This is a genomic window from [Pseudopropionibacterium] massiliense, assembly GCF_900607225.1.
GTDB classification, from domain to species: Bacteria; Actinomycetota; Actinomycetes; order Propionibacteriales; family Propionibacteriaceae; genus Arachnia; species Arachnia massiliensis.
This window is the reverse complement of sequence record NZ_LR027842.1, coordinates 2,971,180-3,027,601: the sequence shown is the minus strand read 5'-3', so window position 1 is coordinate 3,027,601 and position 56,422 is coordinate 2,971,180. Positions and strand designations below refer to the sequence as shown.

54 protein-coding genes (2 of these 54 running past the window's edge) are annotated in these 56,422 nt (G+C 66.0%); 23 read left to right on the top strand and 31 right to left on the bottom strand.

The genetic code is table 11. From position 1 onward, the window contains the following. Positions 1–8: the end of an ABC transporter permease gene (locus tag E0E39_RS13535; protein ID WP_130875222.1), read on the top strand. 859 nt of this gene lie to the left of the window's left edge; only the last 8 of its 867 coding nucleotides appear in the window; its start codon lies off the left edge, out of view; its stop codon occupies positions 6–8. Positions 9–449: 441 nt separating this feature from the next. Here the strand turns inward: E0E39_RS13535 and E0E39_RS13530 are convergent, their stop codons facing one another. Continuing rightward, positions 450–1,292 (bottom strand): helix-turn-helix domain-containing protein, encoded by an 843-nt coding sequence (locus E0E39_RS13530; protein WP_130875221.1) that lies wholly within the window; start codon positions 1,290–1,292, stop codon positions 450–452. Between the two features lie 133 nt (positions 1,293–1,425). Here E0E39_RS13530 and E0E39_RS15875 point away from each other — a divergent pair, with 133 nt between their 5' ends. Then, positions 1,426–2,454 (top strand): MerR family transcriptional regulator, encoded by a 1,029-nt coding sequence (locus tag E0E39_RS15875; RefSeq protein WP_245988339.1) that lies wholly within the window; start codon positions 1,426–1,428, stop codon positions 2,452–2,454. A 154-nt stretch (positions 2,455–2,608) separates the two neighbouring features. Here the strand turns inward: E0E39_RS15875 and E0E39_RS13515 are convergent, their stop codons facing one another. Continuing rightward, positions 2,609–3,253, bottom strand: coding sequence for a response regulator (locus tag E0E39_RS13515; protein WP_130875220.1), 645 nt, complete (start codon positions 3,251–3,253; stop codon positions 2,609–2,611). After that, complete coding sequence (locus E0E39_RS13510; RefSeq protein ID WP_130875219.1) at positions 3,250–4,410, bottom strand: sensor histidine kinase; 1,161 nt, start codon at positions 4,408–4,410, stop codon at positions 3,250–3,252. Before E0E39_RS13510 ends, E0E39_RS13515 begins: the two co-directional genes overlap by 4 nt. A 155-nt stretch (positions 4,411–4,565) precedes the next feature. Here E0E39_RS13510 and E0E39_RS13505 point away from each other — a divergent pair, with 155 nt between their 5' ends. Next, complete coding sequence (locus E0E39_RS13505) at positions 4,566–5,267, top strand: ABC transporter ATP-binding protein (RefSeq protein WP_130875218.1); 702 nt, start codon at positions 4,566–4,568, stop codon at positions 5,265–5,267. Positions 5,268–5,324: 57 nt separating this feature from the next. Beyond that, positions 5,325–6,095: a hypothetical protein gene (locus E0E39_RS13500; RefSeq protein WP_130875217.1), complete on the top strand. Its 771-nt coding sequence runs from the start codon at positions 5,325–5,327 to the stop codon at positions 6,093–6,095. Between the two features lie 51 nt (positions 6,096–6,146). On the opposite strand, the gene cydC is transcribed toward E0E39_RS13500, so the two are convergent. Genes cydC through E0E39_RS13480 form a run of 4 tightly spaced genes read right to left on the bottom strand, consistent with a single transcriptional unit; the run spans position 6,147 to position 11,893 of the window. Then, entirely contained in the window at positions 6,147–7,709 is a 1,563-nt protein-coding gene (gene cydC, locus E0E39_RS13495; RefSeq protein WP_130875216.1) for a thiol reductant ABC exporter subunit CydC, read from the bottom strand. Further along, positions 7,706–9,301 (bottom strand): thiol reductant ABC exporter subunit CydD, encoded by a 1,596-nt coding sequence (gene cydD, locus E0E39_RS13490; protein ID WP_130875215.1) that lies wholly within the window; start codon positions 9,299–9,301, stop codon positions 7,706–7,708. Before cydD ends, cydC begins: the two co-directional genes overlap by 4 nt. A gap of 28 nt (positions 9,302–9,329) precedes the next feature. Then, on the bottom strand, positions 9,330–10,394 hold the full coding sequence (gene cydB, locus E0E39_RS13485) for a cytochrome d ubiquinol oxidase subunit II (RefSeq protein WP_130875214.1): 1,065 nt from the start codon (positions 10,392–10,394) through the stop codon (positions 9,330–9,332). Positions 10,395–10,408: 14 nt separating this feature from the next. After that, positions 10,409–11,893 carry a cytochrome ubiquinol oxidase subunit I gene (locus E0E39_RS13480; RefSeq protein WP_130875213.1) on the bottom strand — a complete coding sequence of 495 codons (1,485 nt, stop codon included), beginning with the start codon at positions 11,891–11,893 and terminating at the stop codon, positions 10,409–10,411. Between the two features lie 139 nt (positions 11,894–12,032). Between E0E39_RS13480 and E0E39_RS13475 the strand changes: the two genes are divergently transcribed. Together E0E39_RS13475 and E0E39_RS13470 are read left to right on the top strand one after the other, a co-directional pair. After that, positions 12,033–12,365 carry a BlaI/MecI/CopY family transcriptional regulator gene (locus E0E39_RS13475; protein WP_130875212.1) on the top strand — a complete coding sequence of 111 codons (333 nt, stop codon included), beginning with the start codon at positions 12,033–12,035 and terminating at the stop codon, positions 12,363–12,365. A gap of 310 nt (positions 12,366–12,675) precedes the next feature. Further along, on the top strand, positions 12,676–13,587 hold the full coding sequence (locus tag E0E39_RS13470; RefSeq protein ID WP_130875211.1) for a DUF559 domain-containing protein: 912 nt from the start codon (positions 12,676–12,678) through the stop codon (positions 13,585–13,587). A 310-nt stretch (positions 13,588–13,897) separates the two neighbouring features. Here the strand turns inward: E0E39_RS13470 and E0E39_RS13465 are convergent, their stop codons facing one another. The 6 genes from E0E39_RS13465 to pta all read right to left on the bottom strand — a co-directional run bounded on the left by E0E39_RS13465 (position 13,898) and on the right by pta (position 21,899). Further along, positions 13,898–15,604 carry an FAD-binding oxidoreductase gene (locus E0E39_RS13465; protein ID WP_130875210.1) on the bottom strand — a complete coding sequence of 569 codons (1,707 nt, stop codon included), beginning with the start codon at positions 15,602–15,604 and terminating at the stop codon, positions 13,898–13,900. After that, a complete protein-coding gene (locus E0E39_RS13460) occupies positions 15,601–16,419 on the bottom strand; it encodes a lysophospholipid acyltransferase family protein (protein WP_130875209.1) in 819 nt (272 codons plus the stop codon). The genes E0E39_RS13465 and E0E39_RS13460 overlap by 4 nt, the downstream gene beginning before the upstream one ends. A gap of 4 nt (positions 16,420–16,423) precedes the next feature. Next, positions 16,424–17,200, bottom strand: coding sequence for an SDR family NAD(P)-dependent oxidoreductase (locus tag E0E39_RS13455; protein WP_130875208.1), 777 nt, complete (start codon positions 17,198–17,200; stop codon positions 16,424–16,426). 151 nt (positions 17,201–17,351) lie between these two features. Then, positions 17,352–18,332: a 5'-nucleotidase gene (locus E0E39_RS13450; RefSeq protein WP_130875207.1), complete on the bottom strand. Its 981-nt coding sequence runs from the start codon at positions 18,330–18,332 to the stop codon at positions 17,352–17,354. A gap of 261 nt (positions 18,333–18,593) precedes the next feature. Beyond that, complete coding sequence (locus E0E39_RS13445; RefSeq protein ID WP_130875206.1) at positions 18,594–19,778, bottom strand: acetate kinase; 1,185 nt, start codon at positions 19,776–19,778, stop codon at positions 18,594–18,596. Between the two features lie 60 nt (positions 19,779–19,838). Next, complete coding sequence (gene pta, locus E0E39_RS13440; RefSeq protein ID WP_130875205.1) at positions 19,839–21,899, bottom strand: phosphate acetyltransferase; 2,061 nt, start codon at positions 21,897–21,899, stop codon at positions 19,839–19,841. A 202-nt stretch (positions 21,900–22,101) separates the two neighbouring features. Between pta and aspA the strand changes: the two genes are divergently transcribed. Beyond that, positions 22,102–23,520 (top strand): aspartate ammonia-lyase, encoded by a 1,419-nt coding sequence (gene aspA / locus E0E39_RS13435; protein ID WP_130875204.1) that lies wholly within the window; start codon positions 22,102–22,104, stop codon positions 23,518–23,520. A 106-nt stretch (positions 23,521–23,626) separates the two neighbouring features. On the opposite strand, the gene E0E39_RS13430 is transcribed toward aspA, so the two are convergent. From E0E39_RS13430 to E0E39_RS13415, 4 genes are all read right to left on the bottom strand, one after another. Next, positions 23,627–24,409, bottom strand: coding sequence for a deoxyribonuclease IV (locus E0E39_RS13430; protein ID WP_130875203.1), 783 nt, complete (start codon positions 24,407–24,409; stop codon positions 23,627–23,629). A gap of 57 nt (positions 24,410–24,466) precedes the next feature. Next, positions 24,467–25,885 carry a thioester domain-containing protein gene (locus E0E39_RS13425; protein ID WP_130875202.1) on the bottom strand — a complete coding sequence of 473 codons (1,419 nt, stop codon included), beginning with the start codon at positions 25,883–25,885 and terminating at the stop codon, positions 24,467–24,469. A 378-nt stretch (positions 25,886–26,263) separates the two neighbouring features. Beyond that, the gene (locus tag E0E39_RS13420; protein WP_130875201.1) at positions 26,264–27,760 is read right to left on the bottom strand and encodes a thioester domain-containing protein; all 1,497 of its coding nucleotides are present in this window, start codon (positions 27,758–27,760) and stop codon (positions 26,264–26,266) included. 420 nt (positions 27,761–28,180) lie between these two features. Next, positions 28,181–30,103 carry a glycoside hydrolase family 13 protein gene (locus E0E39_RS13415; protein WP_130875200.1) on the bottom strand — a complete coding sequence of 641 codons (1,923 nt, stop codon included), beginning with the start codon at positions 30,101–30,103 and terminating at the stop codon, positions 28,181–28,183. Positions 30,104–30,223: 120 nt separating this feature from the next. Here E0E39_RS13415 and E0E39_RS13410 point away from each other — a divergent pair, with 120 nt between their 5' ends. Further along, positions 30,224–31,030: an LppM family (lipo)protein gene (locus tag E0E39_RS13410; protein ID WP_130875199.1), complete on the top strand. Its 807-nt coding sequence runs from the start codon at positions 30,224–30,226 to the stop codon at positions 31,028–31,030. 72 nt (positions 31,031–31,102) lie between these two features. Continuing rightward, positions 31,103–31,795, top strand: coding sequence for a DUF6891 domain-containing protein (locus E0E39_RS13405; protein ID WP_130875198.1), 693 nt, complete (start codon positions 31,103–31,105; stop codon positions 31,793–31,795). Between the two features lie 12 nt (positions 31,796–31,807). Here the strand turns inward: E0E39_RS13405 and E0E39_RS13400 are convergent, their stop codons facing one another. After that, positions 31,808–32,401: a hypothetical protein gene (locus E0E39_RS13400; protein WP_130875197.1), complete on the bottom strand. Its 594-nt coding sequence runs from the start codon at positions 32,399–32,401 to the stop codon at positions 31,808–31,810. A 129-nt stretch (positions 32,402–32,530) separates the two neighbouring features. Between E0E39_RS13400 and E0E39_RS13395 the strand changes: the two genes are divergently transcribed. Together E0E39_RS13395 and E0E39_RS13390 are read left to right on the top strand one after the other, a co-directional pair. Then, positions 32,531–33,838 (top strand): DUF1707 domain-containing protein, encoded by a 1,308-nt coding sequence (locus E0E39_RS13395; RefSeq protein WP_130875196.1) that lies wholly within the window; start codon positions 32,531–32,533, stop codon positions 33,836–33,838. Positions 33,839–33,963: 125 nt separating this feature from the next. After that, positions 33,964–34,326, top strand: a complete 363-nt coding sequence (locus E0E39_RS13390; protein WP_130875195.1) for a hypothetical protein — start codon at positions 33,964–33,966, stop codon at positions 34,324–34,326. A 403-nt stretch (positions 34,327–34,729) separates the two neighbouring features. On the opposite strand, the gene E0E39_RS13385 is transcribed toward E0E39_RS13390, so the two are convergent. After that, on the bottom strand, positions 34,730–36,190 hold the full coding sequence (locus E0E39_RS13385; protein ID WP_245988337.1) for a sensor histidine kinase: 1,461 nt from the start codon (positions 36,188–36,190) through the stop codon (positions 34,730–34,732). Then, entirely contained in the window at positions 36,187–36,873 is a 687-nt protein-coding gene (locus tag E0E39_RS13380) for a response regulator transcription factor (RefSeq protein ID WP_130875194.1), read from the bottom strand. Before E0E39_RS13380 ends, E0E39_RS13385 begins: the two co-directional genes overlap by 4 nt. Before the next feature lie 134 nt (positions 36,874–37,007). Here E0E39_RS13380 and E0E39_RS13375 point away from each other — a divergent pair, with 134 nt between their 5' ends. Together E0E39_RS13375 and argF are read left to right on the top strand one after the other, a co-directional pair. Beyond that, positions 37,008–37,457, top strand: a complete 450-nt coding sequence (locus tag E0E39_RS13375; protein WP_130875193.1) for a low molecular weight protein-tyrosine-phosphatase — start codon at positions 37,008–37,010, stop codon at positions 37,455–37,457. A gap of 100 nt (positions 37,458–37,557) precedes the next feature. Beyond that, positions 37,558–38,550 (top strand): ornithine carbamoyltransferase, encoded by a 993-nt coding sequence (gene argF, locus E0E39_RS13370; RefSeq protein WP_130875734.1) that lies wholly within the window; start codon positions 37,558–37,560, stop codon positions 38,548–38,550. 356 nt (positions 38,551–38,906) lie between these two features. Here argF and E0E39_RS13365 read toward each other — a convergent pair whose 3' ends face one another. From E0E39_RS13365 to E0E39_RS13340, 6 genes are all read right to left on the bottom strand, one after another. Further along, positions 38,907–39,551, bottom strand: a complete 645-nt coding sequence (locus E0E39_RS13365; protein WP_130875192.1) for an ABC transporter ATP-binding protein — start codon at positions 39,549–39,551, stop codon at positions 38,907–38,909. Positions 39,552–39,553: 2 nt separating this feature from the next. Continuing rightward, positions 39,554–40,072 (bottom strand): stage II sporulation protein M, encoded by a 519-nt coding sequence (locus E0E39_RS13360; RefSeq protein WP_130875191.1) that lies wholly within the window; start codon positions 40,070–40,072, stop codon positions 39,554–39,556. 1 nt (position 40,073) lies between these two features. After that, complete coding sequence (locus E0E39_RS13355) at positions 40,074–41,702, bottom strand: hypothetical protein (protein ID WP_130875190.1); 1,629 nt, start codon at positions 41,700–41,702, stop codon at positions 40,074–40,076. A gap of 224 nt (positions 41,703–41,926) precedes the next feature. After that, entirely contained in the window at positions 41,927–42,400 is a 474-nt protein-coding gene (locus E0E39_RS13350; RefSeq protein WP_165444803.1) for a YfbM family protein, read from the bottom strand. A 54-nt stretch (positions 42,401–42,454) separates the two neighbouring features. Continuing rightward, positions 42,455–42,790, bottom strand: coding sequence for a hypothetical protein (locus E0E39_RS13345; RefSeq protein ID WP_130875188.1), 336 nt, complete (start codon positions 42,788–42,790; stop codon positions 42,455–42,457). Beyond that, positions 42,780–43,868, bottom strand: coding sequence for a DUF6177 family protein (locus tag E0E39_RS13340; protein WP_130875187.1), 1,089 nt, complete (start codon positions 43,866–43,868; stop codon positions 42,780–42,782). The genes E0E39_RS13345 and E0E39_RS13340 overlap by 11 nt, the downstream gene beginning before the upstream one ends. Positions 43,869–44,037: 169 nt before the next feature. Between E0E39_RS13340 and E0E39_RS13335 the strand changes: the two genes are divergently transcribed. From E0E39_RS13335 to E0E39_RS13310, 6 genes are all read left to right on the top strand, one after another. Next, positions 44,038–44,298, top strand: a complete 261-nt coding sequence (locus E0E39_RS13335; RefSeq protein ID WP_130875186.1) for a hypothetical protein — start codon at positions 44,038–44,040, stop codon at positions 44,296–44,298. Positions 44,299–44,702: 404 nt separating this feature from the next. Further along, positions 44,703–45,002 (top strand): hypothetical protein, encoded by a 300-nt coding sequence (locus tag E0E39_RS13330; protein WP_130875185.1) that lies wholly within the window; start codon positions 44,703–44,705, stop codon positions 45,000–45,002. A 17-nt stretch (positions 45,003–45,019) separates the two neighbouring features. Continuing rightward, positions 45,020–45,346 carry a hypothetical protein gene (locus E0E39_RS13325; protein ID WP_130875184.1) on the top strand — a complete coding sequence of 109 codons (327 nt, stop codon included), beginning with the start codon at positions 45,020–45,022 and terminating at the stop codon, positions 45,344–45,346. 45 nt (positions 45,347–45,391) lie between these two features. Next, positions 45,392–46,606, top strand: coding sequence for a putative T7SS-secreted protein (locus E0E39_RS13320; RefSeq protein ID WP_342770215.1), 1,215 nt, complete (start codon positions 45,392–45,394; stop codon positions 46,604–46,606). 20 nt (positions 46,607–46,626) lie between these two features. Further along, on the top strand, positions 46,627–47,022 hold the full coding sequence (locus tag E0E39_RS13315) for a hypothetical protein (protein ID WP_130875182.1): 396 nt from the start codon (positions 46,627–46,629) through the stop codon (positions 47,020–47,022). Beyond that, positions 47,019–47,561, top strand: a complete 543-nt coding sequence (locus tag E0E39_RS13310) for a hypothetical protein (RefSeq protein WP_130875181.1) — start codon at positions 47,019–47,021, stop codon at positions 47,559–47,561. The genes E0E39_RS13315 and E0E39_RS13310 overlap by 4 nt, the downstream gene beginning before the upstream one ends. Before the next feature lie 382 nt (positions 47,562–47,943). Here E0E39_RS13310 and E0E39_RS13305 read toward each other — a convergent pair whose 3' ends face one another. The 3 genes from E0E39_RS13305 to E0E39_RS13295 form a co-directional block, all read right to left on the bottom strand. Further along, a complete protein-coding gene (locus E0E39_RS13305; protein WP_130875180.1) occupies positions 47,944–48,375 on the bottom strand; it encodes a hypothetical protein in 432 nt (143 codons plus the stop codon). Positions 48,376–48,691: 316 nt separating this feature from the next. Next, positions 48,692–49,222 carry a hypothetical protein gene (locus E0E39_RS13300; protein ID WP_130875179.1) on the bottom strand — a complete coding sequence of 177 codons (531 nt, stop codon included), beginning with the start codon at positions 49,220–49,222 and terminating at the stop codon, positions 48,692–48,694. Positions 49,223–49,267: 45 nt separating this feature from the next. Beyond that, a complete protein-coding gene (locus E0E39_RS13295; protein ID WP_130875178.1) occupies positions 49,268–49,783 on the bottom strand; it encodes a hypothetical protein in 516 nt (171 codons plus the stop codon). 644 nt (positions 49,784–50,427) lie between these two features. Here E0E39_RS13295 and E0E39_RS13290 point away from each other — a divergent pair. The 4 genes from E0E39_RS13290 (at position 50,428) to E0E39_RS13275 (ending at position 53,318) form a co-directional block, all read left to right on the top strand. Next, positions 50,428–50,982: a CAP domain-containing protein gene (locus tag E0E39_RS13290; RefSeq protein ID WP_130875177.1), complete on the top strand. Its 555-nt coding sequence runs from the start codon at positions 50,428–50,430 to the stop codon at positions 50,980–50,982. Positions 50,983–51,141: 159 nt separating this feature from the next. Further along, complete coding sequence (locus tag E0E39_RS13285; RefSeq protein WP_130875176.1) at positions 51,142–51,576, top strand: GNAT family N-acetyltransferase; 435 nt, start codon at positions 51,142–51,144, stop codon at positions 51,574–51,576. A gap of 40 nt (positions 51,577–51,616) precedes the next feature. Beyond that, on the top strand, positions 51,617–52,162 hold the full coding sequence (locus tag E0E39_RS13280; RefSeq protein ID WP_130875175.1) for a GNAT family N-acetyltransferase: 546 nt from the start codon (positions 51,617–51,619) through the stop codon (positions 52,160–52,162). A 358-nt stretch (positions 52,163–52,520) separates the two neighbouring features. Continuing rightward, positions 52,521–53,318 carry a CAP domain-containing protein gene (locus E0E39_RS13275; protein WP_207302507.1) on the top strand — a complete coding sequence of 266 codons (798 nt, stop codon included), beginning with the start codon at positions 52,521–52,523 and terminating at the stop codon, positions 53,316–53,318. Positions 53,319–53,504: 186 nt separating this feature from the next. Here E0E39_RS13275 and E0E39_RS13270 read toward each other — a convergent pair whose 3' ends face one another. Continuing rightward, positions 53,505–53,825, bottom strand: a complete 321-nt coding sequence (locus tag E0E39_RS13270; protein WP_130875174.1) for a putative quinol monooxygenase — start codon at positions 53,823–53,825, stop codon at positions 53,505–53,507. 566 nt (positions 53,826–54,391) lie between these two features. After that, positions 54,392–56,422, bottom strand: partial view of a bifunctional proline dehydrogenase/L-glutamate gamma-semialdehyde dehydrogenase gene (locus E0E39_RS13265; protein WP_207302506.1) — the 3' portion only. Its footprint extends 1,317 nt past the window's final position; 2,031 of the gene's 3,348 nt are visible here — the last part of the coding sequence; its start codon lies beyond the right edge, outside the window — the gene reads right to left on this strand; the stop codon is at positions 54,392–54,394.

Below are 56,422 nucleotides of genomic sequence, written 5' to 3'. Positions count from 1 at the left end.
ATGTGTGAGAAACGAGGATGTGTGAGAGGTGAGTAGATGGGGGCGACTGAGGTCGTCCCCGTCGCCTAGTCCCAACAGGACGAGCCGACGGGGGACTGGATTGCTATGGGTTTTGTGGATGGCAGCGAAAAACCTGGATTATGATCCAAGGAGGCTTTGTGGGTAGGTCTTGGTTGGGTGTTAGGTGTGGTCTCTCGAACCGACTGTGGTGTGTGGTGTCGCTGTCGGGATTGTGAGTTGTTCCGTGGATGGGGTTGTGTGGTTTCCCTCGTCTGTGAGGGGTGGGGCGGGTGTGGTTCTGGGGTTTGGGGTTTCAGGCGATGGGCCACCAGCTCCAGGGGAAGGGTGTGTCGATGGGGATGTTGGTTGTGATGGTGGTCGTGAGCATTGTGCATCTTCCTTTCTCGAGTCCTGAGGTGCTGCCTTCCGGTTGACCTCGTGGACTCGATTCAAGATGCTGACGTAGGGTCAAACTCTGGGTGCTCTGGGTGCTCTGGGTGCGACGTGGCGTCACTTGGGGCTTGGGAAGAGGGTTGTGGTGAGTTGGGTCTCAGTTGTTCTCGGGCGGTTGTGATCACGGTGAGTTGGGCTTCGTTGTAGGTGAACTCTTCCATGGCGGAGGCGAGGGCAAGCGTCTTCTCGCTCATGGGGGCGAAGCGAGCACGGATCGGGCCAAGGACCCTGACGTAGTCGTCGGTCAGTGCTTTGATTTCTTCTGGTGGGGCGTCGGGTTCCAGGGCTTCCAGCCGCGCATCCAGCTCTCGGAGCTCCCGGAAGTTCGGGTCGTCATGTTTTTCGATGGATGTCCGGGTGAGTGTTTCGTACTTGAGCCGGTCATGGTCGTCGGCGAATGCTGCGAGTAGTTCGATTTCAAGTTTCAACCGGTCCTCGGCGTCGAGTTCGGACTGCGCGTCGGCCCAGGCGTGTTCTAGGTCGGCGAACTCGGTGGCGACGTCGAGTGGGGCTTGGAGGTTTTGGATTTCCTCGATTTTGGTTCGTTTTTCGTGGAGCTCTTCGATTTGCTGGGTGAGGAGCTGTTTTTGCGCGTCCAGGGCTGTTGTGGCTTCCGGGCTTGTTGGGTCATCCATGATCTGGCGTACGTGCTGAAGGTCGAACCCGAGTCCTGTCAGCCGTTTGATCCGGATCAGGTCGATGATGTCCGTGACGTTGAACAGGCGGTAGTTCCCGGAGGTTCGTTCTGCTTTGGGGAGGAGGCCGATGCTTTCGTAGTAGCGCAGGGTGCGTGGGGTGAGGCCAACCATGCGGGCGGCGTCCTTGATTGAGAAGTCCATTCGTGGGTTCCCCTGTCTCCGTTGTGGTGGCTGTTCGAGAGCTTACCGTCGGGAGGTGGCCTCGCGGGGTTGACCTTGACGTAGCGGCACGGTGGATGGTGTCGGTATATCCATCAACGATCTGAGTAGCGCGATGTCGCCCGGTGGTGTGCCTTTGGACGGGCCGGGGGAGCGGGCGGCTTTGACGGGGCTCACGTGGAGCACGCAGGCGATCAGTGAGCTGGTGGGTATCACGGTTCGTACTTTGAGGTACTACCACCAGATCGGTTTGCTTCCGGAGCCCGAACGGACAACGAGGGGACTCGTGTATGACGAGACCCATCTGCTCGCCCTGCTGCGTATCAAGCGTTTCTCGATGATGTCGCTCACCCTCAACGAGATCGCCGACATCATCCACACGCCGGCCAGTCCTCGTGCCCGTCGTATTCTCCTGGACCTGGATCAGACCTTGGCGGACCGGGTGGCGGAGATCGAGAGTCAACGTCGCGTGATCGATGAATGTCTTCGGGACAACACCCCTGTCGATGTCCTTCCCAGGTTCGCGCGGCACCTCGCCGCGCTGCGGAGATTGGGGAGCTACGACACCTCAGCTGCCGACAAGGCACTGGAGGAGTTGGCGTCCGGATACGGCAGTGAAGAGGTCACGCGGGTGGTCGAGGAGGTGATCCAGGACCCGGTGATCTCCCGGCTGCGCGTGCTCGAGGAGAGGTTGCGTCGGCTCGGCGAGGACTCGGGAGAACCGGAACTTGCCGATCTGGCGAAGGATTACGGGCAGCTACTCGTTGATCTCTACACTCTCAACGCTCAAGCGGGTCTGGAGTCGGTCTCTGGGAATGACCTGGTCGAGGCCATCGGGCTGAAAAGGCATGGTGCTTCTCGGGTGCCGGTTCCTGAACAAGCTCCCGGCGCCTTCGCGATCAGCTGGAGGATGACACCGCCGATCAGCGCCATCGGGAACAGGGGCACGTACGCGAAAATCTCAAAGGGGAGTGTTCTCGCCAATCATGGCGGAGGCGTAGGTCGCGCGTCCAATCCAGCGGAGACCTTCGAGGATGAGCCAACCGATGAGGATCGCCAGCGCCATGATCGCGATGTGCAGGGACAGGGGGCGCGACGGACGCGGGGCGGCTGGTCATCTTCCCTACCAGCAGTCCCACGCTGAGGATCAACAGGGAGAAACCGATGGCCTGGGGATTCGTGTCATCACCTCGCAGTTCGTGGAGCACCGGGGCACCCTGGCCTGATGTGTCCGAGCGACGCCGGGTGTAGCAGACCGGGGGCGCGACACCTCAAGGCAGGGGTGCAGCAAACTGGTTTCACAGGCCAGCGTCGCGGACGATCATGGCGGCGGAGACCCGGTTGTCGACGCCCAGTTTGGTAAACATGCTGGTCAGGTGGGATTTGACCGAGGCGAGGCTCAGGTGCAGGCGGGTGCCGATCTGATTGTTCGTCAACCCCTTGGTCATCAGGACCGCGACCTCACGTTCGCGTTCGGTGAGGGCGGCGACCAGAGCCCGGGCCGACGGGTCTCCCGCGGCCGGTGCGTCGGTGGCGACGGTGATGAGGGTGCGGGTCACGTCGGGGGCCAGGACGTTTTCACCCGCCACCACCCGCTGGATGGCCTCGACCAGCCGGGCCGGGTCGGCGTCCTTGAGCAGGAAGGCGTCCGCGCCGAGCTTCAAGGCCCGCACCACGTAGTCGTCGGTGTTGAAGGTGGTCAGGACGATGACTCGCGGCCGCGTCTGCCAGCCGCGCAACTCCTCCAGGGTCGCGAGCCCGTCGAGACCGGGCATCCGCACATCCAGCAGCACGACGTCGACGGGCTGGTCGCGCAGGGTCGTGAGTGCCTCGGCGCCGTCGCTCGCCTGCCAGGCTACGTCGATGCCGTCCTCCCCCTTGAGGATGAAGTTCAATCCGGTGCGGACCATCGGGTCGTCATCGACCAGGGCGACGGTGATCATGCTGTTCCTTCGGGAGTGTAGGGAAGTGTTGCTTTCAGTATGAATTCTTCCCCCTCGATGCCGTGGGAGAGGTCGCCGCCGACCAAATCGACGCGTTCGGCGATGCCGACGAGCCCGAGTCCCGACCCCGACCGGTCGGGCTGTGCGAGGTCGGCCAGGCGATTCCTCACGACCACCCGGAGACGGTCGGCGGTGGTTCTCAGCGACAGGGCCACCGGCGTTCCGGGGGCGTGTTTGCGGGCGTTGGTGAGGCCTTCCTGGACGATCCGGTAGGCGTGACGGGACACACGGTCGGGCACCTGCGCCGGGTCCCCGTCCAGCTCCACCCTCACCTGCTGCCCGGCTGAGCGGGCATCCGCCAGCAGGGCATCGAGCCCCGAGAGGGTCGGCTGGGGCGGTTCGGGCGGGGCCGTGCTGCCTCGCAACCGGGCCAGCATGGTGCGCAACTCGTCGAGGGAGGACTGCGCGTTGCTCTGGATCGCCCGGGCCAGGTCGCCGGCCTCGCCCTCATCGGAGCGCATGTGGTGCGCCAGCGCGCCCGCGTGCAGGGCGATGAGGGAGATCCGGTGGGCGACGACGTCGTGCATCTCACGGGCGATCCGTTCGCGCTCGACCAACCTGGCCTCGTTGAGCTGCGCCTCCCAGGCGTCCTGCCGGGCCGCCTGTGCGACGGCCCGCTGCTGGTTGGCGTCGGTGGTGCTGCGGCCGAGCAGCCCGACGAGCAGCGCGATGACCACCCCGGTGGCGGAGATGAACACCTCGATCCGGGTCGCGGAGCCGCCCGAGGTGTCGCGCAGCATGGTGACCGCCTTGGCCGCGATGAGAACGCAGGCCACGGCGATCGCGTCGATCCCCTTGCGGTGCCGGGCGATGTGGGCCTGCGCGGCCATCGCGGGGCCGAACACCGCGGGAGACAGCAGCCACAGCCCGGCCAGGGAGACCGCGACCGGTATCGGGGCGCGACGCAACCACACCAGCAGGAGCATCGCGACCAGCCCCGGGCCCAGGAGTATCGCGGCCCGTCCGGGATCTAGGTGGTGCGACGGGTTGATCAGGGGGATCGCCAACGGCGGGCAGTAGTACAGGAAACCGAGCGCGGCCACTGCCCAGGCCACCGGGCCGATACCGGGGCGTGCCGCGTCGGTGGAATCGCTCATGCGATCAGCCTTTCACGTCCGGCCGGTGGCAGTCGCCAGCCGATGGGCCAGGGTGTCTCAGCCGATGGGCCAGCGCGACCACTGGCCGGACGGAACCGGATCACCGGCCGGTTGCCCGATGTGGGATCCCGGGTGGTTCCGGTGGAGTTGGTGCCATGCTCGAACTGACTCATGTGACCAAACGTTTCGGATCCGTCCTCGCCCTCGACGACGTGACCTTCACCGTTCCCTCCGGCCAGATCGTCGGTTTCCTCGGCCCGAACGGGGCCGGCAAGTCCACCTGCCTGGGCATCCTGACCGGGCTGGTGACCCCGGACGAGGGAGGCGCCACCGTGGGCGGCGTGCGCTACGCCGACCTGCCCAACCCGGCCGCGACCGTCGGGTCGCTGCTGAGCACAGAGGGATTCCACCCGGGACGCAGTGGCCTGGAGACCCTGCGGATGGCGGCACGCACCCTGGGTCTGCCGCGGCAGCGGGTGGGGGAGGTGCTGGCCGAGGCCGGCCTGTCGGAATCGGAGGCGCGGCGTCGCGTCGGCACCTATTCGCTGGGCATGCGGCAGCGACTCGGAGTGGCCCAGGCGCTGCTCGGCGACCCGCAGGCGCTGATCCTGGACGAACCGGCCAACGGCCTCGACCCGCAGGGCCAGCGGTGGCTCTCCGGCCTGCTCCGGGCTCGCGCCGCCCGCGGCTGCGCGGTGCTGCTGAGCAGCCACCAGCTCCACGAGGTCTCGCGCCTGGCCCATCGCGTCGTGATGATCGGCGGCGGACATCTGCTCGCCGACCACACCACCGGCGACGGCACCGACCTGGAGGAGCAGTACTTCACCCTGACCGCCGGCACCGACCGCGCCGCCTGACCCCGTTCCCGGAATCCCGCCGCCCCCGTTCCCCGCGCTCACCCGAAAGGCACCACCATGACACTGACCAGTTCCCCCGAACTCACCGCCGCGACCCGCACCACATCCCCCCTGGCGCTGACCCGCACCATCGCCGTCGAGGCCCGCAAAACGGTCAACACGGTCTCCGGCAAGACGCTGCTGCTCCTCGGGGCGACGCTGATGGCGGTCTTCGGTCTCGGCCGTGCGATTCTCCCGGCCTCCGACACCACCTTCGGCCGCATCGCCACCACCGCCTGCATTCCGGGATCGTGGATCGTCATGGCGGTCTCGGTGCTGCTCGTCAGCGGCGAGTTCGCCCGGCGGGAGGCCGCCATCACGTTCACCCTCGACCCGCGCCGCGGCCGGGTGCTGACCGCGAAGGCCGTCGTGGCCGTGGGGTTGGCGCTCGCCGCTGCCTGCTGGGCGCTGATCGTCGCCGGAGGTGCGTACCTGCTCGCTCCCGCCCTCGCCGGCGCCACGCTTCCCCCCGACCTCGAACCGGGCCGCATCGCCGTGGTGTTCGGGGGGCTCGTCTTCACGGCCCTGGCGGGGCTGGCCCTCGGGCTGCTCACCCGCAACGCCGTGGCGCCGATTGTCGTGATGCTGGTGTGGCCCACCTTCTCGATGCTGATCGCGCGGTCTTCGGAGGTCGCGCAGAAGATCATCCCCTGGATCGACATCGAGCCGGTGGCCTCGCTGTTCCATTCCTCCTCCCAAGCGTGGGCCCAGCTCGGCACCTCGGTGCTGGCCTGGATCGTCCTGCCCGGCGTCATCGGCGCCTGGCGGCTGTTCCGCGGGGACCTGTGACCCGTCGCCTGGCCGATCCCGGTCCCGGACGTGCTGCGTCCGGGACCGCCGTCATGCCAGGTGCAGTTCCCGGTCGCAGGCTGCGACCACTGCCGGGTCGTGACTGATGACCAGCACCGCCCGCCCCTCACAGGCACGCCACACGTCGCCCATCAGGGCCTCGGCGGTGGCCTGGTCGAGGTGTTCGGTGGGTTCGTCGAGGATCCACAGGTCGCGGTCGGCCACCAGCAGCCGAGCCAGGGCCAGGCGACGGCGTTCCCCACCGGAGAGGGTGGTGCCGTCCTCGCCGACGAGCCGGCTAGGATCCAGCGGCAGGCCGGCGCGGTGCAGAGCGTCGCTGATCTGCTCGTCGGTGGCGTCCTTGTTGCCGATGCGTACGTTCTCGGCGATGGAGGTCGCGAAGATGTGGGCGTCCTGCGCCAGGTATCCGATCCGGCCGCCCCGCCGCACCGTGCCCGCGCGAGGCGGGATCAGTCCCATGGCGGTCACCGCCAGGGTGGTCTTGCCGATGCCGGAGGCGCCGGTGCAGGCCACCTTGTCCCCGGGCCGCACCACCAGGTCGAGGTCGCTTCGAAGCACGGGTGCGCCGGGCCAGCCGATGGCCACGCCGTCGAGCTCCAAACCGGGGTCGGTCTGCCCGTCCGGGACGACGTCGCCGGTGCCGATTGGTTCGGCCTCGAGGATCTCCCGGACGCGGACCAGGGAGGAACGGGTGCGGGTCCACGTCTGGGCGGCTGCCACGAATGTTGCCAGCACCTCGTGGAGGGCCAGTGGCACCAGCGCCAGAACGGCCAGGAAGGTGGGGGGCATGGTTCCGGAGGCGACGGCTGGTCCGCCGATCGCCAGTCCCGCGACCACGGCGCATCCCGCGGCGAGCACCTGCGCGGAGGCCGCCACCCCCTGCACCCACGCGCTGCGTGCCTCCTGGTGCCTCAGGCGGTCGTCGACCTCCAGCAGCTTCGCCAGGCAGGCGTGCTCGGCGCCGTAGGCGACCAGGTCGGGGGCGGTGCGCGCCACCTCACGAACGGTGTCGGCGAGTTCTCCGCGGGTCGGGGCGGCGTCGCGATCGGCGGTGAAGGTGGCGCGCTGCGCGAGCAGGGGCACCACGACCCCGGCCAGCAGGGTGGTGGCGAACAGCGCCACCCCCGCCCACGGTGAGACGAACGCGATCCCCACCGAGGTGCCGGTGATCACCAGCAGGCCCGATGCGACGGGAATCAGCACCCTCACCACGACGTCGGTGACGGCCTCGGTGTCGGAGACGGCCCGGGTCAGCAGGTCGCCGCGGTGGGCGCCGATCAGGGTGGTGCGGGCCAGCGAGTCGTAAGTGCGCATCCGCAGCACCGACTGCATCCGCAACGCGACGTCGTGCCCGATGAGACGCTCCACGTAGCGGAACACTCCGCGCGAGATCGCGAAGGTCCGCACCCCGACGGCCGGGGCCTGGAGGTACAGCACGGGGGGCAGCAGGGCCGCGAAACTGATCAGCCACGCGGAGACCCCCATCAGCGCCACCGACGACGCCGACGCCGCGGCGGCCAGCAGCACCGCCAGCCCCAGGCGCAGCCGACCCCGTGGGATGGCGCGGATCAGGCCCGTGAGCAGCCCCCTCACAGCCTCACCACCTCGTCGGCGGCCGCCAGCACGGCGCTGCGGTGGCTGACCACCAGAGCGCCCGCACCCGAGTCGCGCACGGCGCGGATCACGGCCGCCTCGGCGTCCGCGTCGAGCCCCGCGGTGGGCTCGTCCAGCACCAGCAGCCGCGCCCCGCCCCGCCGGATCCGGATCAACGCCCGGGCCAGCGCCACCCGTCGCCGTTCCCCGGCCGACAGGCCCTCGCCGTCGTCGCCGACGGATTTGTCGAGGGGAAAATCGGCCCCGGCGTCGCGCAGGGCCGCTGCGAGTTCCGCATCCGGGATGCCGGGATGCCCCAGGGCGATGTTGTCGCCGACGGTGCCGGCCACCATGCCGGGATTCTGCCCGACCCAGGCGGTGCGGGCCCGCCAGCGTGCCACGTCGAGGCCGGTCAGGTCGGTTCCGTCGACCATGACCCGGCCGGAATCGGGGCGTTGGAAACCCATCACCAGGCCCAGGGCCGTGGATTTCCCGCCGCCCGAGGCCCCGGTGAGGGCCACCACGCGACCCTCCGGCACGTCGAGGGACAGTCCCGTGACGGCGGGGCCGGTGGCTCCCGGCCAGGTGAAGGTGACCTCCTCCAGGGTCAGCCGCGACCCCGCGGGAAGGTCGCCGCCGCCGGGGGCATCGCCCAGCTCGATCAGGTCGAGGGCTGCGTTCGCGGCGGCCACGCCGTCGGCGGAGTCGTGGAAGTGGACCCCCACCTGCCGCACCGGCAGGAACGCCTCGGGGGCGAGGATCAGCACGAACAGGGCGGTCTCGAAGGGCATCTCACCGCCGGCGAGCCGGAATCCCACGGTCACCGCGACGAGCGCCACCGACAGCGACGCCAGCAGCTCCAGTGCGAACGAGGACAGGAAGGCGGTGTAGAGAACCTTGATCGTCTGGCCGCGGAACCGTTCCTCCGTGATCTCCAGGCCCCTGCGCTGGGCCCGGGCGCGCGCGAAGGCCTGGAGGGTCGGCAGGCCCTGGATGAGGTCGGCGAAGTGGTTGGCCAGCCTGTCGGCGCGCGTGAAGGCGCGGCGGGTGGCGGCCTGCGTGGTCCAGCCGATGAGGGCCATGAACACGGGCACCAGCGGCAGCGTGAACGCGACGATGAGGGCGCTCGGCCAGTCCGCCAGCAGCAGCACCCCGCCGACCAGGAAGGGCACGCTCGCCGCCAGGCCCAGCTGCGGTAGGTACTTGGAGAAGTAACCATCCAGCGCATCGAGCCCAGTGGTGGTGACCCTGGTCAGCGTCGCGGATGAGGCCACGGGGCGGATCAGGTGCGCGGCGAGCACGTCGCGCCGCAGCCGCGACTTCACGGCCGCCGCGGAGCGGTGCGCCAGCACCGAGTTCACCCAGGCCAGCGCGCCGCGCGCCGCGAAGATGACGAGCAGCAGCGTCAGGATGAGCAGCCAGTCGTCGGGCAGCGCCCGGTGGGTGAGGACGACCGCGATGGCGCGCGCCAGCAGCCACGCCTGGGCGATCACCAGCCCCGAGGTCAGGATGCCGACGAGAACCGAGGCGACCAGGTAGTTCCTGGTCGCCTCGGCGCGTTTCAGGAGTCTGGGCTCCACGGGTCCGGGCATGCGGACAAGAATAGGGGTGGCCGGAGGATCAGTAGACGATCTTGTCGGGGATGTTCCTGGTGCTGACGCGCCTGCTGAACACCCAGTAGCTCCATGACTGGTAGGCCAGCACGATGGGCACGAAGATCACGGTTGCCCAGGTCATGATCGTCAGCGTCAGCTCCGAGCTGGCGGCGGTGAGGATGTTGAGGCGACTCGTCACCGGCTGCGACTCGTCCTGCGCGAAACCGAGGTTGCCGTACATCTTCACGAATATTCCGCAGATCAACGCGACGACGGACAACCCGCCCAGCACGAAACCCCAGCCCTCCCGTTTCCGGTGGACCGTCATGAACACCGATGCCGCCAGTGCGGCGACGGCGACCACTGCCGTGCCCCAGCCGAGCGCGGCGAGGTTCCCGAACTCGGAGGCCGCGGGCCAGAACGCGTGCTGGCAGATCACGAAGACCGCCAGCACACCGACGACCGGCCATCCCCAGGTGCCCACGAAGCCTCGGGCGCGGTCGTGGATCTCGCCGCGCGACTTCAGCACCAGGAAGGTGGCGCCGTGGATCAGGAACAGGGCGACGAACAGCATCCCGCCCAGCAGCGCGAACGGGCCGAACAACCCGAGGAAGCTACCGTTCCACAGCTTGCCGTCGTTGGCCAGGCCGATCACGAAGTTCGCGAACCCGATGCCGAGTACCAGGGAAACGGTCAACGACCCGTAGGTGGCGAAGATGTCGAACGTGTTGCGCCACTTGGCGTCGGGATGCTTCGAGCGGTACTCGAACGCCACCCCGCGCAGGATCAGTCCCACGAGCAGCAGGAGCGTCGGCAGGTAGAGCCCCGAGAACAGGGTGGCGTACCACCCGGGGAAGGCCGCGAAGATACCGCCCGCGGCGGTGAGAAGCCACACCTCGTTGCCGTCCCAGGTGGGGCCGATGGTGTTGACCATGACGCGGCGTTCCTTGTCGTCGCGGCCGAGGACGGGAAGGAGCATGGCGACACCGAAGTCGAAGCCCTCCAGGAAGAAGAAGCCGATCCACAAAACGGTGATCAGCAGGAACCAGACGATGTTGAGCGCCGGAACAGCGGTTTCAAGCAGGGGCATGGCAACTCTCCAGCTCAGTACGCGAAGGACATGGGGGCGTCGGGATCCTCGGAGACCTTCGGATCGGTCACCTCGGGCAGTCCCTTGACCGTGTAGTGGAGGAACAACCCGACCTCGATCACCGCCAGCAGGCCGTACAGCAGCGTGTAGACGATCAGGGAGAACAGCACGTCCCCGGCGCTCGCGGTGGGGGAGATGCCCGCCTCGGTGGGCATGACACCGGCCACCAGCCAGGGTTGGCGTCCCATCTCGGTGAAGATCCAGCCGAACGAGATCCCGAACAGCGGAAGCAACGGCATCGCGGCCATCAGCGTCGTCCACAGCCTCGACGGTTTCGGTGAACGTCCCTTCCGGGTCACCCACAGCAGGAGCACGCCGATCAGCATTCCTGCCCCGCCGAAAACCATCATGAGCCGGAACGACCAGTAGGTGGCGTTCACGTCGGGGATCGGGTTGATGCCGCCGTACCTGTTGGCCAGCTCGGGTGCGTACTCGGCCTGGATCTCGGTTCGCGAACCGTCCTGCTTCGAGTATCCGTGTTCGGCGTACTGCTCGCGGATGGTGTCGATGCCCTTGATCTGCGGAACCCCGGCGATGAACGACAGGACGCCGGGAATCTTGATGTCGATGACGGTGCCGGTCTGGTCGGCGTTGGGGATGGTCAGCAGCGAGAAATCACCGGTGTCCTCGAAGGCTCCCTCCGCCGCGGCGATCTTCGACGGCTGGAGCTTGGTGATGTCCTTGGCCTGTGCGTCTCCGGTGAGGAAGGTGAACGCGGAGCCCGCGATCAGGACCCAGGCGCCGAACTTCGTCGCCCACCGGTAGGCCTTCACGTCCGCCTCGGGAACCTCCGCCAGGCCGTTGGCGCGGGCCAGGTGCCAGGCCGAGATGCCCGCGATCAGGCCACCGGCCACCATGTAGGAGGCGAAGACGATGTGCGGGGTCGCGGACCGCAGCAGCGGGTTGGTCATGATCGCCAGGAAACCGTCCAGCCCGGCGATCTCGGCGCGGCCCAGCTCGGCGTTGAATCTGGTGCCCACCGGGTTCTGCATCCAGGAGTTCGCGGCCAGGATGAAGGTCGACGACAACAGGGTTCCGATGGCCGCGGCGTAGATGCAGGCCAGGTGGATCTTCCTCGGCAGCTTGTCCCAGCCGAAGATCCACAGCCCCAGGAAGGTGGATTCGAGGAAGAAGGCGATCAACGCCTCCAACGCCAGGGGGGCGCCGAAGACGTCGCCGACGAAGCGGGAGTACTCCGACCAGTTCATCCCGAACTGGAACTCCTGGACGATGCCCGTCACCACGCCGAGGGCGAAGTTGATGAGGAACAGCTTCCCGAAGAACTTCGTCAGTCGCAGGTACTGCTCCTTGCCGGTGCGCACCCAGATCGTCTGGAGCACCGCCACGAGCATCGACATCGCGATCGTGATCGGCACGAAGAGAAAGTGGTAGACGGTGGTGATCCCAAATTGCCACCGCGCTATTGCGACCGGGTCCATGGGCGGAACCTACTACGTCGGAATGTCATGTTTCAAGATGTCGACAAGATGTCCCGATGGGTTTGTTGTGGGCATTCGGCCACGGTACTTCCGGGCGGCGTTGCGGGTGAGGGGAACCGGCCGCCCGTAGAATGTCGTCATGGTGTCCCGGGGCGAGCTGGAACAGCAGGTGATGGTGCTGCTGTGGCGGGCCGGTGAGCCGCTGACCGTTGCCGAGGTTCAGGAGCTCTTGGCGCGTGACCGGGACCTGGCCTACACCACCGTCATGACGGTGCTGGACCGGCTCGCGAAGAAATGCCTTGCCAAACGCGAGCGTCGAGGCCGCGCGTGGTGTTATGAACCAGCTGATCCGCAGTCGGTGGTCCTGGCCCGTGAGATGGCCGACCTTCTTCGAGACGTGCCCGCTGAAGTTCGCGACGAGGCCCTGCGCCTCCTGGCCGAGTCGCTGTCTTCGTCTTCCTCCGTCCCCTGACCGGGTGCGCATTATGTCATTTGGAAAGATTTTGTAGCGTATACGATACAAAATCTTTCACGATGTCGTACAAAGTTTCATCTGGGCGTTCTTGACGTTCGTTAAGAACTACAAGTCGTAGTAATCACATGCGACAATAGGTAGTAGAAATGACGGTGTTTTCCACAGGTGGGAGGTGGCCTGGCGAATCGCAGATTTCGCCGCCCATGATGACGATGTGACCTCCAGAACCATCCTTCCCGAGCCACTCCGTCGTCGTGCGCGCACCCAAGCTGGGGTTCTCACGACTGCCCAGCTCACCGCAGCTGGGGTGAGCCGTGCCGTTATCCGTGGGCTGACCGGCAGGGGATGGGTGCACATCGCCCACGGCATTGTGTGCTTCAGGAGGCCCACGTGGGAGTCGCTGCTGTGGTCCGGTCTGCTGCGTGGTGGTGTGGGCGCTGTCGCCGGATCCGAGGCCGCCACTCATCTCAACGGCATCACCCGCCGCGAACCCGGCCGTATCGTGATCTGGCTGCCGAGAACATCCCGGCGCGTCCGGTTCTCCTTCGAAGGATGGAGTATCGAGTACCGCGTGGGACACCGTCCCGCGGTCGGGAAACCCCCGCGGCTGCCGCCGGCCGCCAGCCTGGTCGACTACGCCCGCGACGCCACCGAGGACGAACTGATCCACGCCGTGGCCACCGGAATCTCCAGAGGGCTGCTGTGCCCCGGCGAGGTCGAACGGGCCTTCGTGGAACCTGCACGCGTCAGGCATCGTGCCGCCGTGTTGCTCCTGACCTCCACAGCGGGGGAAGGGATCGAGAGCATCCTGGAGTGGCGCTACCTCTGGCACGTCGAACGGGCGCACCGGTTGCCCGCCATGGTTCGTCAGGACCGGCGGCTAGCAGGGGCCCGGTTCGACGGCACCTACCCCGACCACGGGTTGGTGGTGGAACTCGACGGTCGGGAGTTCCACGACGCGGTGCAGGACCGGCTCCGGGACAACCGGACCGTGCTCAACCTCGGATGGACGACGTTGCGCTACGGCTGGTCCGACGTGCTGAACGAACCCTGCCGAGTGGCGAACGAGGTGGGGTTCGCTCTCCGACAGCGGGGATGGAAGGGGAGTGTGGCCACCTGTCCGAGATGCCGGGGGAGGCCGCCGCCACGGGTCAAACCGCCGCCCGGAGGGGTCGTGGAGCTGCTCGAAGGACTACGGGGCCGCGCCCGGGTGGGGTGAGACGACCGTCGGAAGGTTTCGAGCCGGGCCGCTCGTCCCACGCGGCCCGGTTCGACCGGCTTCGGGGGCTGGAAGTTGGTTGAGCCGCCCTGCTCGCTCTGCGAGCTGGTCGTGTCGAAACCATGGTGACCGTGGTCGGGTCTGGCTACCGGGCGTCAGTGGTGGTTTCGACTCAGCCGTTCGCTGGCGCTCACGTGCTGGCTCAACCAGCTTGAGGGAAAGGGCGCTCACGTGCTGGCTCAACCAGCTTCACGGAAAGAGGCGCTCAGGTGCTGGTTCGACCGGCTCGGGGAGAGGGAGCCGTGCGACCTCAGGCGTCTCGGGAGTTCGACGAGACGCCGGGTCGGCCCTCGTGGACGATCTTGCCGGGGTTCAGGTTGCGCCCGGGGTCGACGCCCTCGAACAGCGTCCGCTGGATGAACACGCCCGCCGGGGAAATGTCCTGGTCCATCCAGGGGGAGTGCTCCTCCCCGACGCCGTGGTGGTGCGAGACCGTGCCGTGGCAGTCGATGAACGACTGCTGGATGGCGCGCTTGACGGCGTCGTAGGTGTCCATGGCCTCGGCGGAGTCGTCGGCGATGGCGAAGGTGAAGTACTGGCAGGCACCCGAGTGGTAGGAGTGCGACAGGTGACAGAACACCGTTCCCCTGACCCCCCTCTCCTCCATGGCCTTCAGGGCGGCGGCGACGGTCCTGGTGTGGATCTCGGCCGCGTAGCGCCACGGCGTGGAGGTCTCGGAGACGTCGCAGATCATGCCGTGGTCCAGCATGAAATCGCGGATGTAGGGGGTGTCGTACTTCTTCTGGTCGTAGAGGGCGCCCGGTCCCTTGCCGACCCCCAGCCCGCCGTTGGCACGCACGATCTTGCCGACGAGCCCCTTCTCGTAGGTGACGTGGTTCGGCGACCCCTCGAAACCGACGAAGGCCATGGCGATCTGCTCCAGGTCCCATCCCTTGGCCAGCATGAGCTTCTCGATGCCCTTGCTGAGCAGCGACGACAGCTTCGAGGAGCGTTTCCCGTTGGCCATGATGTACTGCGTCTCGATGGCGTCCGAGACACGGGCCATCATGACGGAGGCGTCGGAGGAGACGATCTGCTCGCACGCCTTCAACCCGTTCTCGTAGGTGGGGAAGAAGTAGGCCTGGATCTCCCGCACCTCCGGGATGCGGTGCACGTTCACCCACGCCGAGGTGATGATTCCCAGGCGCCCCTCCGATCCCAGCACCATCTCACGCACGCTCGGGCCGGACGACGTCGACGGCAGCGGCCGCAGCGACAGGACCTGGCCGGGCATCACCATGCGCAGGCCGCGGCAGATGTCGGCGATGTCGCCGTACTTGTCGGACTGCATGCCGGAGCTGCGGGTCGCGATCCACCCGCCCAGTGTCGACCACACGAACGAGTCGGGCTGGTGTCCCATCGTCCAGCCGCGCGCCTGGAGCTGTTCCTCCATGTCGGGGCCGAACACGCCCGCCTGGATGTGTGCCAGCCCGGACTGTTCGTCGATGGCGAGCACCCGGTTCATCCGCCCCAGGTTCACCGAGACCACCTGCCGTTGCTCGCCGGGTTCGGCCTCCAGGGCGGCGACGATGTTGGAGCCCCCGCCGAACGGGATCACCACCGCGTCGGCCGCCACCGCCACGTCGACGATCCGCGCCACCTCGTCCTCGTTGGCGGGATAGACCACCACGTCGGGCAGCCGGCCGAACTCGCCGGCGCGCACCCGCATCAGGTCGCGCACCCCCTTCCCGAGGCCGTGGACGACGCGGGTCTCGTCATCGGACTGCACGTACTCGGCGCCGGAGATCCCGATCAGGGAATCACGCAGTTCCGGTTCCAGGCGCGATGCCGGAACCTCCAGGTCCGAGAGCTGCGGCATCGGGGTGACCGGCTCGTTGATGTCGACGCCGACCAGTTTCTTCACGAAGGGGGCGAACTTCGGTTTGTCGTCGTGATGGTACGAACGGCCCTCCTCGCCCCAACCCCACCACTTGTGCTGCTTGACGCCGTCGATCATTGGTCCTCCTGGTGGTCCTGCTGGTCAGCGCGGGCCCGGGCGTCCTCCGCCAGGGCGGTGACCTCGGTCTTCTCCGCCTTTCCGAGAGCGGCGGCCCGGGCGTACTCGTCGAGTGTCCTGGCCCCATAGGCGCGCGCCGTGGTGTCGTGGAGTTCGAGCACCTGGCGGCGCATCCGTTCGTTGAATTCGTGGGCGATCTCGCCGCGCAGCGGCGTCATGGGCCGCCCTATGACGACGTGCACGATGGGGCGTCCCTTGGGAAGGTGCTTCTGGTTGCTCGGCCAGGCGGCGTGCGCGCCGATCAGGGCGATCGGGACGGCGGGAATCTGCCGGGAGATGCACAGCGCCGCCACGCCCGGTTTGAACGGGCCCATCGCGCCCGTGCGGGAACGCGACCCCTCCGGGTAGATCAGCAGCGGCACCCCGGCGTCGAGGAGCGCCGCCGACAGACCCCTGACGTTGCGTTTCTTCGGATCGTTGTCCTTGCCCCGGTCGATGGGGTAGCCGTTGAAGAACAACGACATCGGCCCGGCCTTCCACCACTTGTCGTAGAAGTAGTCGCGCGCCGCGCCCGCCGCCAGGTATTTCGAGATCCGGTTCGGCAGCGCCCCGTAGATCAGGGGGGTGTCCAGGTGGGAGGAGTGGTTGGCGAACACCACACACGGTGCCTCCAGGCCATCCAGGTTCGCCTTGCCGTGGACGTGGACGCGCAACAGCCGCCACATCGTCGGTTTCAGCAGCAGCATCTGCGCGGCCTGACGGGTGGATGCATTCAACTTGGAGGCGTGCTTACCCGGTTTCGGGACCTTCGCCATGTCTTCAGCGCTTCCTTCTGCTAGCGGACAGCTTGCGGGAGAACCAGCGGATGAATCTCCGGGGTCCATGATCCGCGATGAACAACGACGCCTTCCAGCGTTTCGTCGGTACCGACTCGATGCGGCCCTTCTCGACGTCCCGCAGGCACTGCCTGACCAGTTCGCCGGCATCGATCCACACGAACGACGGCAGGTTCGTGGCGCTGATCCCGGCGCGCTGGTGGAACTCGGTGCGCACCCAGCCGGGCAGCAGGGTCGTCACCGTGACACCGGTGCCGCGGAGCTCCAGGGCGAGGGCCGTCGACCAGGTGCGTGCCCACGCCTTGATGGCGGAGTAGTTGCCGGTGAAGATCGCGCCCGAGGTGGAGGCGACGTTGATGATCCGACCCCGGCCCCGTGCCTTCATGGCCCGGCCCGCGGCGCCGCCGAGGATCAGCATCGCCAGGCACATCACGTCCATGGCGCGTTCGTGGAGTTCGATCTGGGAGGCGTCGAGCAGCGAGGCGTGCAGCCCGAACCCGGCGTTGTTGACGAGCATGTCGACGGGCTCGGTCCCCGATTCGAGCCGCTGCGCCACCCTCATCACGTCGTCACGGACGGACAGGTCGGCGGGCAGCACCTCCACCTCGATTCCGTGCACCTCCGACAATTCCGCGGCGACCTCGCGGAGGCGGTCGTGGTCCCGGGCGACGAGCACCAGGTCGGTTCCTCGGGCGGCCAGTTCCTTGGCGAAGGCGTTGCCTATGCCGGCGGTCGCGCCCGTGATCAGTGCTCGTGCCATGGGGCAACGCTATCCCGCCGGGGCAAGCGGTGGAAAGTACGCCACGGGGACGTTGAGGACCGTGTCACGGGCCTCGTCGAGTTTCCACAATCGAGGAGCCTTCGCCTTGTTGCTTTCCCTGCTCGGGTGGTCGGTGTCCCCTCGATGCCGGTCAGGCAGTGAAGTCGAGGACCTTCTCCGGCGCGGCGCGGCGGGCCCGGTGCGGGGCCTCGGTGAGCGGTGCGGGACCGGTCTCGGTCTCGTTGGCCACTCCGAAGGGGACGTGGACCGACGGGGTGCGCAGGGTGCGGTCGAGGTTGGCGCGCTGGTCGTCGAAGAACATGTGGGGGTTCAGGACCTCCAGGACGGGGGCCTTCGGCAGGCCGCCGAGGAAGAAGGCGTCGTCCACCTTGAGACCCCAGGAGTGGAGGCTGTTGACCGCGCGTTCGTGGGCCGGGGCGGAGCGTGCGGTCACCAACGCGATGCGCAACCGCGGCTCGTAGCCGGGATCCTGCGAGGACAGGGTCGTCTCCTCCTCCTGGATGCGGTTCAGGCCTGCCAGGAAGGGCGTCAGCGGACCGGGGGAGAGGGGGACGTCGGCCAGCTCGGTTTCGTTCCGGGCGTAGCGCCCCGGGCCCTCCTGACGGAACACGCGTTCCGAGGAGTCGTCGGCCAGGACACCGTCGAAGTCGAAGGCGATCCGCAGCTCCCTGCCAACCTCGGGCATCGTGCTGCCGCGCAGCACCGTGCCCGCCGGGTGCCCGTTCGCCAAGGCCTCGGAGACGTCGTCGTGATTGGCGGACAGGAACAGCGACATCTCCAGCGCGGGCATGAACTCGAAGGTGGGGCGTCCTTCCCGGAAGGCCGCGCGGGTGATGGGTAGCCCGGCCGAGCGGATGGAACGCATCACCCGAAGCCCGGATTCGGCGCTGTTGCGGGACAGCACGATCACGTCCACCGCCTCGGAGAGCACGTCGTTGAGCCCGAGAAGTCGCCGGATGAAGGGCAGCGCGGGCCCGGGCGGCAATGGCCGGTCGAGGCGTTTCTCCTGGTGTTCGCGGTAGGCGGCGACGCCCTGTTCGCGGAAAACACGATCCGACTCGGTCAGGTCGAACAGCGCGCTGCTCGCCACGCCGATGGTCAGCAAGGTCATGCCAGGACCTCCATTGACGAAAGATGGGGAAGTGCCGGCCAGAATACAGGCCGACACGCTCCAAAGTTAGCTCACAGGGCAAGGCCGGAGTGTCGCTGATGAACCGTCTCGAAGCTGGTTGAGCGGGGTCGCGACGAAGGAGTGGCCCGTGTCGAAACCATCCGGCCCCGGGCTTCTCTGGGCGCGCGTGGGATGGTTTCGAGCCGACACCGGCTCGCAGAGCGAGCCGGTGTCGGCTCGAACAAGGTGACGTGGGGCGGCTCAGGCCTCGATGATGCGCAGGGTGTCCTGGGCCATGGCCAGTTCCTCGTTGGTGGGGACCACGAGGATCGTGACGGGGGAGTCGGGGGTGGAGATCACGCGCGGTTCCTTGGAGCGGACCGCGTTCTTCTCCTCGTCGATGATCAGACCGAGGTGGCGCAGCCTGTTGGACGCCTCGGCGCGCACGAGAGCACCGTTCTCGCCGATCCCGGCGGTGAACACCACCGCGTCGATTCCGCCCAGCACCGCGATGTAGGCGCCGATGTAGCTGATCAGGCGGTGGATGTAGACGTCCATGGCAAGACGCGCATCGGCGTCGCCCTCGTCGATCCGGGCCTCGACGTCACGCATGTCGGTGTGGCCGCACATGCCGCCCATGCCGGACTGCTTGTTCAGCAGCGTGTCGATCTCGTCGATGGAATAGCCCTTGTCGGAGAGGAACTTGAAGATGCCCGGGTCGACGTCACCGGAGCGGGTGCCCATCACGAGGCCCTGCAGCGGGGTCAGGCCCATCGACGTCTCCACCGCCCGGCCGCCGTCGACGGCCGAGATGGAGGCGCCGTTGCCGAGGTGGCAGACGATGACCTTCAGGTCCTCGACGGGACGTCCCAGCACCTCCGCGGTCTTCTTCGACACGTACGAGTGGGAGGTGCCGTGGAAGCCGTAGCGGCGCAGCTCGTACTTCTTCGCGACCTCCTTGTCGATGGCGTAGGTGTAGGCCTCGGCGGGCAGCGTCGCGAAGAAGGAGGTGTCGAAGATCGCGACGTGCGGCACGTCGGGCAGCAGCGCCATGGCAGCCTCGATGCCCGCGATCCCCGGGGGGTTGTGCAGCGGCGCCAGGGCCTGCAGCTCCACCAGTTTCGCGATCACCTCGTCGGTGATGAGCGTGGACTCCTGGAAGGTGGAGCCGCCGTGGACGGTGCGGTGTCCGACGGCCCGCACCCCGTCGAGGGACGGCCCGTACTTCCCGAAGGCCGCGACGACGGCGGCGAACGATGCGGTGTGGTCGGGGAACGGCTGCTCCTCGACGAACTCCTGCCCACCCGTCTCGTGCTTCAGTTTCCCGACGTCCTGTCCGATCCGCTCGACGATGCCTACCGCGAGCGGGCTCTGCGTCTCCGGGTCGAAGAGCTGGTACTTCATGGACGAGGAGCCGCAGTTGAGCAGCAGGATGTGACTGGACACGGATACTTTCCTTGGGAGTCGGTTGCGGACGGGGTTCAGGACTTCAGGACGATGCGGGGCTCAGTCCGTCTGGGCCTGGATGGCGGTGATGGTGATCGTCGAGACGATGTCGTCGACCAGCGCGCCACGGGACAGGTCGTTGACGGGTTTGCGGAGCCCCTGGAGGACGGGGCCGATGGCCACCGCACCGGAGGTGCGCTGCACGGCCTTGTAGGTGTTGTTGCCGGTGTTGAGGTCCGGGAAGATGAACACCGTCGCGCGACCCGCGACCTCCGAGCCCGGCATCTTCTTCGCCGCCACCACCTCGTCGACGGCCGCGTCGAACTGGATCGGGCCCTCCACCTTGAGTTCGGGGGCCTTCTCGCGGACGAGGTTGGTGGCCTCGCGCACGTTGTCGACGTCGGCGCCGAAACCGGAATCACCCGTCGAGTAGGACAGCATCGCGATGCGCGGCTCGATGCCGAAGCTGACGGCGGTCTGTGCCGAGGAGATCGCGATGTCCGCGAGCTGCGCGGGAGTCGGATCGGGGTTGACCGCGCAGTCGGCGTAGACCACCACGCGGTTGCTCATCGCCATGAGGAAGGAACCGGAGACGACGGAGACGCCCGGTTTGGTCTTCACGAACTCCAGCGACGGGCGGATGGTGTTGGCGGTGGTGTTCACCGCGCCCGAGACCATGCCGTCGGCCATGCCGAGGTGCACCATCATCGTGCCGAAGTAGGACAGGTCCGCCAGCTTCTCGCGGGCCGCCTCCAGGGTGACCCCCTTGTGGGCGCGCAGCTTCGCGTACTCGGCGGCGAAGCGCTCCAGCAGCTCCGGGTCCCTCGGGTCGACGACGGTGGCCTTGGTCAGGTTGAGCCCCAGCTCCGCGGCGCGCCGGGAGATGGCACCCGGGTCGCCGAGGAGGGTGATCTCCGCGATGTGGCGTTTGAGGACCGTGTCGGCCGCGGTCAGCACCCGGTCGTCGGTGGATTCGGGCAGCACGATCCGTTTCAGGTTCCTGCGGGCCATCTGCATCAGCTGGTGCTCGAACATGCTCGGGGTGCGGATCTCGGCGCGTGGCAGCTCGATGGCGGCCAGCAACGCCTCCTCGTCGACGTGCCGGTCGAACAGGGCACGCGCCAGTTCGACCTTCCGTGGCGAACTGGTGGCCACCCCGCTGACCTCCCGCAGCGCGATCGCGGTGGAGAAGGTGTCGTTGTCGGTGGCGCCGATGGGAAGGTCGACCTCGGAGTCGCTCAGCAGCGTCGCCACCGCCTCCGGGATCTCGAAGCCTCCCGTCAGCAGCAGCGACCCCAGGGGGCCGTAGGCGGCGGAGCGGTGCGCCATGATGAGCGCGGGCAGCAGGTCGAGCCGGTCGGCGGGAACGATGACCGTGGCCTCCTTCTGGAGGCGCGGCAGCAGGTTCGGCAGGCTCATGCCCGCGACGATCGTCGTCAGTGCCTCACGGTTGAGGCTCTCCGGTTTGCCACGCCAGAGCGTCGCGTCGACCGCCTCGAAGTGCTGGCCGACCGACGGGGCGTCGAGTACGGGGTTCGCGGACAACACCGAGACCGGGACGTCCCGGACCTCACGCAGCGCCGAGGAGAGTTCCTCGCTGATCTCGGGTTCCGCGCGGGTCGCGATGACGGCGACGACGGTGTTGTGGCGAGCCTCGAAGGCCTCGATGGCCTCCTCCGCCATCCGGCACACCTCGTCGACGGACCTCTCCGATGCGCGGCACACGTACAGCACCGGGGCGTTCAGGTTGGCGGCGATGAGGGCGTTGTGATCCAGTTCGGTGCCGTGGGTGAGGTCGTCGAAGTCGGATCCGACGATCACGACCGCCTCGAAACGCTCCGCCAGCGCGGAGTACTTCGCGACGATGGTGTCGATGGCGGCCTCCGGGTCATTGGCCCAGTCCTCGTAGCTGACGCCGACGCTGTCCTCGAAGTTCTGGCGACGCAGGGTGTTGGTGGCCAGCAACGCCGTCGTGATGCCGTCCTCCTTCAGGGACTGCACCAACGGGCGGAAGAAACCGGCCGAGCGGACTTGGCGCGCGAACAACTCCAGCACGCCCAGAGCGATGGCGCTCTTGCTGACCTGCCACTCCGATGAAGCAATGTAAACGCATCTGGTCACGGGCCAAGCCTAGCGACTCGTCGAAGGACGTGCGGTGCCGACCCGGCCGTGGCGTCCACACCCGTTGCGCGCGTCGACCGATCGTCTCGCGGAACGGAAGAAGACACCGTCCCGGGCCACGCAGCCGCACCGACTCCGGTAGCGTTGCTCCCACCCCCTGCCCGCGGGGTTTCGTCGGGAGGATAACTCCGAAAGGAAGGCAATGTCGCGCACCGAGACCGACCTGCTCGGCGATCGTCAAGTCCCTGACGACGCCTGGTACGGCATTCACACGTTGAGAGCCATCGAGAACTTCCCCATCTCGGGTGTCACCGTGAACTCGGTCCCCGAGTTGATTCGCGGAATGGTTCAGGTGAAGAAGGCGGCGGCGCTGGCGAATCGTGAACTCGGCGTCCTGCCCGGCTGGGTGGCGCGGGCGATTCTCCAGGCCTGCGACGAGGTGCTGGTCAAGGGGCGGTGCATGGATCAGTTCCCGATCGACGTCTTCCAGGGTGGCGCGGGGACGTCGGTGAACATGAACACCAACGAGGTGCTGGCGAACCTGGCGCTGGAGCATCTGGGATTCTCGAAGGGCCGCTACGACATCGTCGATCCCAACGACCACGTCAACCACGGCCAGTCCACCAACGACACCTTCCCGACGGGTTTCCGGGTGGCCCTGGACCACGTGTTCGGGGAGTTGTCGCACGCGGTGGAGGACCTCTCGGATTCCTTCTACGACAAGGGCGAGGAGTTCGAGCACATCCTCAAGCTCGGGCGCACCCAGCTGCAGGACGCTGTGCCGATGACCCTGGGGCAGGAGTTCACGGCCTTCGCGGTGAACCTGGAGGAGGAGCTGCGTCACCTCGACTACGCGCGGTCGCTGCTGCTGGAGATCAACCTGGGTGCTACGGCGATCGGCACCGGGCTGAACGCCCCGCCCGGATACCGGGAACTGGCCGTGAAACACCTCTGCGAGATCACGGGACGGCCTTTCGTCACCGCCGCCGACCTGATCGAGGCCACCTCTGACACCGGCGCCTACGTGATGGCCCACGCCGCGTGCAAACGCCTTGCGACGAAGCTGTCGAAGATCTGCAACGACCTGCGGCTGCTCAGTTCCGGGCCGCGCGCCGGACTCAACGAGATCAACCTGCCCGCGATGCAGGCGGGCAGTTCGATCATGCCCGCCAAGGTCAACCCCGTCATCCCGGAGGTGGTCAACCAGATCACCTACAAGGTGCGCGGCAACGACTTCACCGTCGGGCTCGGGGCCGAGGCGGGACAGTTGCAGCTCAACGCCATGGAGCCGGTGATCGCGCAGGCGCTGTTCGAGTCGATCCGGCTGCTCAAGTCGGGTTGCGACGTGCTGCGGACCCGTTGCGTCGACGGCATCACCGCCAACGAGGACGTCTGCGAACGCTACGTGCGCGGGTCGATCTCGGTGGTCACCCTCCTCAACGACTACATCGGGCACCGGGCGGGCGACGAGGTGGGCCGGGAGGCCGCCAGGTCGGGCAAGTCGGTGCGCGACATCGTCCTGGAGAAAGGTCTGCTGGACGAGATCACGGTGGATCGGCTGCTGTCCTTCGAGAACCTCTCCGGCCACCCGGGGGAGCAGAAGGTCGCGGGGAAGGCCTGAGCGGCGGCAGCCCGGGTTCTGCAGCACTCAACCCCGAAAACGCGGTTTCCCGGACCGGAAAACGGGTTGAGTGCCGCGCAGCCGGGGGAACCCACCGGATATCTCCTCAGTCCAGCTGTTCCCGCAGCCAGGCGATCTCCTCCGCGTGGTTCTCCGGTGGGGTTTCCAGCATGACCGGGGCGTCGGCGTCGCGCAGCAGGGCGATGAGGACCTCCGGGTCGAGCTGGCCGCGGTGCAGGGGGGCGTGGCGGTCGCGCCCGGAACCGGCCGCGTCGCGGGAGTCGTTGCAGTGGACCAGGTCGATGCGGCCGGTGATGCCCCGCAGGTCCTTCACAACGGTGGTCAGGTCCAGGCCGGCTGCGTGCGCGTGGCAGGTGTCCAGGCAGAGGCCGACGTCGCCCAGGTTGTCGGAACTCTCCAGGGTCGACCACAGGTCGCGGATGGATTCGAGGTATCGCATCATCGCCTTCTTGCCGCCCGCGGTGTTCTCGATGAGGATCGGCACCTTCAGATCGAGGCCGTCGACGCACTTGCGCCAGTTTTCGTAGCCGATCCGCTGGTCCTCGTCGGCGGTGACGTGACCGCCGTGGACGATCACGCCGCGCGCCCCGATCCCGGCGGCCGCGTCGATGGTCTGCTGCAGCAGTTTCCGCGACGGGATGCGGATGCGGTTGTTGGTGGAGGCGACGTTTATGACGTACGCGGCGTGCACGTAGAGCCCGATCCCGGCATCCTCGGCCTGCGACCTCAGGGCGGCGGCCCCGTCGCCGGGGACGGTGGGTTTCCTCCACGACTGCGGGTCGCCGAGGGTCACCTGGGCGATGTCCGCCCCCAGGGTGATGGCCTGCGCGATCGCGGCGTCCGCGTCAACATGAGCACCTATCAGCATGGGCCCAGCCTAGGTCCTGTTGGGGGGCGATTGTCGTTGACATGCGTCACACGCATGTCAACGACGTTGCGGGTGGTGCTGTCCGGCGCCCCGAAGACGAGTGATGAAAGGTTCCCGACGGGACGGAAGGGCCGGGCAGCTGCCCGGCCCCTTTCCATCAGGGTGATCAGTTGCTGCCGGTCTCGGCGCCAGCCTGGAGAGGGTGTCGGCTGAGGCCGGCGGTGACGGTGGAGTCGGGTGATCGGTTCCGCGATCACCGGGATCCGACGGGTGGGTGCCGCCGCGGGCGTGGTCTCCGCCGCGGCGGGTGGTCTCCGCTGCCGGCAGGGTGGTCTGCGCTGCGGCGGGGTGGTCTCCCTGCGGGTGGTCCCGCTGCCGGTGGGTGGGTGCCGCGGCGGAGTGGTTTCCGCTGCCGGCGGGTGGTTTCAGGGCGGGCGGGGTCGAGGTGGACGCCGGCGGGGTGGGTGCCGCGGGCGGAACGACCTCCCACTTGAACGAGGCGGTGCCGCTGACCGTCACGTCGGTATTGGAACCGATGATGATGGTCTGGCTGTGCCGTTCGACGGTGGCGCCCTTGGTGATGAGCAGCTTGCCGGCGTAGACGCTGCCGGTGGCGCTGATGTCGAACTTCTGCTCGCCCGACTTCACCTCGGCGGGGACGTTGAGGTACAGGTCGGTGCCGGTGGGAACGGCGTTGAGATCAACCTTGCCGCCATTGGCGTCGACCAGGTCGTACTCGAGCTTGTTCGTCACCTTGATGGTGGCCTGGTTGGACTCGAAGCGCAGCGGTCCGACCTTGTCGCCGGGCTTGAAGGAGCTGCTGACCGAGCCCTTGAACTCGATGGTGGGCCGCGCGGTCTCCTTCATGCCGACGTTCTTCTCGCTGATCAGGTACTCGTAGAGTTTCTGGATCCGGGTGGAGGAGGCCTCGCCGACAGCGCCGGTGACGCCGGTGTACTCGAAATTGTTGGTGAAGTGCCAGATGGCCGACTGGGTGGCGGTGACGGCCTCCTTGTCGGTCAGGCCGGCCACGCCGGCTGCCTCGGCGACCACCTTGAGATCGGTCTGCGGGTAGCTGCGCTGGGCGATCCAGGCAACCTTGGCCTGCACCTCGGCGTTGCCCTTGAAGTTGTTGGTGCCCGGGAAGTCCTTCCAGTCGCCGACCGTCAGGTCGGAGCTGAATTTCACGCCGACATCGAGTTCGATGCAGTAGGCCTTGATGGTGGCATCCTTGCCCTCGCGGGTGTGGACGCTGAACAGCTGGGTGGGAACGGTCCGGTTTCCCTTGTTCTTCACATTGAAGCCGTAGAAACCTTCCTGGGTGGTTCCGAGCTTCGGGTAACCCTCGGGGTACTTGAAGCCTGAATCGTCTGCGCGTGCTGACGTCGGGGTGCCGAAGGCGAGGGTGGCCGCCAGCGTCGTGGCGGCGAATGCCAGGAACTTGCGCGTCCTGGTCCGCGATGAAGCAGCCTTCATGAACTTCCTCAATTCTTTAGGGGTTCACGGCTCGTCGGAGGGTCACGGCCTGTGGACAGGTCGCTGACGGTCTCCTCACAGAGTCGCTTGGCGAACTATAACCCATGTGGATGCACTTTAGGGAGGGAGGGTGCCATAGGTTCCCCTGACGGACGTCGTTCCTGCGCGAACGGCGCCCGCTTTGGTTAATTGAAGTTTGCATCATGTGTGTCCGGGCGTGTCGGCGGTGGCGTCGATTGAGGATGGCAAGGGGTTCTGGCCGAAAGTACTACGGAAAATCTTCAACTATCGTCTCCTCGGGTTCGGACGGCGAGGAAGACTGCTGAACGTGAGAAGGGGCCGGGCAGCTGCCCGGCCCCTTCTCGCTTCTGGGGGTTGTCAGTTGTTGCCGGTCTTCGGCAGGCCCGGCTTGCGGATGGCCGGGGGATCGGCGGGAGCCGGTGCCGTCACAGTGGTCGTGGCGGTCGTGGCCGGCCGACTGGTCTCCGTGTTGCCGTTGGGGGCGCAGTTTTTGCCGGTCTGGTTGGCTTCCGAGCCGTTTCCGGAGCGGTTGTTGCCGGTCTGGTTGGCTTCCGAGCCGTTTCCGGGGCGGTTGTTGCCGGTCTGGTTGGCTTCCGAGCCGTTTCCGGAGCGGTTGTTGCCGGTCTGGTTGGCTTCCGTGCCGTTGGTGGCGCAGTTGTTGCCGGTCTGGCTGGTCTCCGTGCTGGTGGGGTGGCTGGTCTCCGTGCCGCCGTTGGGGGAGCGGTTGTTGCCGGTCTGGTTGGTCTCCGTGCCGTTGGCGGAGCGGTTGTTACCGGTCTGGCTGGTCTCCGAGCCGTTGGGCTGGCAGGGGGTTCCGGGCGGGGTGGTCTGCTGGGTGACGGACCAGCTGATCTTGCCCTGGACCTCGGTGGTGACCTCCTTGTTGGAGCCGATGATGATGGTCTGACCGTGGGGGCCGCCGGCGACCGCGTCCTTGGTGATGAGCAGCTTGCCGGCGTAGATGCTGCCCGTGACGGAGGCCTTGAATTCCTGCTCGCCCGAGGTCATGTCGGCCGGAACCTTGAGGTACAGATCGGTGTCGACGGGAACGGCGTTGACGTCGACCTTGGCGCCCTGCGCGTTGACCAGTTCGTACTTGAGTTCGCTGGTCAGCTTGAAGGTGCTCTGGGTGGACGTGAAGCGGATCGGGCCGACCTTGCCCTCGGAGCCGTTCTCGCTGCGGGTGAAGGAGATGCTGCTGCCCTGGGCCTCGACGGTGGGCTGCGGGGTTTCCTTCAGGCCGGTGTTGTTCTGCCCGGTCAGGTACGTGTACAGCTGCTGGACGCGGGCCGTCGCCGCCTGGTCGGCGTCCTTCAGGCCCGACCACTGGTAGTCGTTGGTGAAATGCCAGATGGCCGCCTGGGTGGCGGTGATGGCCTCCTGCTCGGTCAGGCCTGCGATGCTGGTGGTCTGGATGAGCTGGGCCAGGTCGGTCTGGGGGTAACTGCGCTGGGCTATCCATGCGACCTTGGACTGCACATCGGCATTGTCCTTGAACTTGTTGGTGCCCGGGAAGTCCTTCCAGTCGCCGACGCGGAGGTCGGACTCGTACTTGATGTTGACGTCGAGTTCGATGCAGTAGGCCTTGATGGCGCCTTCCTTGCTCGCCGAGGTGTGCACGGTGAACAGGTTGGGCATGACGTGACCCGAGGTGCCGTCCTGTTTCTTGACGTTCAACCAGAAACCGGCCATGCTCTCGCTGCTCGCGCCGACCTTCGGGTAGCCCTCCGGGTAGCTGTTCGAGTGGTCCTCGGCCTGGGCCGTGGGCGTGCCGAGGGTAAGGGTTGCCGCAAGGGCTGCGGCCACTGATGCCAGGAGCTTCCGCGCCCTGGCGCGCGATGAAGCAGCTTTCATAAAACTTCCTCAATTCTTTAGGATTTTACAACCCCCGGTCGGGGGTTAGCTGCCCGCCCAAGGGGGTGCTGTGTGCAGCATAACCCACGAGGGTCAACTTTCGGGAAGAGAGTCTTACGGGAAGCGGGTTTCAGGCTATCACCCCTAGTGAGCCCACACAGGCTTTGGTAATTGAAAGTTATACTTTTTGGTGATTCCGATTTCCCGGGCGAGGGTCGGGGGTGGGGAGGCGGGCCCCAGTTTGTTTGGGGGGTTGAATATTCCGTCGCCGAGAGCAAATCGCGATTTTTTGCGATTCCTGTTCCGGTGAAGGCGGGAAGATTGCGGGGTCGAAACTGGTTGAGCCGCCCACTCGCGTCACCGAGTGGGCGGCTCAACCGGGTCCGGCTCCCACCGTGGCGGGAGATCGTTCCGGGGAATTCATCCGCCGGTCGCCGGGGGGACCTGGCAGACGAGGGCCTCGTAGGGTTCCATCGGGTTTGAGCGATCCTTGGTGGTGCCCGCGATGATCTCGAGAGCCCGGTCGCGGTGGCGTCGCCGCAGGGGATGGCCCGACAGGTTCACCTCGATGAACCAGCGCTCACCGTTGTGCTCCCGGAACCAGGCGAAGTAGTCCTTGACGTCGGCGTCGATGAAACGGATCGACCCCAGGCTCAGCGTCGGGTTGGAGCGGCGCAGCCAGATCAGGCGGCGATAGTAGCGCAGCACCGAGTCGGGGTTGTGCTCCTGGGCGGCGACGGAGTAGCCCACCGAGTCGTCGAAGGCCTTGATCCACGGGGTTCCGCGCGTGAACCCCCAGTGCTCGTCGCGGTCCCAGCGCATCGGGACGCGGGCGTGATCGCGGGAACCGGCCATGATCTTCCCCCAGGCCCCGGGGCCCTCGGCCGCCAGGAGGTTCAGGGATTCCACGTCGCGCAGCGCCGACTCGTCGGGGAAGTCCTGGTTGACGGCCCCGATCTCCTGTCCCTGGAAGATGAACGGGGTGCCGCGCATGGTCAGCAGGATCGTCGCGAGGGCCTTGCCCAGCTGGTCGCGGAACCGGGGGTCGGGGTTGACCTTGGAGATCATGCGCGGGTTGTCGTGGTTCTCGAAGAACAGACTCATCCAGTCGTCGGAACCCAGCCGGGACTGGTAGTCGATGTAGTAGCGCTTCAGGAAGTTCAGATCGTAGGCGTACTCGTCCCAGCGCACGTGCCCCGGGGTCTCCAGGTGGTCGAAACTGAAGATCAGGTCCAGCTCGTCCCGCTGGGAGCTGGTCAGCAGCCGGGCCACCTCGACGCCCGCCCCCGGGGTCTCCCCGATCATGATGGGCCGGGCATCGGCACCCGGCGCCTCGTGGCCCGGTTCCACGTCCGTGCGGGTGAAGGCCTCGCGGCGCAGCTGCGCCAGGTGGTCGTGCAGGTGCGGGCCGTGGAAGTAGTGCTCCACGCCCGTGAAACCCATCACCTGTCCGACTGTGGCGTTGCCGTCGGGCAGGCCGTCGCGCTTGGAGATGTAGTTGATCACGTCCAGGCGGAACCCGTCGACGCCCTCAGCCAGCCAGAACCGCACGATGTCGGCCACCTCGCGGCGCACCGCCGGGTTGTCCCAGTTGAGGTCCGGCTGTTCGGGGGCGAACAGGTGCAGCACCCATTTCTCGCCGATGCGGCGCCAGGCGGGGCCGGAGAAGAACGACGTCCAGTTGTTGGGTGGGGTCTCGGGGTCGCCGTCGCGCAGGAAGTAGTAGTCGCCGCGCGCGCCCTCCGGGTCGGCCAAGGCGTCCCTGAACCACGGGTGCTCGTCGGAGGTGTGGTTGACCACCAGGTCGAGGATGATGCGCATCCCGCGTTCGTGACAGGCGGCGATCAGGCGTCGCAGGTCGTCGATGGTGCCCATCTCGGCCATGACGGAACGGTAGTCGGCGATGTCGTAGCCCATGTCCTTGTTCGGCGAGGTGAAGATGGGCGAGAGCCACAGGCAGTCGATGCCCAGGTCGTCCAGGTAGGGCAGCCTCGCCAGGATGCCGGGCAGGTCGCCGATGCCGTCGCCGTTGCTGTCCGCGAAGGAACGCGGGTAGATCTGGTAGAACACCGCCCGCTTCCACCACGTCGCGGCGATGGGCCCGTCGAGGCGGGGCGGCGACTCTGGGCAGTCGGCCAGCAGGTCGACGAGGGTGTCGACGAAACCGGGGCCGAACATGCGCCCCAGGATCTTGTCGAGTTGTCGCAGCCGCAACCGCGATACCAGGGGATTGCGCACCCAGGCGGTACTGCGCCCGGTCTGCAGCAGCATCTTGTCGATGATGTCGCGTCCGAGCGGATGGGCGTAGACCTCGGCGACGGTGGCGTTGCGATCGAGTTTCACGGGTCAATGGTGCCGTGTTCCGTCGTGGATCGGGAAGAGGTTTCGCGGGAAACCCGCCCGCGCATCGCAAAATCTGGGGGAACCCACATTCCGGGAAAGGCCGGGCGGTACGTTTCAGCCATGAAGAAACTACGCAGAATCGGCATCGTCGCCTTGATCCTGCCCCTCGCCCTGGCGCTCAGCTCCTGTATCCGGATGCACCAGGAGATCAACGTGAGCAGCCAGGACAGGATCGAGGTCAGAACCGACTTCGGGGTGCTGAAGGAAAACGCGGAATCGGGTGGCATCAAGGACTCCGGCGGGGTCTGCCAGCGCGGAAAGAGCTCGTCGAAACTCCCCGGCGACCTCAAGCAGGAGGGCTACCAGGACGACAAGTACATCGGCTGCCGGCTCTCCGGCACCACCAAGCTCTCCGACATCACCTACCTCAGCTTCGACGCCTCCAGCAAGCAGTGGACCTTCCACATGCCGGGCAGCAACTTGCAGGGGATCAGCGCGACCATGATCACCGACTTCGAGGTCAAGGTGAGCTTCCCGGGCAAGGTCCTCACCGCCAGTGGCAAGGGGGAGATCTCCGGCAACACCGTCACGTGGAAGAACCCCTCCGACCTGACCGACTCCGAGGGCCTCAGGGCGACCGCCAGCAACGACCCCGACCTGACCTGGCTGTGGATCGTGCTCGGGATCGTCGTGGTCGCCGGCGGTACGGTCGCGGTCATCCTGGTGCGGCGTGGTAGGGCGAAGTCGGCCCGTCCCGGCCCCGGGCAGCCCGGCCCGCAGGGCGGATTCCAGGGCCCGGTCAATTTCCAGCAGCCGGGCCAATTCCAGCAGCCGGGCCAACAGGGTCAGCCCGGTTACCCGGGTCAGCAGGGGTATCCGGGTCAGCCCGGTCAGCAGGGGTATCCGGGTCAGAACCCCAGGCAGTGAGAGGCGGCGTCGAGGGGCCGGGCGGCGCCGCCCGGCCCCGTGTCGTCGGTGGCGGTTGTTAGGGTCTCGGCCATGACCGAACTGAACGCCCAGCCCGACGGGCTGAGAATCCCCGACGAACTGCTCGGGGGTGTGGTTGATCCCGAACTCGAGGAGTACATCCGCGACCTCGTCTGGATGCAACTCGTGCGGGGGAATGACTGCATCAACGACCACTCCTTCGAGATCGCATCCGCGGTGGAGGACGCGGAGGGCGGCGGTGCGCTGTCCGACGAGCAGTGCCGCGCCATCGCCCAGTACCTGATCGATGCGCGCCGCGCCCAGCAGGCGGGATTCGGGGACGTGCCCGCCACCAGGCTGGACCGCGCCTTCGAGGCGTTGCGGAGGGCCCACGTCGTCGCGGAGCAGGATTTCGCCTGCTGCAACACCTGCGGGCACGCGGAGATCGAGGGTGGCCAGGGCGACCTGGGGTACGTGTTCTTCCACCAGCAGGACACCGACGACCTCGTGGAGAGCGGCAGCACCTACCTCAGCTACGGCATCTTCTGGCCCGCCCACATCAGCGAGGAGGAGTACAAGGCCCTGAACGACTCCCAGCGCGAGGAGCTCTACGACGCCACGACCATCACACTGATGAGGAGCGTCGTCATCCCGATCCTCCAGGAACACGGCATCGGCGTCAGCTGGGAAGGGAACGTGGACACCCGCATCCTCCTCACCGGCGTCGAGTGGTACGCCCCGCTGCCCCCGGCGGAGGAGAGCTGAGGACCGGTCCGCTCAGCCCGGGAAGGGCCCCACGGGCTCGGGACGAAGCTTCTCCGCCAGGACCGGTGGCAGGGCCAGCAGCTCCGGCTGGTTGAGCTCCCCGGGCATGATCCACGGGGTCCTGCCGGTGCGCGGCTGGGTGGTGCGGCGGAGCCTCTCGCCGTCGCTGACCAGCCAGTTCGTCCAGGCCCGCGACACCAGGCCGGCCAGCTCCAGGGCGCGGTCCTGACAGGTCGCGGGCCAGGCCTCCGGGAGCTGCGGCTCCGCGGGGAAGGCCGGTTCCACCAGCTTCTGGCCCCTGCGGGAGGCCGCGTAGGAGCGCACGGCCTCGACGATGGCGCGCTGGTGGGCGCGGGTGGCGTCGATGAACTCCCCGAGCAGCGCCGTCGGATGCCCGTCGCCGATCGGCAGGCCGGTCAGGTCGCTGCCGGGGGTGGTGATGACGATGCGGTCGCGGGTCAGCGAGTGCACCTTCTGCAAGGCGTGTTCGCAGGCCAGGTCCACCACGACGGCGTTCGTGCTGGACGCCTCGGCAGGGTCCGTGCGGCTGACCAGCCAGATCGCGATCGTCTCCGAACGCCGATCCACCGCGGCGAAACCGAGCATGTCTCCTCCTGGGATTGGTCCACCACACCCTAGCCCGCACATGCGCGTGGCCATGAAATCGGGCTGGTTTCCAGCCATTGGTTGGACACAGTCATGGTTCTTGGCAATGGTCTCTGACAGACTGGCATCGTGAGTTCACTTCCCCTGACCTCGGAGGACCTGCTCCGGTACCGTCGCGTCCTGGACGAGGCGCTGGCGGCCGACAGGCTGGATTCCGCGCAGTACCGGACGCGTATCCGGTCGTTGGTGCTCGCCGTCAACAAGAGGGATCTGAACGCCTTGATCCAGGATCTGGTTCCCGCGGTCGGGGAGCCGGGTTTCAGTGACGAGGGTCACGAGGTTCCCTCGGTCCTCTCCTCCGTGCCGGTCGTACCGAAACCCCGGCCATGGGAGACGTTGCGGACGAGCGAACCCTCCCCGATCGACTCGTTTCCCTCATTCCCGGGTGAGGAGGAACTCCCGGGTGAGGAGGAGGATTTCGTCCCCGATGAGTCCACCACGTACCCGGACGAGGACGGCACATCTCCGGATGAGGCCGCTCTGGACGAGGAAACCACCCGCATGGCAGAAACCCGTCCGGACGAGGACGGCGCCTCTCCGGATGAGGCCGATCCGGACGAGGATGCCACTCACTGGGAGAAGAGCCGTTCCCAGGTGAACGAGGAGTCGCCAGAGCCGGTGATGGCGGCCTCCCCGGAACTCCTCGACGAGGACAGTCCCGCAACCCACGTGGTGCCGGTCGTACCATCCGCGCCGCCGGCGGTGTCCGTCGAAACCGTGCCGGGGGAATTGGTTCCGGTCAGACAGTGGTCGGCCGAGGTGTCCTCGGTCGAGCAGACGTCGACATCGACGGCCTTGTCACCGGTTGGGCAGAAACCGACCACCGAGATCTCCCGAGTCGGGCAGAGGCCAGCGGAGGTGGCCCAGGTCGAATCGCTACCGGAAGAAAAGGCGCTCTCCCCGGTCGAAACGGATGATGACGGATCGGTGAACCGGGTGGTCGTTGTCATGGTGCCGTCCGCGCCATCCCCGGACGAACCGAACGTGATCACATCATCCTGGGACGAGCTGCTCGCGGCCGTTCCCGCGTCGGCGGCGTCGCCGGTGCAACCGGCCGAATCCTTCCCGGTCGAACCTGCTCCGGCAGCCGAGGCAATGGCTGCACCGGAGCCGGAACCCGAGGATACGGAAGATGCGGAAACGGTCACCCGCATTTCCGCCCCGATGAACTTCGACGACTCGGAGGCCCCCACCCAGGTCCTGGACGCCATCAAGGACCTGTCGATCTTCCGGGAGGAGGCGGCCCCGGCCGAGGAGATCGTCGAACCACCGCAGCCGGTGCTCTGCACCATGAACCAGACACTTTCAGCACCCTGGCTGATCCCATGGCCGACCGCCCCGCCATCTGGCTATGCGGTGCCCCAGATGCCACCCTGATTCCCGAGCCATCCCTGCGACCCTGCCATGCCCCCTGCTGCCTCGCGCCGAATCCGGCACAGGAACCCTGGAACCCCTACGGACCGGATCCCCTCGCGACCATGCCGCCGCCCCCGGAGCCGACGATGACGGCATCCCTGGGCGTGGACCCGGGCCGCGGTGCCGTTCCCGCGGCCTCACCGTACGTCCCTCCGCCGTCAGCCGGGCAGTACGCGGTCGACCCGATGCCTCCGCCGAGCATCCCCTATCAGCCCCCGGCCCCGATCTACAGTTCGGAGCCCTACGGTTCTGAACCGGCCGCCCGCCCGGCCCCGAAACGTCGCGGCGTCTGGGCCTGGATCGTCGTGACGTTGATGGTGCTGGCGCTGCTGGCGTGGATCGCCTATCTGGTGTTCTTCCCGCAGGCCAGGCGATCCGCATCCGAGCCGCTCTCCCAACCCCGGGAGCCGGGACCGGTCGTGGTGGCCTGGGACGACACCAGCGAATGAGAGGCGCGTGATCCGGTCTTGGCGACCTCGGGTGTCGCGTCACCCCGAGGACTGAATTACGTCCGTGTAGTTTTACCCGGTTGTGGAAAAGCCTGTGGGAAACCGGTGGCGGGTGTCCCGCGCCGGAGGTCATCGTGACCGGGCCCACCGGGTGTGTGCCGCGGGCCGTTTCCTTTTCTCGCACAGGGATCCGCGTGTATCGCGATGAGAACCCGTGTGACGCCGGTGATTCGACGCTCCACCCCGGAAAATCGGGGATCCTCACCCGAGTTACACCGGTGTGGTTCTACCCAGCCTGTGGAAAAGTCTGTGGAATCCGGGAGCGTGGTTCGTGCGAGTGACTGGAGAGTCCCGGAACACCTGCCCCGGGAGACGGTCGCTGGCGTGATCGGACGGTGCTTCCCTAGGGGGAGAGGCTTCCCTGGGGGAGCAGCGGCGATTCGGGGAAGGTCAGGACCGGCAACCGCATGGTGAACTTCGCCCCGGCGCCCGGCTGGTTTCCTGCCCGGACCGAACCGCCGTGGGCCTCGACGGTGTGGGTGACGATCGCCAGACCGAGACCGGTTCCGGGGGTGTTGCGTGCCCGGTCGGAGCGGTAGAACCGGTCGAAGATGTGCGGCAGGTCCTCGTCGGCGACGCCAGGGCCCGAGTCGATGATCGTCAGCACCCCGGCCGAGGTCAGCTCCACCCAGATCTCGCCGTCACTGGGGGAGAACTTCACGGCGTTGTCCAGCAGGTTCGTGATGGCGCGTTCCAGTGTGGAGGCGTCGCCCAGGATCGGAACCGATTCCAGGCTCGTGTGGAAGGTGATGTTCGGTCCGCGACGGGCCGCGCGGGCCAGCGCCGCTTCCACCACCTCCGACATGTCGAGCCGCTCCGGCTGGCGCTGGAGATGGTCGTCACGGGTCAGGGCCACCAGGTCACCGACGAGGGCGGAGAACTCGCCGAGCTGCGCGGAAACGTCGTCGAGGATCTCGGAGCGGGCCCCTTCCGGCAACATCCCCGACTTGTCGTCGGCCACCAACAACTCGATGTTGGTGCGCATCGACGTCAGGGGGGTGCGCAACTCGTGACCCGCATCGGCGATCAGCTGCCGCTGCTGCTCCCGCGATGTCTGGAGGCTCTTCAGCATCAGGTTGAAACTGCGGGTCAGCTCGCCCAGGTCGTCGCGGCCGTAGATACGGATCGGGTTCAGCTGATCGGTCTGGGTGACGTTCTTCACGGCGGTGGAGAGGCGGCGGACCGGCATCAGGGCGGTCTGCGCCATCCACAGGGCCGTGAGGGTCGTGGTCAGGATCCCCACCAGACCCGACAGCGCGATCACCAGCCACAGTGAGTTCAGCGTCGTTCCCAGCGACGTCAGGGGGCGCGCGTAGAGAATGGCGTAGTTCTGGGACTGGCCGGTGCGGTCCCGGGCCCGCACCGGAACCGAGACGAGACGATACTGCTGACCGTCCTCCAGCCTCACGGAGCGGGCACGATGCCCGTGCTGCATGCGCGCGACGGCGATCTCCCCGGCCGCGGGGACCAACGCCAAGGACTGCTTCCCGGCCTGGGTGGTCTCTCCCGTCGACGTGGTGACGGCCAGCAGCTCCTGGGAGGTGCCGAGCCCGGGGCCGAGATTGTCAAGGTTCCTGATGTCGGAGTTGATGATTGCGGCGGTGGTGCGGGCGGCCGACAACATTTCGCGATCCAGCTGGTCGCGCAGCGAGATTCGCGTGGACATGTAGGCCGTGGAACCGACCAGGAGCACGGCCGCGGCCACGGAGATCCCGGTCAACGAGGCCAAGCGGGACCGGAGTGACTGACCCGTGATGAGCCGCTCGATGCCCCGCCGGAGCCTGATCCAGAGCGAACCGATCACGGGGCGGTTTCACGCAGCACGTAACCGACGCCGCGAACCGTGTGGATCAGGCGGGGCAGACCACCCACCTCGGTCTTGCGACGCAGGTAGCCGATGTAGACCTCGAGAGAATTCGCAGTGGCGGGAAACTCGAACCCCCACACCTCGTTGAGAAGGGTGTTGCGCTCCATCACGCGGCGGGGATTCTCCATGAACGCCTGGAGGAGGGCGAACTCGGTGCGGGTCAGGGAGATGTGCTTCCCCGCGCGGGTCACCTCGCGGTGCTGCGGATCGAGCGTCACGTCACCGAACACGAGCACCTTCGAATCGTTCTCCGGGGTCGGTTTCGAGCGCCGGGTCAGGGCCCGCAGCCGAGCCAGCAGCTCGTCGAGGGCGAAAGGTTTGACCATGTAGTCGTCGGCACCGGCGTCGAGACCGTCCACCCGGTCGCCGACGGCGTCACGGGCCGTGAGGATCAGGATGGGCACGTCATTGCCCGACTGTCGCAGCATGCGGGTGGCCTCCAAACCGTCGAGACGAGGCATCATCACGTCCATGATCACCGCGTCCGGGGTGTGCCCTGCCAGCTGCGCCAGTGCCTCGACGCCGTCAGCCGCAGTCGTCACCTCGTCGCCGGAATACTTCAGGGACCGGGCCAGCGAGTCACGCACGGCCTGGTCGTCGTCCACCACCAGGATCTGCATGGCACAAGACTGCCATCAAAAACCCGAAACCCTGAGAACAACGCCGGGACAGCCTGCAAACTACCCCGGGGAGGTACGCCACGATTCACACGGGAACGTGCCGCAACCCGCGAAAACACCTAGGGTTGCTGTCCATGGCGAAGGTCGTTTTTGTGTGCTGGGGCAACATCTGCCGTTCCCCGATGGCGGAGCGGGTGGCCCGCGGGATGGCCGCCGATCGGGGGATCGACGTGGAGGCCGACAGCGTCGGTATCTCGTCGGAGGAATCGGGCAACCCCATCGACCGGCGGGCCGCCGCCGTGCTCCGTGAGGCCGGGTACTCCACCGGCGGGCACCGGGCCCGGCGGGTCACCGTCGACGACCTCGCATCTGCCGACCTCGTCGTCGCCGCCGAACGGTTCCACATCGACAGGCTCGAAAAGCTCTGCCCCGACGCCACCTACGCCCTCATCAACGACTTCAACCCCGCGATGCCGAAGGGTCGGGACCTCGACGACCCCTGGTACGGCCCCGCCTCCGGGTTCCGCAGCACCCTGGCCGACATCGAGGCCGCCATGCCGGGCATCCTCGACGCCCTCGCCTGATCATCGCCGCTTGTCGCGGGCGATGCGCGAACCCGGACCCCGGCGGGCGCGTTTGGACTGTCGCGATACCCTGTGAACTTCCTCGCAGAAAGGCCTCGTGATGCTCAAAGGACGCAGCTTCACCAAGGAAACCGACCTCACCCCTGCCGAGTGGAAGGCCGTCCTGGACCTCGCCGCCCAGCTGAAGGCGGAGCGGCGGGAACGACGCGAGGTCAAGAGGCTGGTGGGCAAGAAGGTCGCCCTGCTGTTCGAGAAAACCTCCACCCGCACCAGCTGCTCCTTCGACGTCGCCATGACGGAGCAGGGCGGATACGCCACCCGCCTGGACACGGCCGGGTCGCAGTTCGTCCACAAGGAATCCGCCGCCGACACGGCACGTGTGCTCGGGCGCTGGTACGACGGCATCGAGTACCGCGGATTCGCCCAGGAAACCCTCGAAACCATGGGCCGGTATGCCGGGATTCCCGTCTACAACGGCCTGACCGACTCCTGGCACCCCACCCAGATGCTCGCTGACCAGCTCACCATGCTGGAGCACTCCGGAAAGCCCCTGGCCGAGACGTCGTGGGCCTTCGTCGGCGACGTGCGCAACAACATGGGCAACTCGAACCTGATCTCGGCGGCCATGGTTGGCGCCGACATCCGCCTGGTCGCGCCCGCACAGCTCCAGACCACCGACGAGGTGCGCGCCCAGGCAGAGGCGATCGCCGCGGGGACGGGGGCCCGCATCACCATCACCGACGACATCGCGGAGGGCGTGGCGGGAGTCGACTTCCTCCACACCGACGTGTGGCTCTCGCTCGGGGAACCGAAGGAACTGTGGGCCGAGCGCATCGAACTGCTGAAGCCCTACCAGGTCAATGCGGAGATGATCGCGGCCACCGGGAACCCGCGGGTCAGGTTCATGCACTGCCTGCCCGCCTTCCACGACCGCAACACCACCGTCGGGGAGGAGATCTACCAGGCCACCGGACTGGACGCGCTGGAGGTCACCGACGAGGTGTTCGAGTCGGAGGCGAGCATCGTGTTCGACCAGGCCGAGAACCGGATGCACACCATCAAGGCCATCCTGGTCGCCACCCTCGCCGACTGAGCCTTCCCCTCGCCGTCCGGCCGTGCGCGGGTTCCCCGGTTGCGCAGCACTCAACGCCGTTTCGGGCGCGGAATGACACGTTTTCCGCGTTGGGTGCTGCGCAACCGTTTTCCTGGCGGTGAGGGGCGCGTTGCGGCCCGGCGTAACGGATGATCCCGCGCACGGGACCTCTGATCCGAACTACCTCTCGTTTCCTTCGCCTTGTCCTTCGTCCAGTCTGCGGCAATATCCACCCCAAGCGAAGATAAAAATCACGACACCTATGAGCCACCAGGCTGAAACGCCGGTAAGTCGGATCGCGAGAGCGGCCAATAGCGCGACACCGTATCCACCGTATTCCATGATCTTGGCTGATTTCAGCATTTCTCCTCCTCGTCTTCTCCCAAGAGGTCGATGATGTCGGCGAAATTGAGATCATCGGGGACCTGATGACTCACGAGCAGGCGAGTTCGTGGATCGCGTTTCAGTATTCCGGAGACCACGCCGACGGTTTCGTCGTCGAGACTGGTGAACGGTTCATCCAGAATCACAAAATCTCGCGACTTCGCCAACTGGGCCGCGATCCAGAGCTTCTGACGCATTCCGCCCGAGTAATTCCCGGCCTGTTTCTTTTCGAGGTCGCTTCTGTTCAATCCCAGTTTCAGGGAGGTCGTCATGGCTCTATCCAGGTATTCGGATGGCTCGTCGGCCAGGAGCTGAAGCAGATTGAGGTTCTCCATACCGCTGAGCGCGGGGAAGAACTCGGGTTCTTGGGAAGCGTAGGCGACCACGAGACGTAGATCCTCCTGGTCAACCTCCTCGCCTCGCCACAGGCAGCGTCTCACGTCGGCCTTGAGCACGCCCGCCACGATGTCGCAGAGGGTGGTCTTCCCGGCGCCGTTTTTTCCTCTCAGCAGCACGATGGAGCCCTCGATGAAATCGAGATCGAGGTCCTCGAACAAAGGGGACTCGGCATAACCAAAGGTCAGCCCTTCCAATATCAGAAGCTCTTTCGACTGCATCTCTAGCCAACCTCCGCATATGAGATCGTAGATTCAATGACGGCCCCGAGGAGATAGAGCCCGGCGGCGATTCCGACAAGAGCCAGAATCCCCGCAGTACCAAAGGGAATGCGCTCCCCGGAGATGACTCTCTTTTTGATGATCCGCAGGGCCCGCCAGCCCTCGAATCCCAGAACGCCACATGCCACAGTTGCCGCCAGCTCGAAAAAAGCGTGGGGCAGGACGCCGGTAATGATTGGCCCCCAACCACTCTCCGAGTAGACGGCAATGGCGGTTGCTCCGAATATCAGCTGGTTGTAGGCTATCAGGATCAATCCACCAGCCCCGAACGAAACCAAACCCAGAATGATGATCAGTCCGCCAACGTGAAGATTGTTGCCCAGGATCGTCCAGAGCGACAGCCTGTTGTTGGCTGCGGTTTGCCGCGAATCGCGGCCGATGTAAAGGCCTGTCAAGAAACCGATGACTGTGGCAATCGACGCCACAATAAGATTTCCAAGTCGGTAACGGATGAGACTCACGTCAACTCACCTCGACCGACCTGCGGGAAGCAACGAGAACGCTGACGGGGAGGCCGAGCACAACCGCTCCGAGTGCTGACCACCACGCCGGCCCCTGAAGGATGCCGAACAGAGGCAGGAAGATGAAGGCGGAGACAATGGCCGCTTGGGTCAGAAAGATGGGCATCATCCGAATTGAGCGCAGCAGACGATAGCCTGACAAGGAGACGAGATCCTCGAAATTCATCCCCGGGGACAGGGCTTCTGACTTTCGGAGCAGCACCTCCAGGGCGTCAACGGGTGAAGCCATGCAGAGCCTGGTTGTGGGGAGGGACAGGAGGGTGGCGAAAACCGCTCCGATGGCCAGCGCGGCGATGCTCAGCCCAATGCCGAGGGATTCAAAGCCGAGAAATGCGATCAGCAATGTGCATCCGCTTGTGAGGAAAAGGGTGACGGGCAGCGCCAAGCGCTGCAAAATCTTTTCGGTTGACTCGTAGTAGTTCAATCTGGTTGGTCGGCCCGTCTGCCTGAAAATTCGCAAGGCCTTGATTGCCGAGCCGAATTCAAATACGGCTGGGTAGTGGGCGGCGAACCCTCGCGGTACTGCCGTGACAATTACATAGATCTGCACTGCCGTGAGTGAAAGAATCGCGGCTGGATTGCTCAGCCTGGGGATTATCGAGAGATCGAATCCGACCAGCAGCCAGAACTCCATGGGAACGATCACGCTGAGTTCGCTGTGTCCATGGCGTGGAGAGAGTTTTCGCAGCTGGGAAACGATCACCCGCCCGAATGAAGCCGCTCTCGGTGAACGAGTCATCCGATCGACGTAATGACTTCGGAAACCGTCCGGGGTGGTGACCCCCATGTGGGAGGATCTCACGAGGAAGACCGCTACTGCCAAGAGGGTTAGGGCGGCCACACCTGCGTGAATGAACCACGTGCTGTTGTACGTGTCGCTGGCCGTCTGGAGCAGTGAGCTGTACAGGACGCTGACCGCTTCCGTTCCGGCGAGGTCACCCCTGCCGCTGAGGACCGCGCTCCTGAGCTCGGAAAGAAGACTGAAGATGGCGGACCAAACCCATGTTGATCCCGCCGCGATGATGACTCCGCTCAAGGCGTATGAAATCATTCCCGATATGCTGTTGATCCTCATCCTGAAGAAGGCGCGAGAAACGAAGATGGTGTATGCTCCCATGGTCAGAACCGCCAGCGAGAGAAGCGCGCGCCAGTCTGCCGTGAGGATCGTGAAAGCAACCCAAAAGATCACTGTTCCGAGATTCTTGAACAGCGAGAACCAGAAAATGTTGTCGATCAGAAAAATTCCGATTCCCGTTCGGTTCTTCCGTATGAAATGTATGTACTCGGACTTGTAGCGGCGCAGATGAACATCCAAGTCGTCGAACAGTGGTGAGAGGGCCGTCAGGGTGATGGTCGTCAGGGCGAGCGGGAGCAGGAGGCTGCCACTCGTGTATCGTTCCACGGCCACGAGAGAAACCACATTGACGATCAACTGTATGACCCAACGCCCGGCGATCAGGGCGGGATACCACGTGTTGACGTTGATTCTTGTGAAGGATGACCAGAGTTGCGACGCGGAGAGGTCTGCATTCTTGGTCAAGAGAAAGGAGAGCCTGATTTTTCTTCCCATTGTCTCGCCTCGTCGTCGGGGCCTCAACCTGATGTCCCCTTCGGGCTGATCAGGTCGTGAAATCCACGCCCATGATGGAAGTCTATGCACGAACGGTCTGGATGCGCCAGGGCATCTTCGGGTTGCTGGGGAACTCTTAACTTTCGCTGGTGTTCAGTCGAAGCCGATCTGGCCATTCGTCAAGGGGTGAGGGATGGTTCAACCAGCGTGGCTCCTGAATCGGGTCAGCCGTGGATCGTGAAGATGACGTGGCGGCGTTCGGCCGCTGCCTCCAGGTAGAAGCTGCGCAGGTCCGCCAGCGATTCCAGCGCGTAGCTCTCCTCCTCCGGGCCATGGTCCGGGCCGCGCAGCTCCTCGGGTAGGCCGGTGTAGGCGTGATGGAAGTCGTCGTCGCCGAAGGTGTCCAGCCACCGGGCGATCTCCTCCACCTCGTCCGGGCTGGAATGGGTGACCCAGACGTCGTCGTCCTCGTGGAGGGTGCGGGCTCCGCCGATGACCCCCCGGGCGGGCCATTCGTCGTCCTCACCGTCGGGGGCCAGGGCGTTGTGGATGGGTTCCCACGCCCTGTCGGTCTGGCATGCGCGCTCGAAGAGTTCCTCGTCCTCCTCGAACTCCTCCAGGATGTCCGCGAGGTCTTCCTCGTTGTCCGTCAGACGAGAGACGTCGGCTGCGTCGAGGCGGAGGTGAAGTCCAAGCATGGGGGCAGCATAAGGGGCCATCCCGGGGGAGAACAGAATCTTCCCTTGTGGATGTCATTTTCTGATTCGCAGGACGCCGTTCAATTGCGATGCCAGCGCGACGGCCAACCGCATGGTGGTTCTGTCCTGCTGGTCGAGGAGCACGAGGTCGGTCCACCAGGTGAAGGTGTCCGGGGGATCGTGGAGAGCGGCCCTGGCCTCGGTGCCGTCCTGGATCGGTTTCGGGTTGTGCACCCGCAGCAGCGGGGCGCCGGTTTCGGAGAACATGGTGCTGAGCGCGCCATTGCTCCACTGGGTCACCGTGCCCGAGCCGACGATGAGGCCGAGAACCAGCTGCTGGAGCTCGAGGGTCGGGGGAGTCTCGCTCAGGAGAACCAGTTCAACGGCCATCAGCGGTGTTTCCTCCCGGGGTGATCGACGGGGTGCCGCCCAGAGCCGCGGCCAGCCTCTCCTGGTCCAGGGCATGCGTGAAGGCGATCATCTGGTGCCAGAAGTTGTCTCCCCGGCTGAAACGCACCAGCAGACCGGGGGCTTTCCTCAAACCGACGGGGGTGACGTCGTGGGTTCGGGAGATTTCCTCCATGTCGATCCGCAGATCACGCACGGCCGGGGGCCCGATGAGCGCGGCCAGTGGCACCTCGCCGTTCCGTTGAATCGCGAGCTGCCCGAGAGAACCGTCTCGTTCCTCCGCCTCGCCGTAGGAGACGATCGCGATGTTGGGTCGGAAGCGGGTCCCAAGCTTTGTCAGCGTCTCCGTGATCGCCGGGTGCATGGCGAGGGAGGTCCCGTCGGGAAGACCGGCCGGCTTTCCGTGGGGACCGGTTGGCAGAAGCCCGCGTGTGTGTTCCAGCAAACCCCTGTCGGTCCTGGCGACGGCGATGCTGACCATGGCGCCCCGGTCGCTCCGCGCGAGGTGGCGGCGGGTGAGCGGCATCTGCTGTTGCAGGGATGCGGTGAGGGCGGCGAGATCCCAGGGTGTGGCCAGGGGCTCGCACTCGTCCCACCGGATGAGGCGCCCGCCCCCGAGCCCGGAGACCATGTGTTCCGCCACCCTGCCGCACCGGGTGTTGCTGCGCGTGCGTTCTCGCGAGAAGACCTCGAAGAAGAACGTTCCCAGCCCGGGCTGATCCTTTCCCCGTTCGAAGGACGACAACCTGGGGCGGTCCGGGGAGAGGCCCTGCCACAGGTCGGCCATACCGGAGATGGACAGCCCGGTGATGGCATCGTGGTCGCGGCCCTCGGGATCCTGCACCACCCAGCGGCCCCCCGCGTTCCGGAGCTCGTCGGCGACGAACCACCCGATGTGGGCCGATGACTTGGTGAGCAGCACCGGTCGTTGCCCGTCGTGGCGTGCCTCAAGGATGAAGGAACGTATCGGCTCGGTGAGGATCACCTGGTCGCACTCCGAGACGAACAACCGGATGCCCGGTTCCCAGAACTCGGCGAACTGGGGATCTGAAGTGCTCATGGTTCAGGCCACTGAGCAGAAGGGGCAGAAGGGAAGGCCGGGGTCAAACCTGAGCGAGCTGGCAGACCGACCCGGCCACCTTCGAGATGGCCCCTCCCGGGGCGCTCGTCAGTTGCGTGGGCGACGGGCCCCGTCATGGCCAGGCGAGTTCGGACCGGGGTGAGGGGCCGTGATGGAGGTTCTGGTCTCATGCGGTGGTTTGGCTGTGGGAGTAGACACGGGTGGGGATGTTGTGATCATGGAAGTGTTGACGGAGGCGGTTGGCGAGGTCGCGGTTGTCGAGGTGCCATTCGTTGTGGGCGGTGGGTGGGATGGCCGCGATTTGGTGTTGGGCGTGTTCGGCCCAACCTTCGATGACGGCGTCGGGGAGGTTGGTGGGGAAGCCGCCGAGGGCGGTGAGGAAGATCTCTTGAGGGCGGGGTGGGTGTGATCTGTTTGGTCGGGTAGGGTGAGGGTGGCAGGGTTTTGTGGTTTTGGGGGTCGTGCGTGTGGGAGGGGTGCCGTGTGGGCACCCATATGCAGTTGGAGCTTGGGGCTCAGCGGCGTGCGGCTGCTGTTGTTGTGCGGGCTGGTGAAGAAGCCGAGGATGGTCTGTCGCAGCTTGTGGGTGTTGTGTCGGAGCATGCATCGAAGGTGGCTGGTCCCGCGTCGGCGGGTTTGGTTGATGTGATATCTGGGTGGGCGGATTCGTTGAGGGCGTTCACTGGTGGCCTGCGGGGGTATGCGGATGCGTTGGCGGCTGTTGATCGTGATGTGGTGCAGACCGAAACAGAACAGCGGGAGAGTTTTGTGGCGTCCAGTTCCCGGATCGCTGGTCGGTTGGGGGGCTGAGGCGTGGCAGAGGGCAGGTTGATTTTCAGGGAGGCCAGCGCCCAGGCGTTGGAGGATGCTTTCGCCAAGCGGGCGGCTGGGTTGCGTGAGGGGATCGGTGGCATGGATGAAGGGGTTCGTTCTGAGGTTGCTGCGTGGGATTCTGGTACGGAGTCGCGTCAGGCGCAGGAGCGGAGGGCCGGGCAGGTGGAGAAACGTGCCGAGTCGTTGGTGCAGGCGATGGAGCGGGCTGCGGCGGTGATGAAGGAGATTCATTCGCTGGCTTCTCGGGTGGAAGCGGACAACGTTGCCATTGTAGATTGATTCAGGGGTTTAGCGGTATGGCTGGTCAGGATTTTGAGGTTGATCACGAAACGTTGAAAGCCGCTGCGCAGCAGATCGGAGAAACAACCCAGCCTGCGAGGGGCACCAGCATCAACAGTTGCGTTCCTGCCGGTCAGGATTTGGCGAATGACGGCCTGGCCAGGGTGGTTGATGAGTTCCGGGATCGGTGGGAACGTGCCACCACGCCAATGATCGAGGATGTGGACGAGATGGCGAGGCGTGTTGAGAGGATCGCCGCTAATTACGCCACGTATGAGGCTGTGGTGGAGAAGAAGGTGAACGCTCTGAAAGGGGCGATGGGGTCGTTGATGGGAGGGTTGTGATGGGTGTGCAGTATCGGGGGGAGCCGGAGTTCGTGATCGAGGGGAATCCGTGGACGCGTCGCAACCATGAAGACGTGCTCCGAGAGTTTCGACCAGGTGGATGAGTCGCTGGGTGGGGTTGAGACCGAGCATTGGGTGGGGAGGGCTGCGGATCGTTTCCGTTCCCGTCTTGAGGAGGAGCCGCGGCGTTGGAGTGGTGCTGCGGGTGGGTTCCGGAGTGCTGCTGCCGCGTTGGAGGGGTATGCGGCCGCGTTGGAGGCTGCGCAGCAAGCGGCGCAGGTGTGCAAGCAAAACTATGAGGAGGGCAACCGGGTCAGTGCAACCGCGAGGGCGGATTACGATTGCGATGTTGCTGAGGGGTTTCAGAAGAAGGCGGCGTGGGAGGCGCAGAACGGTCCGGGTAGCTACACGCTCACGATCACGCCGTTCACGGATCCGGGACAGGCGTTGCGTGACCGTGCGGTCGCTGACTTCCAGGCTGTGATCGAGGAGTTGGAGAAGACCGGTAGCGACACCGAACAGGCGGTCGCACAGGCCCATGCCGATGCCGACCCAACCCGCCAATGGCCCAACAAGGGCAAGCCGACCCTCGGCGCTGTCGGGGCTCTGCCCGGGAAATGGGAAAACCCCGATCCTGACGGCAGGGGCGGCGACAGGGTCAGGGAAGACGAGCGCCGCGGAGGTAAGCCGGGCAGCGGCCATTTTGACAACGACTGGGCAGGGCGGGCGATTCTGGAACGGTATCTTACCGGTGGTGACGATTGGAACATCGACAATGATCCCGCTTGGACCCGCTACATGCAGGAAAACCAGACCCTGACTGAGGAGATGAAGAACTACAACAACACTCAAGCTTCGGCCGCGGTTAAGCAGTATCAACAATCGGGACAGGGGAACGGAACGTTCGACACCACGAGTCAAGTGGCAATGGAGAACGGCGAAGGAATCGTTGGATATCAATATCTCCACGGCACCAACCAAGAGGCTGGCGGTTTCCAACACAATGGCACAACATCGGTCAAACCGCTGCCGGACGGTACGTATGAAGTAACTGTCAATTCGAACTACCGGTGGAATGACGTGATCGACCCGAATCCTCAGCACTCCACGGATCGCACGAAGAGCACCATTGCTGAAATTCTGACGCTCGGGCAGGCTGACCCCTACGACATCCATATCGGATGGGAAGGGAGCAGCACGGTGATCGTCGATGCTCAGGGTAACGTGGTGAGCGGAAGCGGCAAGGGATGGCCATACTGATGAGGACGAAGACATGGGTCTTGCTGGCCGGTGCCGTGGGGGTGGTGGCTGTTCTGGTCGTGTGGTTGTGGGGGGTGTTTGCCGTGAACCCGGTTGTGTTGCGTGATGGGGAGACGCGGACCTCGGCGTCGGGGCGATACACCTCGGAGTTTCTCTCGGAGGAAATTGATGGGAAACGCAATGTGTATCCGGTGATCAAGAACTCGGCGGGTGAGGTGGTGTGGAGCGACGACGAGCGCTATCTCATGAGTGCGCATCCGGTGGGCGTGGTGTGGCAGGAGAATGCCGACGTGTTGTGGCTGCTGTCCGGCGACATTGGCGCGTCACGTGTGGTGGAGAAGGACGGGAAGTGGGTCAAGGATTGGGACTGGGAAACGATGCCTCCCGAGATCAAGAAAATCAAGGAGGGCTCATGACGGCAGAGCTGCATACGGATACCGGACGTCCAGATTCTCGGGAACTGTCGCGCGTCGTCGCAGTGAAACTACTGACGCGCTCAGGCGTCTTGACAGAGGAATCATTGGAGTTCCGTCCGACGGGCACCGTGACGCGCACCCCCGTAGACCCGGGTCAACTCGTTCCCGGAGACCCAACCGGGTTGACCCAGGCGGCGGCGGCGCTGACCGAGTGGGCCGCCACGGCTCCGACAGGCCTGTCGTCGCTTGCTCTGGAGGCGAGCGCTGCTCATGCCCGTCTGGGTCAGCGATTGGCAGAACAACGCGCCGAAGCGGAAGCGCTCTTTTCGCGTGTCCAGGCCGAGGGCGTTCCGGCTGATGTGATCTGTAACGCAAAGAACGTGAGAAGCTTCATCGCCGCCAACCCTGCACAAGCAGAAGCTGTCGGCGAGCTGGCCGCCCGGGCCGCAACAATGCGAATGGCCTGGGTTGACCTGCAGAATGATTTCATTGATGATCTCGCCGGGGTTCGTCAAGAACTGGACATTGCGGACTGGTGACGAGATCATAAGCGGCGTCCCGTGTATTTCGTGAAACCTCTCGATTGTGGAAGTCGATCAGCACCTCGGCAAGCGAAACCCTTGGGTCAGGGCAGCTTGAGGATGGCTGTGAACAGGCCTCGACGCGTCTGCTGTCGAGGCATTGCCGCCACCCCGGCCGCCTGATTCTTCGGTCCCAGCGTCCTGATCGGTTTGAATCGCACCCGCCCCGCTCGCCCACGACATCCCTTCCGGGAATTCCCTCACGCGGGACGAAGAGAAGCAGACCGGCGGAGAAAATAAAGAGCTTCCGTAGTCGCTCGCAACTCCGCCCCGGTCGGGTGCCACGCTGATCGGCGAAGAGGTTGTCGGCAGAGGCCGTGGGGCCGAATCCGATCATGGATCAGCTGTTCTCCTCGGTCTCCTGCAACCATTTCCTGGTCGCTTCCCAATTAGCCTGGTAATCGGCCTTGCGCAGAGCCCTTCTCCACGGTTTGACGGCACAAGCCGCTGTCCAGAACACGACGAGAGCGGCCAGCCCCGACGGCAGCGCCAGTTCGGGTGCCTGCCACCCGCCGATACCGACCCCGACGATGGGAGGCAGAACGAAAATCCAGATGGCATGGTCCCAGCCACCGGGCCTCGGATTCCGGGCCCGCACCACCGTGGGGCGCTCCGCTAGCGTGAGGAGCACGCTGCTCGTCGTTGCCGTCGCGAGGCCGATCAGTGTCGCGGTCCCGAAACCGATTTCCAGGTGCAGCAACCAACTGAGGGGGTACAGCACGCCGACGAGAAACGGAACCCCGACCAGTGACGACAGCAGCCGACTGAGCACGCTCGCCCACAGCGGACTGCATTCCCGGGCCCCACCTCGCTTCCGATCATTCCTGCAAATCTCCTGGCCGCCCCCGGGCGCATCCTCGTCAATCATCCGGACACCCCTCCGGCGCCTGACCTCCCAGCAGTAATTGCACCACTCAGCCGAAAAGGGATCATCACATATTCCACCGCTGACCGCTCCTGCGTCGCAAAACCCTAATCCGCAGAATCCCGGGAAATCATCATCGGACCACGCCCCTTCAGTTTTCCGCATGCATGCAGGTGATCGCGGAACGTCGATCTTGTTGTTCCGCGATCACCTGAAACGAGGTTCACTCTGTCTTGTCCCGCGGAATCACCCAGCCGTCACTGAGTTTGTCCTCTCCGAACGTTTCCGCGGTCATCTTTTTCGTGGCCTCCCACTTGGCACGCACCTCGGCCTGGCTGTCGCCCCGTTTCCACGGCTGCGACCACAGGCCAACGGCCCAGAACACGATGAGAACGGCGAGGGCCGTCGGCAACGCGACGTGGGGCGAATCCCACCACCCGACGACGAAACCCACCAGCGGCGGAACCACAAAGATCCACATGGCGTAGGCCCAGCCGCCGGGAGTCGAATGCCGGGCCCGCACCACAGCAGGTCGCTCACCCAGAGCCATCAGGATCTCACTGGTCACGGTCGCCACCAGCCCCAGCACCACAATGGTGCCGAGGTCGGTCCCCGGCTGCATGATCAGGCCGAGCAGCCACAACACCCCGACGACCAGAGGCGCGATGACCACGGAGATCATCACATGCCCCATCACGGCCTGCCCCAGCGTCGCGTATCCCGCCTCTGCCGGTTCTCGCCTCTCCTCCGCCATTGGGTTACCTACCTCCTTGGACTAGCACATCGCCATGTTCTCATTTTACGAGAAACACCATTTTCTGACGCCCTGAACTCCAAGGAGGCTCCCGAGGAGTGTTGCTGCCTCGGCTCCGATGTTGGCAGCTGCATCTCCGGAGACAATTGCGTGGTAGATCCCCTTGATGCCCCCCCAGATCTTTCGTGCTTTCTTGATCCAGCCGATGATCTTCAGCGCCGCGAAGCCGCTAGTAGCGACGAATCCGGCCAAGGCCGCCACGCATTGCAGGAAATTGAAGTTCGGCCTGGCGCCAGTTCCGTCAGGGCGCATGGCGATGGTTGTGAGCCCCTTGAGGTACGGTTCAATGGCCTTCTCGTAGTTCGGGTAGGTCTTCGGGTCCGCCTCCTTGAGATGTTGGGGCATGGATTCAAGGGCTTGGAGGATGCGATCCAGCTGTTGGTCAGGTGTCTCGGTCAATGGTGGCTGGGCCTGGGCTGCTGGCGCCGCTACCCCTACCGTTGCGATGGCTCCCAAAGCCAAACTTCCTCGAAGCACTACTCTGCGCGACACACTGTTCATGATTGTTGTCCTGTCTGTTTTCGTCCGGCACTGGATGAGTGATGAATGTCCGGTGGTGAAACCGGACGCATGGGGAGACTTATTTACGGACGGCATGTCTGCCAGGAAAACCCCTAGTCGGAGCGCGTCTGGACGTGTTCATGAATAAGCCTCGTGGCATCCCCACGGGTGCGGGTGATGTCTTGACCTTCACGCGCATGAAGTTCTTCGTCAAGGATCTGGCGGAATCAACTGCACCAGGTCACCAGATTTGCACATCTCTCGGCGGAGGAATATCCAACTTTCGTCCAAAGTTTTTAACTTTGGTTAAGGTGCTGAGGGCTGCCGCGGGATGGTGATTCGCGTGATCCCGCTGCCTGGTGAAGCGCTCGCGACGTTGGAAACAAAAGCAGCTTTGTCGCTTTAGATCCGCGACGGATCCCATTCGGGTGTCGTCCTCGTTGACACGCCCGAGGAGCCGAGTGGGGCGAAGGATTTTCGGGCGTGCCGGTCGACCGGGTAAAAGGGCCAGTCAAACGGTGAATGACCTGCGAGGGTGTATTCGTCAACCTCCGGACTCGTCGTGTCGTTGCGCTGACGAGACCAGCGCTCGTGTGCTGGAGTGTTCCGCAGTCCATTTTCCCTAACCAAGAGAGGACTGCTTCATGAAGATGACGCGTTTGTTCGCGGGTGCCCTGCTGGCCGCCGTGCCGCTCGTCGCGGCTCCGGTTAGCCAGGCCTCCGCCGTATCGGATGCGCCTCAGACCGCCGTGCAGGGTGCCCCCGCGGCCGTCGTGCAAAGCAGTGCTGCATACTCCCGCACCATCCTGGTCAAGGTCAACGAGTTGCGCGCCAGCCTCGGGCTGAGGCCCGTGACGCGCTACGCCCAACTGGACTCGATCGCCCAGGACTGGTCCCAGCAGATGGCGTCGAGGAACTCGATGTCGCATCGGCCGAAGTTCGCCAGCGGCTACCCGCGAGGGTGGAGCTCGGCCTCGGAGAACGTCGCCATGCGAGGCGGCTCCGGAGGTGGGGACATCGGTGCCCGGCTCTTCGAGCAGTGGCGGAATTCGCCGGGCCACTACGCCAACATGGTCGCCCCCGACGCGAACGCGCTGGGCATCGGCCTGGCCTACAACTCGTCCACCAAGTCCTGGTACGGCACCCAGAACTTTGCCAGCTACAAGAACCCGGGTGGCTCTGGCCTCGTCGCTTCCTGACGACACCGATCAACGTCCGCGACATCGGGGCGGTCCGAATCGGCTCAGCCGGTCATCGGGCCGCCCCGATGCCGTACGGATGGAACGCCCTCCGCGATACAGAAAGTACAGTCCCTCGATACAATCGTGCAGGCGGTGGGTGTGGGGAAGAATGGGCGCGTGACGTGTGACGACGAGGTGCGCTACGACATCGACCGGCTCCCGTCCCGCGACGAGACGCGGGCGCTCTACGACTCCGTGGGCTGGGGCGCCTACACCGACGACATGGATGCGCTGATCCGCGGACTGGAGAACTCGGCGGTCGTGGTCACCGCGCGCTCGGGCGGGGAGCTGGTCGGCCTGGCGCGCATCGTCTCCGACCGGGCCACCATCGCCTACCTGCAGGACATCCTCGTCCACCCCTCCTGCCGGCGTCGCGGAATCGCGACGGCACTCGTCACCCGGGCCTTCGCACCCTTCGAGCGGGTGCGCCAGCACGTGCTCCTGACCGACGCGGAGCCGGGGCAGCGGGCGTTCTACGAGTCGCTCGGCTTCACCGAGATCCGCGACCTCCCCGGGCAGGGATGCAGGTCGTTCGTCCGTTTCAACCCGTGACGCACCAACCCCGGCGGCGAGCCCCGGCTAGCCTGTTCCCATGAGTGAATCCCGGGTGCGTGCCGCGCGGCAATCGGACGTGGAAGCGCTGGCCGCGCTGGCCGCGGAAACCTTCCCGATGGCCTGTCCGCCCGAGATCACCGACGAGGACATCGCGGCCTTCGTCGAGGCGAACCTCAGCCCCGAGCGGTTCCGCTCCCACCTGGACGCGCCGCTGCACGCCGTCCTCGTGCACGAGAGCGACGGAGGCCTCGACGGTTACCTGCTCATGATGGCCGGCGACGACTTCCTGCCGGATCCCGCCTTCGGGGTCACCCACCTGCCCGCCGCCTACCTCTCCAAGTGCTACGTGCGCCTCGACAGCCACGGCGGCACCGTCTCGGCGGCCCTGCTGGACGAGGCAAAACGCGTTGCCACGGCCGACCTCCACGCCGCATCCATCTGGCTCAACACCAACCAGGGCAACGCCCGTGCCTGCCGGTTCTACGAGAAGCACGGGTTCGTGAGGGTCGGGGTGAAGACCATGCCGGTGGGCGACCAGATCTGCGACGACTACGTGTACGAACACGTCCTCGCGACCTCGTGACGACACCGCATGAGGCGTCTCTGGACGATGCGGCGGTGAAGACCGCCGAAGCCGGTCGCGCGGATGCGCATTCCTGAACGAAACGAGAGGACGCACCCGTCGAAATCCGGGAACGGGCCCGGGAAATCGTCCCTCTCGCCTGTCAGCCTTTCGGCCAGATGAGCATCGTGGGTGCTCAAAGCACCCATATCCTGAGATTTTCTTGGGGCTCTTCGAGGGTGGGCGGATGGTCTCTGAGGCCCATGAACAAGGGTTGTTGCGCTCGAACCTGCCCGAAAGTTACGTATCGTAACCTGAAAAAAAATTAAGAAGGTGCTTGGATGAACGGGTACTTGCCCCCCAACCGAGAGGACTGCCGATGAAACCGATGAAGATGGTTCGGAAGATGGCTCGTCTGTCCCTGGTGGCGCTGCTGGCCGCTGTGGTTTCGTTCTTCGCCCTGACTGTTCACGCCGAAGCGAATTCACAACGGCCCGCCGTTCTCCCAGCGGAGGTCAACAGCAAGGGCGAGGAATACGCCAGGACCATTCTCAACAGGGTCAACGAGCTGCGCGCCGGTCTGGGGCTGAAGCCCGTGACCCGGATCGCCGAGCTGGACGCGGTCGCACAGGACTGGTCCGAGCAGATGGCCTCCCGGAACTCGATGGACCACCGCCCGAACTTCACCGACCACTACCCGCAGGGCTGGAAGGGAGCCTCCGAGAACGTTGCCTGGCGCAGCGACGGCGGTGACGTCGGCGCACTGCTGTTCGAGCAGTGGCTGGGTTCCCCGCCGCACTACGCCAACATGACCGACCCCAACGTGGACTCCCTGGGAATTGGTGTCGCCTACAGCCCGGGCAGCGGCAACTGGTACGCCACCCAGAACTTCGCAGGCTACGGCGACCCGCTCGCTGCGGGACTGACCGAGAGCGCCGGGGGTGCGGCCCGGCCGGGTGCAGGAAACGCGGAGAACGCCCACAACGCAGCGCCCGCCTCGACCGATTCCTCCGACGACTCGGGTGAGAAGAGGACGTCCCGGGGCGGTGAACGCAAGCCCACCGATGCAACCACGTCCGCCACCCCGAAGAAGGAGACCAGGAGCACCGCGGCAGCTGAAACCTCGACCGGTAGCAAACCGGGACTGCCGAAGACCGGTGCCCAGCCCCTCGTGTGAACCTGCGCAAGCCGGGCCGCGAACTTCCGGGCGAACAGCCCCGGAAATGGGAACCACTGCGGGGCAAACCCCTCGACCCCGGTGGTGTTGATTCCCTCGCGGTCCGGCTTTCGTTTCTTCACGCACCCGCCAGCGCGTTTCGACCAGTTCCGCGAAACGGCCGCCCGCGGAGTCGTCGCGTCGGGGTCAGTCGATCCGAAGCTCCCCCATGGCATCCCAGCCGTCGCCGTCGACGGCGCGCGAGATGATCCTGGGGGTGGCGGTCAGGAAGGGGCGCATGGTTTCGAGCCCAGCCTTGAAATGGTCGGAGGTGACGTGTGCCTCGGCCGCGTCATCGTTGAAGGCCTCGACGAGAACGAACTCGTTCGGGTCCTCCACGCTGCGGGACCACTCGAACCATTTGTTGCCCGGCTCGGCGCGGGTGGCGGAGGTGAACGGCCCCACCGCCTCGATGAACTCATCGGCCAGTCCGGGCTTCACGGGAAACTTCACGACGATCAGGATCATGTCGTCAACTCTATGTCTCCTGCCCTGAGAGACGGGGCCGGGGCGTGTGATCGGGTCTGCCTTTCGGGTGCAGGAGGTTTCGACTCGGCGGGCTGCTTCTTCGTCGCGGCCCGGCTCAACCGGCTTCAGGGGTGGTTTTGACACGGACACTGGCGCTCCCCGTGCTGTTCGATGCTCATGCCGTCGGGCATGTGACGTAAACGATGCCTGTCGCCATCAGGCCTCGGTTTTCTCTCGTGCGAGGCGGCGTTCTCTCTTCCGCCTGGCGTATCGCCAGCCGTAGGCCACGCATCCAACAACGATGATGTAGAGGAGCGTTAATTCCACCACCCCGACGCGAGCCACTGAGGAAACAAGAGAAGCGAGCAGGAGCGGAAGAAAAAGGCAGACCAAAATCGAGAGAATTACCCGAATGGCAACATGCATGGTCGTCGCCCCTTTGCCGGGTCCTCAAGGTCTCGTTGACATCACTGTATGTGCTTCGCTGGGATGACCAAGCGGCAGGGGTCTCCCGGAACCCACCGGGAGACCCCTGAAGCCTGTTTGCCGACGGATCGGCGCGGGTGTCAGATGCGCAGGTCGTCGGTCAGCGGAGTCGGGTGCCCGAAGCGGTGGTTCGTCACCGAGACCGCCTGCTCGTGCAGGTAGGGCAGCAGCGCCAGGCGACCCGGGTAGAGGGTCGGGCCGGCGTGCACGCTGACGTCGATGGAACCGCCCACCGCGGTCAGCAGGTCCCGCTCACCCAGGTGCCGCACCCGGCCCCGGACGTCCCGGTCGAACTGGGCGTCGTCCTTCACCTCGACGGTCAGGCCGAGGCCGGTCAGCACCTCCGACAGCTCCTCCGACGGGGCGTCGCGGAACGAGAAGGTCGCGGAGGAGCCCGTGACCAGGGCCGCCGAGGCCTCCCGCAGCACACGCACCGGGTCGTCGACCTCCACCCGGACCGTCACCGGCGTGGGACGGTACCGGAACGCGTTGATCTCCGCCCTCAGGGCCGACGGGTCGTGCGAAACCCCGAACAGGGTCCGCCAGGCCGCCTGGTCCGAGGTGGCGGCGACATTGAGCTGTTCGAGCTGCTGCTCGTCGAGCACCCGGGCGGCGGCCCGGAAGAGATGGACGAGCTTCGGGTCGGTGAGGGCACCGGCGGGACCGAGGTCCTTCGGCTCCCAGGAACCGAAACCCACCACGTAGTTCGGGCCACCGGCCTTGCCACCGGTGCCCACCGCGGAACGCTTCCACCCGCCGAAGGGCTGGCGCCGCACGATGGCCCCGGTGATCCCGCGGTTCACGTACAGGTTGCCGGCCCTCACGCGGTCCAGCCAGAACTGGATCTCCTCGGCATCGAGGGAGTGCAGACCGGCCGTCAGGCCGTACTCGGTTCCGTTCTGCCACTCCACGGCCTGAGCCAGGTCGCGGGCCGCCATCAACCCGAGCACCGGCCCGAAGTACTCCACCTGGTGGAAGGCGCTGCCCGGCCGCACCCCGGTCCGGATGCCCGGCCGCCACAGCCGGTCGTCGATGCGCTGCGGTTTCAGCAGCCACGTCTGCCCGTGCTCCAGTTCGGTGAGGCCACGCCTCAGCTTCTCGCCGGGCACCTCGGTGAGCGGACCCATCTGGGCCGCCGGATCCTCCGGCCACGCCACCGTCAACGACGATGCGGCGTCGACGATCTGGTCCAGGAGACGCCGCGACCTCGCCACCGACCCGACCAGGATGCCCAGCGACGCGGCGGAACACTTCTGCCCCGCGTGCCCGAACGCGGACGCCACCAGGTCGGCGGCCGCCAGGTCCAGGTCGGCCGACGGGGTGATGATCAGGGCGTTCTTGCCGGAGGTCTCGGCCAGCAGCGGCAGGTTCGGCCGCCAGGAACGGAACATCTCAGCGGTCTCCGCCGACCCGGTCAGCACGACCAGCTCGACGCGTTCGTCGCGCACCAGCTTCTCGCCGAGCGCGCGATCACCCATGACGACGTATTGCACCAGGTCGCGTGGCAGGCCCGCCCGCCAGCACGCCTCGGCCAGCAGCGCCGCGCAGCGACGCGACGGGGAGGCGGGCTTCAACAGCACCGCCGACCCCGCGGCCAGCGCGGAGGCGACCCCGCCCAGCGGAATCGCGATCGGGAAGTTCCACGGCGGAATGACCGCGGTGACCCTGGGTGGACGGTGGGCGGCGCCCTCGACCTGCTCCCCGGCGAGGGAGGCGTAGTAGTGGGCGAAGTCGCAGGCCTCGGAAACCTCGATGTCCGCCTGGTCGATGAGCTTGCCCACCTCGTCGGCGGCGACGGTGACCAGTTCGGTGCGCATCGCCTCCAGCTCCACACCCAGCCGGTGCAGCGCGGCGGCGCGTTCCTCCGCCGGGGTCGCGGCCCAGCGTTTCCCCGCGGCGACGGCGGTCTCCAGCACCTCGTCGAGGGCCTCGGCGGAGTTCAGGGTGCCCTCCGTCACGGTGCCGCTGCCGAGATCGGAGGCGGGCAGCGACTCGCGGATCGAATCGGCCCAGCGTTGGTTGCTGAGCAGCGCGGGGTCGGTGTCGGAGGTGTTGGTGAACACTGACGTCGGTTCGCTGCGTTCCTGCGTCGCCCAGGCGGTCGGGGTGGG

What these genes read in the sequence shown, in the direction of transcription:
- E0E39_RS13530 (WP_130875221.1), bottom strand. Translation starts at nt 1,292, where the DNA reads ATGGACTTCTCAATCAAGGACGCCGCCCGCATGGTTGGCCTCACCCCA.
- E0E39_RS15875 (WP_245988339.1), top strand. Translation starts at nt 1,426, where the DNA reads ATGTCGCCCGGTGGTGTGCCTTTGGACGGGCCGGGGGAGCGGGCGGCT.
- E0E39_RS13515 (WP_130875220.1), bottom strand. Translation starts at nt 3,253, where the DNA reads ATGATCACCGTCGCCCTGGTCGATGACGACCCGATGGTCCGCACCGGA.
- E0E39_RS13510 (WP_130875219.1), bottom strand. Translation starts at nt 4,410, where the DNA reads ATGAGCGATTCCACCGACGCGGCACGCCCCGGTATCGGCCCGGTGGCC.
- E0E39_RS13505 (WP_130875218.1), top strand. Translation starts at nt 4,566, where the DNA reads ATGCTCGAACTGACTCATGTGACCAAACGTTTCGGATCCGTCCTCGCC.
- E0E39_RS13500 (WP_130875217.1), top strand. Translation starts at nt 5,325, where the DNA reads ATGACACTGACCAGTTCCCCCGAACTCACCGCCGCGACCCGCACCACA.
- cydD (WP_130875215.1), bottom strand. Translation starts at nt 9,301, where the DNA reads ATGCCCGGACCCGTGGAGCCCAGACTCCTGAAACGCGCCGAGGCGACC.
- cydB (WP_130875214.1), bottom strand. Translation starts at nt 10,394, where the DNA reads ATGCCCCTGCTTGAAACCGCTGTTCCGGCGCTCAACATCGTCTGGTTC.
- E0E39_RS13480 (WP_130875213.1), bottom strand. Translation starts at nt 11,893, where the DNA reads ATGGACCCGGTCGCAATAGCGCGGTGGCAATTTGGGATCACCACCGTC.
- E0E39_RS13475 (WP_130875212.1), top strand. Translation starts at nt 12,033, where the DNA reads ATGGTGTCCCGGGGCGAGCTGGAACAGCAGGTGATGGTGCTGCTGTGG.
- E0E39_RS13465 (WP_130875210.1), bottom strand. Translation starts at nt 15,604, where the DNA reads ATGATCGACGGCGTCAAGCAGCACAAGTGGTGGGGTTGGGGCGAGGAG.
- E0E39_RS13460 (WP_130875209.1), bottom strand. Translation starts at nt 16,419, where the DNA reads ATGGCGAAGGTCCCGAAACCGGGTAAGCACGCCTCCAAGTTGAATGCA.
- E0E39_RS13455 (WP_130875208.1), bottom strand. Translation starts at nt 17,200, where the DNA reads ATGGCACGAGCACTGATCACGGGCGCGACCGCCGGCATAGGCAACGCC.
- E0E39_RS13450 (WP_130875207.1), bottom strand. Translation starts at nt 18,332, where the DNA reads ATGACCTTGCTGACCATCGGCGTGGCGAGCAGCGCGCTGTTCGACCTG.
- aspA (WP_130875204.1), top strand. Translation starts at nt 22,102, where the DNA reads ATGTCGCGCACCGAGACCGACCTGCTCGGCGATCGTCAAGTCCCTGAC.
- E0E39_RS13430 (WP_130875203.1), bottom strand. Translation starts at nt 24,409, where the DNA reads ATGCTGATAGGTGCTCATGTTGACGCGGACGCCGCGATCGCGCAGGCC.
- E0E39_RS13425 (WP_130875202.1), bottom strand. Translation starts at nt 25,885, where the DNA reads ATGAAGGCTGCTTCATCGCGGACCAGGACGCGCAAGTTCCTGGCATTC.
- E0E39_RS13420 (WP_130875201.1), bottom strand. Translation starts at nt 27,760, where the DNA reads ATGAAAGCTGCTTCATCGCGCGCCAGGGCGCGGAAGCTCCTGGCATCA.
- E0E39_RS13410 (WP_130875199.1), top strand. Translation starts at nt 30,224, where the DNA reads ATGAAGAAACTACGCAGAATCGGCATCGTCGCCTTGATCCTGCCCCTC.
- E0E39_RS13405 (WP_130875198.1), top strand. Translation starts at nt 31,103, where the DNA reads ATGACCGAACTGAACGCCCAGCCCGACGGGCTGAGAATCCCCGACGAA.
- E0E39_RS13400 (WP_130875197.1), bottom strand. Translation starts at nt 32,401, where the DNA reads ATGCTCGGTTTCGCCGCGGTGGATCGGCGTTCGGAGACGATCGCGATC.
- E0E39_RS13390 (WP_130875195.1), top strand. Translation starts at nt 33,964, where the DNA reads ATGACGGCATCCCTGGGCGTGGACCCGGGCCGCGGTGCCGTTCCCGCG.
- E0E39_RS13380 (WP_130875194.1), bottom strand. Translation starts at nt 36,873, where the DNA reads ATGCAGATCCTGGTGGTGGACGACGACCAGGCCGTGCGTGACTCGCTG.
- E0E39_RS13375 (WP_130875193.1), top strand. Translation starts at nt 37,008, where the DNA reads ATGGCGAAGGTCGTTTTTGTGTGCTGGGGCAACATCTGCCGTTCCCCG.
- argF (WP_130875734.1), top strand. Translation starts at nt 37,558, where the DNA reads ATGCTCAAAGGACGCAGCTTCACCAAGGAAACCGACCTCACCCCTGCC.
- E0E39_RS13365 (WP_130875192.1), bottom strand. Translation starts at nt 39,551, where the DNA reads ATGCAGTCGAAAGAGCTTCTGATATTGGAAGGGCTGACCTTTGGTTAT.
- E0E39_RS13355 (WP_130875190.1), bottom strand. Translation starts at nt 41,702, where the DNA reads ATGGGAAGAAAAATCAGGCTCTCCTTTCTCTTGACCAAGAATGCAGAC.
- E0E39_RS13350 (WP_165444803.1), bottom strand. Translation starts at nt 42,400, where the DNA reads ATGCTTGGACTTCACCTCCGCCTCGACGCAGCCGACGTCTCTCGTCTG.
- E0E39_RS13345 (WP_130875188.1), bottom strand. Translation starts at nt 42,790, where the DNA reads ATGGCCGTTGAACTGGTTCTCCTGAGCGAGACTCCCCCGACCCTCGAG.
- E0E39_RS13340 (WP_130875187.1), bottom strand. Translation starts at nt 43,868, where the DNA reads ATGAGCACTTCAGATCCCCAGTTCGCCGAGTTCTGGGAACCGGGCATC.
- E0E39_RS13325 (WP_130875184.1), top strand. Translation starts at nt 45,020, where the DNA reads ATGGCTGGTCAGGATTTTGAGGTTGATCACGAAACGTTGAAAGCCGCT.
- E0E39_RS13310 (WP_130875181.1), top strand. Translation starts at nt 47,019, where the DNA reads ATGACGGCAGAGCTGCATACGGATACCGGACGTCCAGATTCTCGGGAA.
- E0E39_RS13300 (WP_130875179.1), bottom strand. Translation starts at nt 49,222, where the DNA reads ATGGCGGAGGAGAGGCGAGAACCGGCAGAGGCGGGATACGCGACGCTG.
- E0E39_RS13295 (WP_130875178.1), bottom strand. Translation starts at nt 49,783, where the DNA reads ATGAACAGTGTGTCGCGCAGAGTAGTGCTTCGAGGAAGTTTGGCTTTG.
- E0E39_RS13290 (WP_130875177.1), top strand. Translation starts at nt 50,428, where the DNA reads ATGAAGATGACGCGTTTGTTCGCGGGTGCCCTGCTGGCCGCCGTGCCG.
- E0E39_RS13280 (WP_130875175.1), top strand. Translation starts at nt 51,617, where the DNA reads ATGAGTGAATCCCGGGTGCGTGCCGCGCGGCAATCGGACGTGGAAGCG.
- E0E39_RS13275 (WP_207302507.1), top strand. Translation starts at nt 52,521, where the DNA reads ATGAAACCGATGAAGATGGTTCGGAAGATGGCTCGTCTGTCCCTGGTG.
- E0E39_RS13270 (WP_130875174.1), bottom strand. Translation starts at nt 53,825, where the DNA reads ATGATCCTGATCGTCGTGAAGTTTCCCGTGAAGCCCGGACTGGCCGAT.